37 protein-coding genes and 2 pseudogenes are annotated in these 56,796 nt (G+C 67.7%); 20 read left to right on the top strand and 19 right to left on the bottom strand.

Features of this window, described 5'->3' with window-relative positions:
• Positions 1 to 785: 785 nt before the first annotated feature.
• Positions 786 to 968 (bottom strand): hypothetical protein, encoded by a 183-nt coding sequence (locus ACWC91_RS38590; RefSeq protein WP_281156925.1) that lies wholly within the window; start codon positions 966 to 968, stop codon positions 786 to 788.
• Positions 969 to 1,493: 525 nt separating this feature from the next.
• On the opposite strand from ACWC91_RS38590, the gene ACWC91_RS38595 reads away from it, so the two are divergent.
• Positions 1,494 to 4,127, top strand: coding sequence for a hypothetical protein (locus ACWC91_RS38595; RefSeq protein ID WP_450641467.1), 2,634 nt, complete (start codon positions 1,494 to 1,496; stop codon positions 4,125 to 4,127).
• 131 nt (positions 4,128 to 4,258) lie between these two features.
• Here ACWC91_RS38595 and ACWC91_RS38600 read toward each other — a convergent pair whose 3' ends face one another.
• The 4 genes from ACWC91_RS38600 to ACWC91_RS38615 are packed head-to-tail and all read right to left on the bottom strand — an operon-like array spanning position 4,259 to position 7,561.
• Positions 4,259 to 5,422, bottom strand: a complete 1,164-nt coding sequence (locus tag ACWC91_RS38600; protein ID WP_450641465.1) for a cysteine desulfurase family protein — start codon at positions 5,420 to 5,422, stop codon at positions 4,259 to 4,261.
• Positions 5,419 to 6,363, bottom strand: a complete 945-nt coding sequence (locus tag ACWC91_RS38605; RefSeq protein ID WP_450641463.1) for a hypothetical protein — start codon at positions 6,361 to 6,363, stop codon at positions 5,419 to 5,421. The genes ACWC91_RS38600 and ACWC91_RS38605 overlap by 4 nt, the downstream gene beginning before the upstream one ends.
• Before the next feature lie 16 nt (positions 6,364 to 6,379).
• On the bottom strand, positions 6,380 to 7,000 hold the full coding sequence (locus tag ACWC91_RS38610; RefSeq protein WP_281156931.1) for a hypothetical protein: 621 nt from the start codon (positions 6,998 to 7,000) through the stop codon (positions 6,380 to 6,382).
• Between the two features lie 3 nt (positions 7,001 to 7,003).
• Positions 7,004 to 7,561 carry a dCTP deaminase gene (locus ACWC91_RS38615; protein ID WP_281156932.1) on the bottom strand — a complete coding sequence of 186 codons (558 nt, stop codon included), beginning with the start codon at positions 7,559 to 7,561 and terminating at the stop codon, positions 7,004 to 7,006.
• Between the two features lie 314 nt (positions 7,562 to 7,875).
• Between ACWC91_RS38615 and ACWC91_RS38620 the strand changes: the two genes are divergently transcribed.
• Both ACWC91_RS38620 and ACWC91_RS38625 read left to right on the top strand, forming a co-directional pair.
• Entirely contained in the window at positions 7,876 to 8,838 is a 963-nt protein-coding gene (locus tag ACWC91_RS38620) for a LysR family transcriptional regulator (protein ID WP_281156933.1), read from the top strand.
• A gap of 18 nt (positions 8,839 to 8,856) precedes the next feature.
• A complete protein-coding gene (locus ACWC91_RS38625; RefSeq protein ID WP_281156934.1) occupies positions 8,857 to 10,197 on the top strand; it encodes an endonuclease/exonuclease/phosphatase family protein in 1,341 nt (446 codons plus the stop codon).
• A gap of 73 nt (positions 10,198 to 10,270) precedes the next feature.
• On the opposite strand, the gene ACWC91_RS38630 is transcribed toward ACWC91_RS38625, so the two are convergent.
• Complete coding sequence (locus ACWC91_RS38630) at positions 10,271 to 10,597, bottom strand: nucleoside triphosphate pyrophosphohydrolase (RefSeq protein ID WP_450726252.1); 327 nt, start codon at positions 10,595 to 10,597, stop codon at positions 10,271 to 10,273.
• 592 nt (positions 10,598 to 11,189) lie between these two features.
• Between ACWC91_RS38630 and ACWC91_RS38635 the strand changes: the two genes are divergently transcribed.
• The 7 genes from ACWC91_RS38635 (at position 11,190) to ACWC91_RS38665 (ending at position 29,175) form a co-directional block, all read left to right on the top strand.
• Positions 11,190 to 12,443 carry a helix-turn-helix domain-containing protein gene (locus tag ACWC91_RS38635; RefSeq protein ID WP_281156936.1) on the top strand — a complete coding sequence of 418 codons (1,254 nt, stop codon included), beginning with the start codon at positions 11,190 to 11,192 and terminating at the stop codon, positions 12,441 to 12,443.
• A 22-nt stretch (positions 12,444 to 12,465) separates the two neighbouring features.
• Entirely contained in the window at positions 12,466 to 13,761 is a 1,296-nt protein-coding gene (locus ACWC91_RS38640) for a restriction endonuclease-related protein (RefSeq protein WP_450641460.1), read from the top strand.
• Positions 13,752 to 17,051, top strand: a complete 3,300-nt coding sequence (locus ACWC91_RS38645) for a hypothetical protein (protein WP_281156938.1) — start codon at positions 13,752 to 13,754, stop codon at positions 17,049 to 17,051. The genes ACWC91_RS38640 and ACWC91_RS38645 overlap by 10 nt, the downstream gene beginning before the upstream one ends.
• 50 nt (positions 17,052 to 17,101) lie before the next feature.
• Positions 17,102 to 19,951, top strand: coding sequence for an RNaseH domain-containing protein (locus ACWC91_RS38650; RefSeq protein WP_450641459.1), 2,850 nt, complete (start codon positions 17,102 to 17,104; stop codon positions 19,949 to 19,951).
• A gap of 282 nt (positions 19,952 to 20,233) precedes the next feature.
• Positions 20,234 to 27,364, top strand: a complete 7,131-nt coding sequence (locus ACWC91_RS38655; RefSeq protein WP_450641458.1) for an RHS repeat-associated core domain-containing protein — start codon at positions 20,234 to 20,236, stop codon at positions 27,362 to 27,364.
• Positions 27,365 to 27,401: 37 nt separating this feature from the next.
• Positions 27,402 to 27,836, top strand: coding sequence for a hypothetical protein (locus ACWC91_RS38660; protein ID WP_450641456.1), 435 nt, complete (start codon positions 27,402 to 27,404; stop codon positions 27,834 to 27,836).
• A gap of 271 nt (positions 27,837 to 28,107) precedes the next feature.
• Positions 28,108 to 29,175: a Dyp-type peroxidase gene (locus tag ACWC91_RS38665; protein WP_450641454.1), complete on the top strand. Its 1,068-nt coding sequence runs from the start codon at positions 28,108 to 28,110 to the stop codon at positions 29,173 to 29,175.
• 44 nt (positions 29,176 to 29,219) lie between these two features.
• Here the strand turns inward: ACWC91_RS38665 and ACWC91_RS38670 are convergent, their stop codons facing one another.
• The 9 genes and pseudogenes from ACWC91_RS38670 to ACWC91_RS38710 all read right to left on the bottom strand — a co-directional run.
• Entirely contained in the window at positions 29,220 to 31,469 is a 2,250-nt protein-coding gene (locus ACWC91_RS38670; protein ID WP_281156456.1) for a DEAD/DEAH box helicase, read from the bottom strand.
• A gap of 76 nt (positions 31,470 to 31,545) precedes the next feature.
• Positions 31,546 to 34,554: an AAA family ATPase gene (locus tag ACWC91_RS38675; RefSeq protein ID WP_281156455.1), complete on the bottom strand. Its 3,009-nt coding sequence runs from the start codon at positions 34,552 to 34,554 to the stop codon at positions 31,546 to 31,548.
• A 1-nt stretch (position 34,555) separates the two neighbouring features.
• Positions 34,556 to 35,755 (bottom strand): exonuclease SbcCD subunit D, encoded by a 1,200-nt coding sequence (locus ACWC91_RS38680; protein WP_281156454.1) that lies wholly within the window; start codon positions 35,753 to 35,755, stop codon positions 34,556 to 34,558.
• Between the two features lie 376 nt (positions 35,756 to 36,131).
• Entirely contained in the window at positions 36,132 to 37,907 is a 1,776-nt protein-coding gene (locus tag ACWC91_RS38685) for an ATP-dependent nuclease (protein ID WP_348638511.1), read from the bottom strand.
• Positions 37,908 to 38,221: 314 nt separating this feature from the next.
• A complete protein-coding gene (locus tag ACWC91_RS38690) occupies positions 38,222 to 38,392 on the bottom strand; it encodes a hypothetical protein (RefSeq protein ID WP_281156452.1) in 171 nt (56 codons plus the stop codon).
• Between the two features lie 286 nt (positions 38,393 to 38,678).
• A complete protein-coding gene (locus ACWC91_RS38695) occupies positions 38,679 to 38,885 on the bottom strand; it encodes a KTSC domain-containing protein (protein WP_281156451.1) in 207 nt (68 codons plus the stop codon).
• A gap of 25 nt (positions 38,886 to 38,910) precedes the next feature.
• The gene (locus ACWC91_RS38700) at positions 38,911 to 39,675 is read right to left on the bottom strand and encodes a hypothetical protein (protein WP_281156450.1); all 765 of its coding nucleotides are present in this window, start codon (positions 39,673 to 39,675) and stop codon (positions 38,911 to 38,913) included.
• Positions 39,672 to 40,766 (bottom strand): ComEC/Rec2 family competence protein, encoded by a 1,095-nt coding sequence (locus ACWC91_RS38705; RefSeq protein ID WP_281156449.1) that lies wholly within the window; start codon positions 40,764 to 40,766, stop codon positions 39,672 to 39,674. Before ACWC91_RS38705 ends, ACWC91_RS38700 begins: the two co-directional genes overlap by 4 nt.
• A gap of 993 nt (positions 40,767 to 41,759) precedes the next feature.
• A pseudogene (locus ACWC91_RS38710) lies at positions 41,760 to 42,142 on the bottom strand (ATP cone domain-containing protein); the annotation flags it as partial.
• A 56-nt stretch (positions 42,143 to 42,198) separates the two neighbouring features.
• Between ACWC91_RS38710 and ACWC91_RS38715 the strand changes: the two are divergent.
• Positions 42,199 to 43,791 carry a protein kinase domain-containing protein gene (locus tag ACWC91_RS38715; RefSeq protein ID WP_281156448.1) on the top strand — a complete coding sequence of 531 codons (1,593 nt, stop codon included), beginning with the start codon at positions 42,199 to 42,201 and terminating at the stop codon, positions 43,789 to 43,791.
• Between the two features lie 86 nt (positions 43,792 to 43,877).
• Here the strand turns inward: ACWC91_RS38715 and ACWC91_RS38720 are convergent, their stop codons facing one another.
• The gene (locus ACWC91_RS38720; RefSeq protein WP_281156447.1) at positions 43,878 to 44,114 is read right to left on the bottom strand and encodes a hypothetical protein; all 237 of its coding nucleotides are present in this window, start codon (positions 44,112 to 44,114) and stop codon (positions 43,878 to 43,880) included.
• Between the two features lie 849 nt (positions 44,115 to 44,963).
• A complete protein-coding gene (locus ACWC91_RS38725) occupies positions 44,964 to 45,740 on the bottom strand; it encodes a hypothetical protein (RefSeq protein WP_281156446.1) in 777 nt (258 codons plus the stop codon).
• Positions 45,741 to 45,934: 194 nt separating this feature from the next.
• On the opposite strand from ACWC91_RS38725, the gene ACWC91_RS38730 reads away from it, so the two are divergent.
• From ACWC91_RS38730 to ACWC91_RS38760, 7 genes and pseudogenes are all read left to right on the top strand, one after another.
• Entirely contained in the window at positions 45,935 to 46,831 is an 897-nt protein-coding gene (locus ACWC91_RS38730; protein ID WP_281156445.1) for a hypothetical protein, read from the top strand.
• Positions 46,832 to 47,241: 410 nt separating this feature from the next.
• Positions 47,242 to 47,604, top strand: a complete 363-nt coding sequence (locus ACWC91_RS38735; RefSeq protein ID WP_450641449.1) for a competence protein CoiA family protein — start codon at positions 47,242 to 47,244, stop codon at positions 47,602 to 47,604.
• Between the two features lie 157 nt (positions 47,605 to 47,761).
• A pseudogene (locus ACWC91_RS38740) lies at positions 47,762 to 48,669 on the top strand (DEAD/DEAH box helicase); the annotation flags it as partial.
• A 382-nt stretch (positions 48,670 to 49,051) separates the two neighbouring features.
• Positions 49,052 to 49,597 (top strand): RNA polymerase sigma factor, encoded by a 546-nt coding sequence (locus ACWC91_RS38745; RefSeq protein WP_281156443.1) that lies wholly within the window; start codon positions 49,052 to 49,054, stop codon positions 49,595 to 49,597.
• Positions 49,594 to 51,438, top strand: coding sequence for a GGDEF domain-containing protein (locus ACWC91_RS38750; protein ID WP_281156442.1), 1,845 nt, complete (start codon positions 49,594 to 49,596; stop codon positions 51,436 to 51,438). Before ACWC91_RS38745 ends, ACWC91_RS38750 begins: the two co-directional genes overlap by 4 nt.
• Positions 51,439 to 52,125: 687 nt before the next feature.
• On the top strand, positions 52,126 to 52,257 hold the full coding sequence (locus ACWC91_RS38755) for a hypothetical protein (protein WP_281156441.1): 132 nt from the start codon (positions 52,126 to 52,128) through the stop codon (positions 52,255 to 52,257).
• A gap of 138 nt (positions 52,258 to 52,395) precedes the next feature.
• On the top strand, positions 52,396 to 53,106 hold the full coding sequence (locus tag ACWC91_RS38760; protein WP_281156440.1) for a hypothetical protein: 711 nt from the start codon (positions 52,396 to 52,398) through the stop codon (positions 53,104 to 53,106).
• A gap of 316 nt (positions 53,107 to 53,422) precedes the next feature.
• Here ACWC91_RS38760 and ku read toward each other — a convergent pair whose 3' ends face one another.
• The gene (gene ku, locus ACWC91_RS38765; RefSeq protein WP_450641446.1) at positions 53,423 to 54,208 is read right to left on the bottom strand and encodes a non-homologous end joining protein Ku; all 786 of its coding nucleotides are present in this window, start codon (positions 54,206 to 54,208) and stop codon (positions 53,423 to 53,425) included.
• Positions 54,205 to 54,405, bottom strand: a complete 201-nt coding sequence (locus tag ACWC91_RS38770) for a hypothetical protein (RefSeq protein WP_281156438.1) — start codon at positions 54,403 to 54,405, stop codon at positions 54,205 to 54,207. Before ACWC91_RS38770 ends, ku begins: the two co-directional genes overlap by 4 nt.
• 1,206 nt (positions 54,406 to 55,611) lie before the next feature.
• On the opposite strand from ACWC91_RS38770, the gene ACWC91_RS38775 reads away from it, so the two are divergent.
• Together ACWC91_RS38775 and ACWC91_RS38780 are read left to right on the top strand one after the other, a co-directional pair.
• Positions 55,612 to 55,806, top strand: a complete 195-nt coding sequence (locus ACWC91_RS38775) for a hypothetical protein (protein ID WP_281156437.1) — start codon at positions 55,612 to 55,614, stop codon at positions 55,804 to 55,806.
• Between the two features lie 559 nt (positions 55,807 to 56,365).
• Positions 56,366 to 56,796: S1 family peptidase (locus tag ACWC91_RS38780; protein WP_450641443.1), on the top strand; the 431-nt coding region annotated here is incomplete at its 3' end.

A 56,796-nucleotide genomic window follows, 5' to 3' on the forward strand; every position in this document is an offset into this window, starting at 1 on the left:
GGGGCGGAGAGCCTGAAGGCTCTTCAGTTGGCCTGACGGCCAACTACGGGCCTGACGGCCCGTTAGCACTGTCGTCGTGCCTGGCGGCACGACTGTGTGTCACAGGTGCGGGGTTGGCCCTGGCGGGCCAACTTGGTTGGTTTCTATGGGTGTTGGTTGGCGGGCCTGACGGCCCGCTCGACAAGTGGGGATGCCGTCCTGCCTTGCGGCAGGACCGGGGAAAGGTGAAGCCCCTCCCCTGACGGGGAGGGAAAGGGTGGTGTGATGCCGGCGCCTGTCGGCGCCGGTGATGTCAAAACTGGGTGGTTGCACAGATATTTGAGTTGCCGACGCTCCCCTGCCGGGGAGCTTGAGTGAGTGGTGTCCGGCTGTCGCCGGACTGAGTGAGTGCCAGTTTCCTTTGATGTGGCATGCGTTGGGCTCCCTGCCTCTTTGAGGTTGGGATGACGCCTGGCGGCGTTAGAGGCTTGGGTGGTTGTCGCTCGTGAGTGTTTTGTGGGCTGCTCGCCTGCCTGCTGGCAGCTTGGAGGCGAGGGGCCCGGTTGCCAACTGGCGCGGCGCGCGGCAGTGGTGCTCTGGCCAGTTCTGCCGGTTCCTGGGGCGGTTCGGAGGTGCCACCGAGTCGCTGGCTTGTTTCAGGCAGGAGCGCTGCGACAAGAGGGGCGCGACGCCCAGGTGAAGGTGGATGTCCGGTAAGGCCGTGGCTCACCAGTCCCACTCGGCGGGGAAATCACACTCCGTCAGCCTGGCCGGGTGGGCCCGGCCACGGGCCAGCGGGGCCTTGCTCAGACGCGCGGGCGTGGCGGGCGACCGAGCAACACGGCCAGCACGGTGAGAGCCGCCTGACGGCGGCGGGCCGTGGGAGCGCATACGGCGGTCAGGGCGAGTCCAGCGACGGTAACAGAGCGGGTGGCCAACAGGGTTGTGATGAAAGGGCTGTTGAGCAGGTCGAGCAGGTGATGGGACATGGGCGTGGCCTCCTTGGGTGGGTTCGCCGGTGTAGCGGCCCTTTGGCCTCCTTATTGAGGCCCGTTCGGCAGGTTTCCGGCGATGTCCTAGACGGCGGCGGGGAGGCGTCTACGCTGGCCAGGGCCCGTCAGATGGATTTTCCGGCGCAGGGGTGGGCGGACGGTGCAGAAAGGGATGCGGTGGAACAGGGCACGGCTGTACGGGCTTTCGCGGCCATGCTGAAAGGTCTGTATGAGAGGGCGGGTTCGCCCACGTTGGCGGCAATGGTGCATCAGGGCCAGCGGCAGCAGCCTCCGGTGGACCTAAGTAAGTCCTCTCTGAGTGAATGGCTGGGGGGCCGGTCCGTGCCATTGCAGCAGCAGGCAGTGCAGTTCCTGGTCCTCCACCTCGTCCAGCGGGCCCGTCAGGCGGGCCGGGCGGGTGCGCCCGCCGGGTGGTCGAGGCTGTGGGAGGGGGCCCTTGAGGAACGTCTGCAGCGGCGCGGCGGTCGACCTGCCCGCCCGGCCCCAGACAACAGGCCCGTCTTGCAGGTGCCCGTCCGCGGCCGGTTCGTGGCCGAGCTCCAGCCCGAGGAGGCGTTCGGCGAGTGGGAGGTGCACCGGCCCGTCGACGTGGCGGCGTCGGTGCCGGGTGCGTTGCCACTGTATGTGCGGCGCGCCCATGATGAGGTTCTGCGTTCGGTGGTGGGACAGGCCGCTGGCGGTACGAGCCGGATGGTGGTGCTGGTCGGTGAGTCGTCCTCGGGCAAAACACGGGCGTGCTGGGAGGCGGTAGGCGAGCTGCCGGCCGGGTGGCGGCTGTGGCATCCGCTTGATCCGTCGCCGGCCCAGGCTCTGGCGAGCGCGTTGCAGGAGGGCATTGCGCCGAGCACCGTGATCTGGCTCAACGAACTGCAGAGGTATGTCGGCGAGCAGGCCGGCGCGTGCGCCGAGCGGATCGCGGCTGGTCTGCGGGGGCTGCTACAGGACAGCACAAGCCATCCGGTGCTCATTCTGGGAACCGTCTGGCCGGAGTTCTGGAACACCCTGACCGCTACGCCTCTCCCGGGAAGGCCCGATCCGTATGCGCAGGCGCGGGCGTTGCTCGAGGGCAAGGCTGTGCACGTACCGGCCGCGTTCGAGGCGCAGGAGCTGGAGGATGCGCGGATGGTGGGCGGCCACGATCCTCGGCTGGCCGACGCCCTGGCCCATGCTGCGGGCGGGCGGATCACCCAGTACGTGGCCGGGGCTCCGGCTCTGCTGGAGCGCTACCGGACGGCCCCGGCCGCGGCCCGTGCGGTGATCGCTGTCGCCATGGACGCAAGCAGGCTGGGCGGGGTGGCACTGGTGGGGCGGGAGTTTCTTGAGGCTGCTGCCGAGAGCTATCTCAGCGACGACGACTACGACGCGCTGGGCGAGGACTGGCTTGAGGACGCTCTCGCTTACACGCAGCAGCCGAGCAAGGGGGTGCGGGGCCTGCTCAGCCAGGTGCGGGCTCGCCCGACAACAAGTCGGGGCGGGTGGCGGCTGTCCGACTACATGGATCACATCGGCCGCACCGAGCGGCGGTTTTCCGCTCCCCCGGCCTCGTTCTGGCGCGCGGCGCGCGACCATCTTCCCGAGCCCCACCTCGTGCGGGCGCTGGGGCGGGCGGCGGAGGCACGCTGGCGTGATGCCGAAGCCGCCGTCCTGTATCAGCGGGCGCTGGATCTGGGTGACCTGCAGGCGGGGCAGTATCTGGTCTGGCTGTGGCAGGAGCGTCAGCGGGCCGATGAAGCCCACCGTGTGCAGGAGCAGGCCGCGTTCGCTGGTGACGGTGATGTGCTGGAAGAGCTGCTGGTGGAACTGCTCGAACAGGAGCTCCACCAGCAGGCCGAGGATCTGGTGCGGGGTGCCGCTGACCGTGGCAATGCCACTGCCCAGCTCCATCTGGCCCGTGCCCTGATGCTGGAGGGTGAGACCGAGGAGGCGGCCCGCTGGTATGCCGAGGTTGCCCGGTGCAGTGATCCGGACATCCTGCGCGCCTATGCGGACGACCTCCGCGAGCGGGGCGACCTGGACGGTGCACGGGCGGCGTTGCAGGCGGCGGGTGATTGCCGTGCGCTGGGCAAGCTGGCCACCTTGGCGGCTGTGTCCGGGTCGGCGGCCGGGGTGGGGCAGGCCGCCTGGGAGGTCTTCGCCCCGGGCGAAGGCGCGCCGTTGAAGGATCTCGCCGAGCAGGCCGAGGCTGGCGGGCGCAGCGCGGAGGCTGCGGGTCTGTACTGGGATGCGATCACCATCTTCGAACGCCGCCGTCGGCAGCGGGACGCCGGTGTGGAGCTCATCGACTTCGAGGCGGGTCCACGGTCTCTTCTCGATTACCTTGACCCGGCCGTGCTGCCCATGCCGCCCGGGGAGACGTGGGCGCTGCGCCAGTTGGTGGCTCTGCTGGACGGTACGCAAGGCGCAGCAGCGGGCGACGGCGCGCTTGGGGAGGTCGCGGAGGCTGGAAATCCCTGGGCGTTGGAGCAGTTGTTGCGCCGTCTGCGCGGGCGTGGGCAGGCCCGGGAGGCGGAATTGCTGCTGCGGAGAGAGGTGTCGCGGGCCAACCCCTGGGCGCTGTGGGTGCAGGCCCATCGTGCTGTGCTCGACGAGCGGGTTCCGGATGAAGTCTGCCGCGCGCTGTTGGAGCGTGCTGCGGCCGCCCGGGTGCGCCAGGCCGTCCGGGTGCTGATGGATCGGGCTGAGCAGGCGGGTTTGGTCCATGAGGCCGAGCAGTGGGCGCTGCACGCTGCAGCCCGCGGCTGCATGACGCCTTTGTGGGAGCTAGTCCGGGACCGTGAGCAGAGTGGCCGACTGGAGGCGGCCGAGCGGCTGGCCTGGCAGGCTCCGATTACCCAGCGGTCCTGGATACTGCGCCGCCTGGCGGAATGTCGTGCCGGGGAGCAGGTCATGCCGTTGTTGCGGTGTGCCTATGACGGGGGCCTGGTGTGGGCGCCTGGCGCGCTCGCAGAACACCTCGAGGTGGCGGGTGAGTTCGTGCAGGCCGAACGCTTCGCTCGGATGGCCGCCGACGCGGGCGACCGGCAGGCACTGGAGGAGTTGGCCGCACGGCGCAGGGACGACGATCCCGACCGGCAGTGGCGGGCAATGCTGGCAAACGGGCTGACGGCTGAGGGGACTTCCGCTGCCTCGTGGTAACTCGTTCAGCCTCCAGGCGACCATTCTGTTGCTGTTTTCGTCGGCAAAGTTGGGCGCGGCCTGTGATGCGGAGCGTCCGGGTAGGTCCTAGCTCGGGCTATACGACGATCGAGGTCAGCGGTTCGGGCAGGTCAGGCTGTGCTGGCGGGCGTCGGTGCCAGGGCGTGTGCGGCGTGCGTGATGAGTGCGGCAGCCTGGTCGATGTCGTTGTCGGTGGTGGTGCGTCCGAGGCTGAGTCGGAGGGTTGCGCGGGCCTGCTCGCGGGTGAGGCCGATCGCGGCGAGGACATGGGAGGGCTCGCCGCTTCCGGTGTTGCAGGCCGAGCCGGTGGAGGCGGCGATGCCGGGGACGTGGTCGAGGAGGTCTATGGCCTCGATGCCGGGAAGGGTCAGGCTGAGGTTCCCGGGCAGTCGCCGGTTCGGGTGGCCGTTGACGGTGGCTCCGGGAACTGCGGCCAGGAGGCGCTCTTGGAGCCGGTCACGCAGGGCCCGGATGCGTGGCAGGGGCGGGACGGCATCGGCGGTGATGAGATGGGCGGCGGCGCCGAAGCCGACGATGGCGGGGACGTTGAGGGTGCCGGCGCGCAGTCCGCGTTCTTGTCCGCCGCCGGTCTGCTGGGCGGTGATGCGCTGGCCGCCGCGGATGTAGAGGGCGCCGATGCCCTTGGGGCCGTGGAGTTTGTGAGCGGACAGGGAAGCGAGGTCGACGCCGAGTTCGGTGACGTCCAGCAGGCCGCAGCCGGCGCTCTGGGCGGCGTCGGTGTGCAGGACGATGCCCTGGGGGGTGGTGATCTCGGCGATGGCTGCGAGCCGTTGGATGGTGCCGATCTCGTTGTTGGCGTGCATCACCGAGACCAGCACGGTGTTCGGGGTGAGGACCGCGGCGATGTCGGCGGGGTGGACGCGGCCGTGGTGGTCGACGCCGACGCGGGTGAGCGTGTAGCCGTGGTGGTCGACGAGCCGCTGGCAGGCGGCGAGGACGGCCTTGTGCTCGATGGCGGTGGTGACGATGTGCCCGCCGTACGGACGGGCGGCCAGGGCGGCGCCGACGATCGCGAGGTGGTTGGCCTCGGTGGCACCGGAGGTGAAAATGATCTCCATCTCGTTCTTGGTGCCAGCCAGCTCGGCGATCTGCTGGCGGGCGGCTCGTACGGCCTGCGCGGCGGTACGTCCGTAGGCGTGCGGGCTGGAGGGGTTGCCGTACTCATGGGTGAGGAACGGCAGCATCGCTTCCAGGACGCGCTTGTCCATGGGTGTGGTGGCCTGGTGGTCGAGGTAGATCGGTTCGGTGGTCACGCGGCCCGCTCCTCGTCTTTGGCAGCGGTCAGTGCCGTCGCGGCGTATTTACGTTCGCCGTCGACCAGGTCCCAGTAAATGGTGCGGGGTTCGTCGACGACGGAGAACGCGGTGGCCAAGCAGTGCCAGTTTCGGTTCGGTTGGGCGAGGGCGAGGAGGAAGGCGTCCTCGAAGAGCCGGCGGACGCGCTTGGCCAGGGCCTCGCGGGTCGGCTGCGGGCCGAACAGGTGCAGGAAGCCGCGCTCGCGCAGCCACGCCTCGGCGTGTTCGGCACCGACCGTGCCGTTCATGTGGCCGCTGTCGGTGAGGGTCTGAGTGGCCAACCGCTGAAGGCGGCGTTGGCGGCGGGCGTCCTCGCCGCCGGGGCAGCGGTCGCCGGTGAGCTTCCACTCGTTCCAGCGGGGCGGCTGGTATTGGTCCCAGTCGACGTCGTCGAGGTGGGCGGAGACCTGCGGGGGGATCTGGCCGCGGGTCAGGTCCGCGACGTCGTATCCGGGTCCGAGGGCTTCCAGGGTGAAGGAGCCCGGCCGCCCGGGCTCGGGCCGGTCCATGCGGATGAGGACGGTGAGTCGGTTGGTGAAGCGGTTGGTGGGCTCGGCGAGGATCACGGCCCGTCCGTCGGCGAGCAGCCCGGCTGCTCGGCGCGGGATCTCCCCGATGGGGAAGGTGTTGCCGCCCCGGTAGTACTGCTGCTTCTCCACGCCGCCGTCGGAGCGGATCATCAGCGTCTTCGTGCCGGTTGCGGCGGCGAGCTCCTGTGCGGCGGTGCGGACCACAGTCGCGTTGTGGGCGGGGTCGATGAGGCAGGCATTGAGGACGGGCAGGTCCAGTGAGTGCAGCAGGGCCATGGTCTGCCACTTCGGCCATCGCCGGTCTTTGGCCGCCGCGGTCAGCTCGGTCGCGGCGAGTGCGTGTAACGGGCGGGGCAGGGATGTCGCCATCGTGCCGTTCCCCCTGTCAGGCCGCGTCTGCGCGGTGCAGGTCGGCGGACAGCTCGGCGAACGTGCGCTCATGGTGGGTGGTGAAGGGGTGGTCGCGCCAGTCGAAGAGGTCGCCGATGCCGAGCTGATCTGCGCAGACACGGCGGACGAACTGGCGGGCGAAGCCGACCGAGGGCCAGTAGTAGTGCTCGCCGGGCCTGGGCGAGAGGTAGAGGTAGGAGCTGTCTGCGGCGGTCGGAAGGTCCGCCATGGAGGCAAGCCTCCGGCCGGGGCCGCCGGTCTTGTTGTAGGCGGCGGTGACCGCGTCCGGGTCGGGGACGGGGATCAGGTGCAGGTGGCAGTGGCTGCAGCAGGAGGCTCCGAGTTCGCAGTCGCGCGGGCCGTGCTCGGCCAGGATGGCCGGCCCGTAGCGGGCCTGGATCAGTGTGCGCATCCGTTCCGTCTCCGCGGCGACCTGCTCCAGGCGGGCGGAGGTGAGGTCGGCGGCGGCGTCCAGGTGCTCAAGCGGCATGAACAGGCAGTAGCCGGGGGTGAGAGCGCCGATGGTGGGCAGCAGCACCCAGCCGGCGCCGGTCTCGGTGATGATCCGGGTCGTGCTGTCGCGTTGGGTGAACTCGGTGCAGAACTGGCAGTCCATGGGTCACCTCCGGATCGGGCCGACGGGGAACTCGTCGGCGTATCGGCTCTTCAGGTCGGCCTCACGGCCGTAGAAGGGGTGGGGCGCGGCGTCGTCGCTGTGAGGCCCGTCCAGGGCGAAGACGAGTAGGCGGGCCAGCGGCATACCGTGGTGGAGCCGCAGGACGGCGGGGCCGGTGTTGACGAGTTCCAGCGTCAAGTGGCCGTTCCAGCCGGGCAGGACGAACGGGCTGGTGACGTGGACGGCCAGGCCGAGGCGGGCCAGGTGGCTCAGTCCGCCGATCATTCCCATGAGTCCGGCCCCCAGCCGCAGCGGTTCCTCGACCGCTCCCAGCAGCATCTGGCCGGGGGTCAGCTCGTAGTTCTCCCAGTTCGTGATCGGCTCGCCGTAGAGGCCGTCGATGCTGGCCTGGTCGGCGAGATCGATCACCAGTGTGCTCGTCGCCGCGAGCGGCTGCAGTGGCTTGCCGAGTCTTAACAGCAGTGCATCGCCGCGGAGTTGGCCTGGCCACTCCATGGCGCCCTGATTGATCAGCCGGGTGATCGACTCGGCTGAGAGCATGACTCACCTCCGGGACGCGGGGCAGTACCGAATGGCGCTTTCGGATCGAAGGCGGCTGTGGAAATGTTCTCCTGGATAGTCCGAGATATCCATATGTCCGATTGGACATTTAAAGGTTTTCTCGGGGTGAAATGCGGAGAAGTTCAGTTCTGCTGGCCGTTCGGCCAGTGCAAGCTGGTTGAGGCCGTGTCAGGAAGGGGGATCTCGTGGTGCCGACGTTGCCGTCCGGGCCGTTGAAGATGCCGGGCCCGGAGGGGTTCCGCGGGGATCTGCTGTCATGTTCCCCTGACTTGTTGGATCTCACTTGGGATCAGATGAGGACGCTCATTGTCGTCCGCGAGGCCGGGACCGCGCTGGCCGCGGCGAAGGTGCTCGGGCGTGAGCAGTCCAGCGTCCAGAAGCAGCTCGACATCCTCAACCGGAATTTCCAGGCTCTCACCGGTGAATTGCTGGTAGTCAAGCAGGGACGGGGCAAGGACTTCCTGTTCACCCCGACCGGGCTGGAGGTCGTCGAGCGGGCCCGGGCGACCTTCGCCGACTGGCTGCAGGGCATCGCCGACTCACGCCGCCGGCTCGGCTCGACACTGACGGTGGGGACGACCGAGTTCACCCTCGGTTTTCTGGGCCGGGTCTGGGAGAGGGTGGCTCCGCAGCTGCTGGAGAGGGAGGTCGAGTTGAAAGTCGTGCATGTGCGGACGCGTGACTTCTGGCAACGCCTTGACTCCAACCAGGTCGACCTGCTGTGCGGGGGGCTTGCGGCCGAGGCCGCCGCCGATCGGGTCGCTCCCGACTACGACTTCCTCGAATGGCATCGCGAGGGCCTGGCCCTGTTGACCAACCTGCCGGTGCGCGAGCTCGCCGCCAAGACCGTCGGCGTCGACCGGCTGCGGACTCTGCCGCTGGTCATCCCCTCCCGCGGGGTGATAACCGACTTCGTCGAGCGCTGGTACGGCCCGGACTTCCGCTCGCAGCTACAGATCGCTGCCGAGATCGACGACATCTATTACGGACTTGCCCTGCTGCGGTCCCGCATGACCTACGGGTGCATGCTGTGTGCCCGCTCCATCGGCCAGGCCGCCGTCGACGGGCGCCTGCCCACCAGCGAAGAGTTCCGGCTCATCGACTTCGCCGACGACTTCGCCCCCATGCTCCAGCTGATCTCCGGAGTCTTCGCCCGCAAGGGCGAACGTGAGACCTACGACGTCTCCCACCCGCTGAACATCCTGTGGGACGCCTTCCGCGAGGAGGCCGCCTCCGGCAAGCCCCTGCCCCTGTGACCCTAAGGACCCCCTCCCGTGCTGCTGGCCTCGGTCAACCTCAACAAGCGTCTCGGCACCGCCGGCGCCCGCTCAAACCTCGCCGCATGGCTGCGCGAGCACGGAGTCAAGGCCGTGCTCGCCCAAGAGCCCTTCAAGCCCGCCGACCGGACACCGCCCGCACTCGGCGGCTTCACCTTCGCCGGCGGAGACGGACACCTGGCCGCCTGGATCAGCGAGGACCTCGCCCCTCCGGCCGTGTCCTCGCCCAGGACGTGGGCCCAGCGGATCGAACTGGAGTGGCTGGTCGTCGTACAGGTGCATCTCGACGCCTATGCCAGCTCCTCCCGGGCCGCCCAACTGGGCGAACTGGCCGCGATGGCTGCCGCCGAGGACGACCGCCCGCTACTGATCTGCGGGGACTTCAACCTCGCCCCCCGCCCCGAGGACGGCCTATTCGGCCAGGAGACCAGCACCTTCACCACCGACGTCGAACGCGAGACACTGCGCCGGCTGATGCGGGAGGCCAGCCTGGTCGACACCGCCGCCGGCCCGGAGCCCGTTTTCACCTTCGAGCGCATCTTGTCGGGCAAACCCAGCCGCTTCCGCTGCGATCTCGGCCTGCTCAGCGACCACCTGACGGCGACCACCACTGTCACCGTCGACGCGGCGGTGCGCAGCGGCCCCAAAGCGTTCACCGACCACTCCGCGCTGCTGATCGACCTGCCCGTCACCCTCCAGGCGGCCGAGCCGAATGACGTGCTCTTCGCGTTGAGCGAGCTCACCGGCGACCACCCCGCCACCACCCCCGCGGGGAGGAACTTTCAGCCGCACAAGACCGCGATGAGCCGCCAGGCCCCTTCTCCGGCCTCCCGGGCCGTGACCGAGTACCTGACCGGCCCCCTCGGCGTCAAAAGTGTCCTGGACCACGGCTGCGGCCGCGGTGTGGACGTTGCCCACTACCGCTCGGCGGGCCTGGACGCCGAAGGCTTCGACCCCCACGACGATTTCGGCTGGCCCCGCCCGCGGCGGACCGGGTTCGACCTGGTCACCTCCATGTTCGTCCTCAACGTGCTGTCCGACCCCTGGCAGCGGATCCAGGCCCTCAAGGACGCGTCCACCTTCGCCCGGCCCGGCGGGCATGTCGTGGTCGTCACCCGCTCCCCCGAAGAGATCACCAAGGCTGCTGCGGACGGCAGCTGGATGGCACACCACGACGGCTTCTGGTCCAGCCAGAGCAAGGGAACCTTCCAGCGTGGTATCGACCCGGACGAGATCACCGCCCTTGCCCGACGGGCCGGACTCGTCCCTGCTGCCGACGCTCCCGTGCTGCCGCTGCCCGGGGTCTGCCATGCCGTTCTGACCAAGCCCCAGGCGTGAGAGACGTACCCGTGGACGTGCCCATCCGCGTATGGCGTTGCGCACGACGGCGTGTAGCGAATGGCGGCCGCGGTCAGCGGTTGCCGGTCCAGACGATCCGTTCGGCGAAACCGCCCCGCTCCCGCGCTTTGGCCTCGCGGATTTTCTCCAGCTGATCTGCGTCGACCCCCAAGTCTGCGGCCAGCGCGCGTACGACCTCCAGCAGGTCCGCGAGTTCCTCGGGCGCCGCGGCTGCATCCGCCGCGAGGAACTCGGCGACTTCCTCACCGAGCTTTTCTCTCAGCCTCCCGTGGTATTCCTCTGGGCCCGCGGTGTAGATGACCGGCTCGGCCCCGCCTTCGCGGATAATCTGCGGAATCCGGTCCCGCACCAACTTGCCGGAAATGCTGTAGCGGTCCAACTGCTGCACCCATCGCCGCGGAGCGGTCGCCAGCCGCCGCCCCTCATGCCGCCAGCAGCCTAGGGAAGCCGCCACACAACTCGCCATGCGAACCGCCAATCCCACCCGTTCGGAGCGCCCCTAACAACTGGGCTGCCCTATCCACTGATTTGCCGCCAAAGTAGGAGTGGACCTCGTGTTCTGTGCTGTCCACGCGATTGACCTCGCTGGCGTTAAGAACGAACCAGCGGCGGACGTCGGTGACTCGGGCGGTCCAGACGGCGTCGTGGCGGACGTACTTGGGGCGTCCTTTGAAGCGGTCGAGGAGTTGCTTAACCGTCGTCAGGGTCGGTGGCCAGGGCGTCGCTGGTGCACGTGCGCAGGTCCCGACGGAAGTCGCGGATCTCGACGCTGAGGGTGGGCGAGGTAGGTGCCGGTCAGGGGGTCGCCAGCACCGGTGATCTGCCGGACGGTCGGCGGGTGGGCGAGGTGACGAGCTGGGGCACGGCCGTTTAACACGACCCGTGGGTTTTCATTCCGGCCCACACCGGGCGGCCGGCCGCGGGGGCCAACATGGCTCCATTATAGACTTCGTGAAGTCTATAATGGAGCCATGTCTCGTCGGACCGAGCCCTTTGCCCCGGGTTCGTTTACTTTCCTGCGGAAGCAGGCTGGCCTGACACAGGCGCAGCTGGCTGCCGTGGTGGGCGTGTCGGCCCGGCAGATCACGCACTACGAACAAGGCAGCCACTCGCCCTCCCCTCACCGGCTGCAGCTTCTGGCCCGGGCGCTGAAGACCACGGCGCAGGAATTGGCCGGAGTGCCGGCAGGTGAGGAGACCCTGGCCGATCTGCGGCGTTTCGCTGGGCTGGACCGTATAGAGGTGGTCCCGCTCCTGGCTGAACACCTGCCCGCGGAACTGGGCCGGGTGACGGAGTGGAAACTGCAGGCCCTTGAGGCCGGGCGGCCTGTGACCGCCTGGCTGTCGTCTGAAGCGCTGGAGCAGGTCATCCCGGCCCTGGCAAAGATCTACCGCACCTCTGTGCGTACGGTGCGACGCAGTTGGTTCAGGGCGTTTCCCGAGCAGGGTCACTTACTGCGTCCGCAGCAGGCGACGAAGCCGCATCAGGGCGGACGGCTTGATACCGCCGCGGGCGCATGGGAGGGCCTTACCCGGCGCCAGCGGGCCTATCTGGCCGCATGTTTTCAGGAAGACCAGGACGCCGAGAGTCGGGCCCGGGACAGCCGGTCCGCTGGGCGTGATCCCGGGCGAGCGGCGCAGTGGCGCGTGCTGCCGTTCACGGTGAAGGCGGATCCGGCCTTCACCGGATACACCCGGATCCAGGAGCGGCTGCGGGCGGAAGGCTGGCATGACGCAGGTGCGGGGGCGACGCTGCATGCACTGGCGCGGCGGGATCTGCTGCGGGTGCGTGAGGACGAGGTGGAGGTGTTTCCGCTCGGGTTCGTGCCACGGGTCGTGGTGGAGATGACTCGTGCGGGCCGGGCCTGTGCGCGGGCGGGTCTGGGGGAAAGGCCTGCTGGGCGTGTGTGGGGGGATCTGCTGTCGGAATGGCTGTGGACCGTGCTGGTCAGGGTGGCCGAAGCGGGCGAGTCGGGGCTTGGAGAGGATGCCCTGTGGGGGCGGGCCAAGTTCTATCTCGGAACCGGGTACCGTCCAGGCGGGGCGCTGAGCCGCGGGTTCATCGACTGCCTTCCCGAAGAGGACAACGGGCAGCGAGCGCGGGTGTACCGGTGGGTGGTGACTGCGGCCGGCATGGATCACATCCGCAGCCATGCGGCGGCCTATGGGGAGTTGTACCCGAAGATCGCCGTCGATAGGGCTGTGGAGAGCGTTTCGGACAACTGAATTCGCACCAATGTGCGAATTATTGGGCGGACGGGCCCGATTGTCAGTGCCGCCCTTTATGGTGCGTGCCGTGGATTTAGCGAACTCTCCGGCGGGAGCCGGACTCTCTGATGCGGCCGTGCGTCACATGGTGATGGCGGCAGCAGCAATGGCGACCAAGGCGCTCACCGACACTGAACAGCCTCCCGAGGGCCGGCTGGGTACGCTGCTGGACGCCTACGGGCGCGTCCAGGCGGCCCGGGGCCCGGCATCACCGTTGTCCTTCAGCCGGTTCCACGAACTGTTGCAGGGGAACCTGGCCCGGCTGCTGCCGCAGAGCGTGCCGGCGGAGGAGATGGACGGGGTCCGTCTGATCGGCCCGGACGGCGACTTCGACGAGGACTTCTTCGACCTGGAGATCGAGCAGCGGGTGGTCCTGCGGGCTCTGGCCAAGACCACGCACGGCGGGCGGCCGGCCAGTACCCGGAATCTGGAAGCCGAGATGGACCAGGACCGGGTCTTCACCGCACTGCGCAAGCGCATGGACCAGGACGCCTACGTGCACGGGCGTTCAAGCCTGATCCGCATGCCTGCCGGCTCCGATGCGCAGCTGCGGCGGCTGAATCTGCCCAGCAGCATCGCGGAGTTCTACCGGCCCATCTCCTTCGATGCGGTGTGGGACCGGTGGTGGTTTTCCTGCCCGGTCTGCCACTGGCCGATGAAGGTCACGGTGCACGGCACGCGGGCCGGGACCAGGACGGGGAGTGTGCGCTGCTTCCACCGTCCGCATGCCGCCTGGGGAGCTGCCTACTCTTTCAAACTTCCCGATGCGGGACGCCCTCCGGTGCTGCTTCCCCTCTCCCGTCCGTCTTCGCCGTCGGGTGCGCAGGCGGTGCTGTTCCCCGACCTCGCCGGGCAGGTGCCCGAGCCGGTGCCCGTGGAGGGGCACAAGGCACTGACCCGGGGCGTGTGGCGCTGGACGACGGTGCCGGGCTTCGTCGAGATCGCCCTCTTCGACGCGCTCAGCGAGCGGGGCCTTTCGGTGGTGCTGTGGCCGGAACTGGATGCCTACGACCTGCATGTCGCCGTCGGCCAGGGGCCGGGCCGCTCAGAGTTCCGGATCGACGTCAAAGACTACACCTCGGCCCTGCTGCTGGCGAAGAAGATCCAGGCGGACGGCGGAGACAGGGGCGGCGCCGAGTGGCTGGTGGTGCCCGACTACCGCGACTCGAGCCTCGAGCTGCTGGGCACGGTGGCGGGCGAGTTCGGGCTGAAGACCGCGACGGCGAGCGGCATCGGTGGGCTGATCTGTAAGAAGGCGGGGGTGGCATGGCAGTGATCAGGACCAAGCGGCTGTCCAAGACGGCCGGGGCGGTCGGTGCGGCACTGGCCCTGGCAGCCCACTACTTTTCTCGCGAGAGCGAGGGAGAAGACAAGGCTGTCGCCTCGTTCCGGGACGCCGCGTTCCTGCTCAGCGGCCAGCTGGACAAGTGGGCGCTGTGGCGGGAACTGCCGCACGAGGAAAAGCAGCGCATCGGCGCGGTGGTGGCGCTCGCTCCCCAGGAACTGGCCGGTGTCACCGTCTTCGCCGCCCGCGCGCGGGAGTTGCTGGACTTCGCGCACGGCGAGCCGGCCGCGCTGCCCTTCAGGCCCTCGGACTCCGTGGGACGTGCCGAGGCCGCCGTTCCCCTGGTGGGCGGGGATCTGCTGGAGTACGTCGACCGGATTCTTCAACGGCTGCGTCGCGATCATCCCCGCCGCAGGCCGGATGCCCCGGCCGGGCCGGGCATCTGGCTGCCGCGCACGCAGTACGCGGCCGGTTCCGGGCTCATCCAGGGGCGCGCCGTCATCCCCGTCTTCGCCGACGGCGGCGAAGACGAGGAGGATCTGGCGGATCTGCCCGAGGTGCGCACCCTGCCCTACCAGAAGGAGGTCGCTCTTCCCGCCGGGGAGCTGCTGGAGCTGGCCCGCCTGATCGACGGACGGTACCCGCCCGAGGGCCGGTACGTGCACGCGGTCCTCGAAAACCTGTTTCGGCAGCTGCAGACCATGGATGCGGTGCCCGCGCAGGAACTGATCCGGCTTGCCGCGGGGCCCATGGACATCCTCAATGCGCCCACCGGCACCGGCAAGAGCGTCCTGGTGCGCGTTGCCGCCTCCTGGTATGCGGTCAACGGCCTGACTGTCACCCTCGTGCTGCCCACGGTGGAGGCCACGCTGTCCGCGGCCTGGGACATCAGCCAGGACCTTCAGCAGCTGGGCCGCACGGAGACCTGCACGCCGTTGATGTCGCCCTCGCGGCTGCACGAGCGGGCGATGAAGGTCGCCGCCCGCATCGAGGGAAGCCTGCTTGAGCAGCCGGACAAGACGCTGTGGAAGCTCGGCCAGCTTTCTTACGGCTGTGCGCTCAGCCATCACATCCAGTCCAGTCACCCCTACCCGCCCGGGCAGGAGCCGTGCCGCGGGCTATCGCCGCTGCCTCCGGCGACCGACCGCGCCGCCTGCCCGTGGACGGGCACCTGTGGCAAGTACGCCCAGCACCGGCAGGCGTGCACCGCCTCGGTGGTGGTGACCAACCACCACAACTTCATGACCGGTCATTTCCCTCTCGGTATCCGGCTGGACGGACGGGCCGTGGCGGATGTGTCGGTGGCCGAGTTCGTTCTGCGCCGCTCGCACACCGTCATGATCGATGAGGTCGACCAGTTCCAGTCGACCGCCCTGGACCTGTGCTCCAGCGAGCTCGTCCTGGACTCCCGGCGCCAGCAGACTGTGCCGTTGCGGGAACTGGACGAGGACAAGGCCAAACTCCCTCCTGATGCGGTCAAGACGCTGTGCCCGACCATCAGCCACGCCCGCTACCTGTCGGAATTCCTGCTGGCCAGCGTCTGCCAGGACCTACTGCATCTGCGCCACTACGAGGGCCACGGCCCCTCCCGCGAGCGGCCCGGCGTCAACAGCACCGGCTGGCACCTGGCCGGCAGCCGGGACAGGCGCCTGATCACGCTGCTCTTCCCCGACGAGAGCATCACCAGCGAGCAGGAGATTCCCACCCGCTTGTTCGACGAGCTCAACGCTCTGCGGCCCGCCCCGCCCACCGCCACCGCCGCGGGCGGCGGGGCCGACACCGGTGACGTGGCGGACGGTCCTGATCTGCCGCCGCATCTGACAGCGGTGCGCCGGCTGCTGGGCGACCTGCTGGCACCGCGCGGGGAAGACCTGCTGGCCTCTATCCAGCTCGAACTGAACGAGGCCCTGATCGATGTGGTCAAGGATCCTCACGACCGCAGCGAGGCCATCGAGCTGCTGATCGTGCGGATGTGGCTGGCCGAACTCGACGACACCCTCGCGTTGCTGCGCAACAAGACCGGGCAGCTGCGCTCCCTGGGGATGCGCTCGGCCCGCAAACTCGCCCAGCGCCTGGAGACCGGGGTAGCCGCTCACATCCTGCCCTACGGCATGCTCGGCAAGGCGATCACCGGATACCGGGTCACCGGCCTAGATAACCCCGACAAGAACGCCGAACTGACCGCTCAGAGCATCAGCGGCGACCCCCACACCTACACCTCCCAACTGGGCAGCATCGTCTCCCTCGCGCTCGCCGGCGTGGAGCGGCCGGTCCTGGGCCTGTCGGCCACCGCTTACTTCCCGCAGGCCGTGCGCGAGCACGTCCACGCGGCAGTGAAGTGGTGGATGACCGACGCCGCGCCCGACAGCATCCGCGCCAAACGGCACATGATCACCGACTCGGTCACGCACCGGGCCATCCAGATCTCCGGTATCCCCCAGCAGCACAAACGCGAAGCACTGATCAAACTCGGCGACCGCCTCTACGACACGGTGATCCACAAAGAGCTTGCCCGTATCGCGCGCGCCGATCCCGACCGCGCGCACGCGGCAGTGGTCGTCAACTCCTACGAGCACTGCCGCCACCTCGCGCTCGGCATCCACTCCGCAGGCCAGTACACCGGCGGCCTGTGCGTGGCCGTCCCCGCCGACCAGCACTGGCGGGCCAAACTGCCGCCCCTGCCGCCCGGCATCACCGAACTGACCCCGGACGAGTTCGAGGATTTCCCCCGCAAGGGGAAGATCCTCGTCGTGCCGATGGCTCGGATCGCGCGTGGCCTGAACATCGTCATCGGCACGAAGTCGGCCATCACGCCGGTCTACCTGTGCACGCGGCCGCTGGCCCTGCTGAGTGACCCAGCGGAGATGTACGCCAGTGTCAACGCCGCCGGGATCAGCGCCCTGCCCTCCTTGCCCACCACCGCGCCGGTCGCGGACCTCAGAGAGGCCCGAGCCGCCGCCTGGGCCCGCATGGGCATGATCATGCGGTCAGCGCCCGGATTCATCAGCACCGCCCACGTCCTGCAGGAAGAGATCGTCGCCGGCATGGTCGTCGACATGATCCAGCTCGCCGGGCGCGCCCGCCGCGGCGGCACCGACATGACCCTCCATCTCGTCGACTACGCCTTCCACGAGGACTCCTGGCAGTCCGACCTCGCCGGCATCCTGCGCCGCATGCACGGCCGCTGGTCCCCCGTCGTACGACAGCAGATGAACGCGATCTACCGCGAAGCCCTCGCCGCGTTCCTCGCCTACGCCGGCATCGACCCGGAAGAGATCTGACCCCGTCCTCGCCCGTCCGACTCACCTCAGAAAGGAAGGCCACCCTACCGATGCCCGCGCCCACCACCCGAGCCTGTCTGGATGTGCTCGCCTACCGCTGCACCCCGGGCCTGCTGGACGGGGCCACCGTCCACCTGCGCCGGTTTCCCACCAGCGTCACCTCCCTGTGGACCCTGTTGGACCGCCAGTACAAGGACATGGTCAAACGGGAGGAGGCCCAGGCTCCGCATTCGGTGCTCACCAACGCCCTGCGCTGCTTAACCGGCGGATACGTCTTCTTCGACCCCAAGCAGGGCCTGCTGGCCACCCGCCACCCGCTCGACGAGGACACCCTGCGCGACGCATTCACCCTCCTGCACGGCCTCGTCCTGGGCCGGAACCTCGACGACATCGACCTCAACCAGCCCTCCCCTCTGGCCGAACGCGTCGCCGAAACCGCTCAGCAGGAGCGGCTGCTGGCCGACTACCTCACCACCCCCGACGGACCGCACGCCAGCCTCACGGCCGGCCGGCAGCCCGACGCGGCGAACTGGGTCTACAGCACCGTCGCCTGGGACCTGGCCCACCGCCTCGCCCAGCACACATGGAATGTGGACGGCCAGGACATCGCGCTGAGGCCGGACAGCAGCGGCGGCCTGATCGCCTGGCAGCAGCCCTGGTCCAACAAAGCCGGCACCGCGCACGCGCTGGCCAGGGTGCGGTTGGCCCTGAAAACCCTCCCCAATGTCGCCGACCCCATCCTCGTGGTCTCCTCTCAAGCCACCCGTATCAGCCGCAAGATGGCCTACGCGCGCACCGTGCTGGCCGAACAGGCCGAGACCGCCTTGCCGATCATCGAAGTCGAAATGGCCGGACGTGGCCGTATCCGCCGCGTCCACCGCATGTCCCTGCAGACCCTGGCGCGCCTGGGCATGGACCACTCGGTCCTGCACAACATCCAGCAGCGTGTCGAGGCCGAGCAGCAGGCAGAACAGCAAGCCAGGCAGCAGGCCGGCAGCCCGGATGCGCCCGAGCCCGGAGAGGAGGAAGGCCTTGAGGCTTTCTCCATGGCACAGACGGAGTCCGGCACCACCGGGCTCGGCCCCATCCGCCCCGTCCAGGGCAAGAACTTCTCCTTTCCCGTCGGCCGCGGCGTGGGCATGCACCACCTGCGCGAACTCGACCGCCACATCGGCCAGGTCCTGGCCCCGGCCGCTTTGAGTATCGTCCAGGACTCCCGCGCCCGTGGCTTCAAGCAACTGCCTCAGGCCGAACTGTCCGTACAGCCCGGCGACATCGTCCGCTCGCTGGATGCCATGGGCTACCAGCACCTGCGCCTGGTGTGCCTGTGGTACCGGGACGAGATGCGCCAGCGCATGATCCACGGTCTGGCCGGTGTCTTCGGCCTCGATCCGCTCCAGGTCGATCCGGCCGAGGGCGTCCCTGTGCCCCTGGACGGCGGCCGCATCAGCGCCGTCTTCCACCGCGTCCCCGACTTCCTCGTCCACGGCCCCGCAGCCGGGCAGGAAGCCGCCGTCAGCCACATTCCGTCACTCAAGAAGGAACCGGCCACTCTTGTCGGTGTGTGGGCAGAGACCGAGTTCGACGCCGCGGCGGAGGAAGGGGAAGAGGTGGTCTTTCCGCCGACCGACGGTGCGGGCACGGCGACCGGCCACGGACAGGACGAGGACGCCAAGCACCAGGCACGGCGCACCCTGGCCCGGCTCGGGTTCGTCTCGCAGTTCACCGCCGACCGCAAGGAAGCCAAGCGGAAGAAGCCGAACGCCAAACAGACCGACCACCAGGTGGTCCTCTCCCTGCTGGACCTGTGCCGCAGCCTGGGCATCATCGACCGCCGCATCGACCAGATCATGGTCGACGCCATCGGCCCCCACCCGGCCGATCAGGTCGCCCACTGCGGCATCCACGTGCGTCGCCAGAGCCGCCAGGGGAAGGACCGCACGGCCAAGATCTGCATCACCGCCAGCGTCCTGAAGCCCCCCGCCGCCCCCGGCGGGGCCTGGACCCTGCACGGCTGGAGCTACACCCATCCTCACTGGGAGCCCTACCACCAGGCCCAGACTGCCTTCCACGCGGCCGCCTACCCCACCGGCAAGATGACCGACTTCGACGACGACAACCGCGGCCACAAGAAGGTGGCCCAGCAGGTCGACCAGGCCCTGGCCGACCTCTCCGACTATCTCGACGGCGCTCCCTACACCGTCACCGTCGATGGCGTAGCAACGCGCCGGCTGTGGCTGGGACTGCACAACCGCCGCCAGGGCCAAACACCCGCGCGCAACAGCACCTGGCTGCCCGCCAGCACCCTCGACACCCGCGAACGTCCACTGGCCGTCGTGCGTATCAACAAGGACATGGACGAGGTGCCACGCCCGATCCGGGTCAGCCATCGAACTGCCGACGGCACTGGGGCCCGCACCAACAAGGTCACCAAGCTGCTCTACCAGGTCGAGCCCGACTTCGGCTCCCCCGCCTGGCTGCTGGCCACCGTCCCGCCCCAGTTCGACGGCTCCGGAGCCGGCCGCCTCGGCGAAGCCATCACCCGCTGGAGCGCCAGCCATGGCTCCAGCGACCCCGAGAACCGCCGCAAGAACGAAGTCCGCCAGAACTGGTACAGCATGACTGCCACCGAGATCTACCCCATCATCACCGCCGCTCGCGCCGGAAACAGCGCCGGCCAGAGCGAGGCCACGATCGAGCCGCAGCCCCTCGCGCTGGCCGCAGCACGCCTCTGCCACCAACCCCTGGCCTGGGCCAACCGCACCCGCTACCCCGTCCCTCTGCATGCCGCGCAGCAGATGGACCTCGATCATCCCCAGTACCGGCGCACCGCGCTGAAGAGTGACATGGCCAGCGATGCTGCCTCGGCCGCTGATACCTCCCTCGATGAGCAGCCCTGAGCCGACCGCGCGGGCTGCGTACTCACTCCCGGTGGGGGGAGTACGCAGCCCTTCGGCCAGGGTGAATCCGGCAAGCCCGTCACCATGCCGGATCGCCTTGCCCACCGGCACCAGAATCGAGCCATCAGCCAGGCCCTTGCGGCGCCTTCCACTTTGCGGTCTTGCAGTCTCGCTCAGGTCGGCCTGCCGCAGCTAGGCGCAAAGGCGCCATGGTGCGGAAGACATTCCGGCGATGCCTCCGCGCTGAGACCGGTCTCGGCCAGATAGCCCAATACCCGTCGTGTGCATGACCTTCTGTGTCTACGGTGTGACAGCTCGTGCGTTGTGGGTGGGGTTCACGGGGTCTACGCGCCCCGTGAAGTGCTCTGGGGAGGGCGCATGCGATCGCGGGGCGGAATTCTTCGTACGGTCAGATCGGGCCGACAACGACTGGTTACCGTGGGCGTGCTCGTTCTCGCGCTGTCCGCCGGAACCGTGTCGGCCGACGCCATGCCCCCACAACCTGACCTTTCCCAGGCCCCCGCCTCCTCACAGGCAACACCGCCCCAGCAGAAAGTCGCTCCCTCCGCGGATGCGGGCTCCGCCGCCGCTGAGCCCACAACCGACAACGCTGTCTACGCCTACGATGCTGCAGGCCGCCTGGTCGGCGTGACCGACCCCGACGGCGAAACCGCCCGCTACCGATACGACGAGGCCGGCAACCGGCTCGGGATCGACCGCTACTCCTCCAGCACGCTCTCCGTGCTGTCGCTCGTACCTGTCAGGGCCAAGGCGGATGCGAAGGTCACCCTCTCCGGCACAGGCTTCTCCCCCACTGCTACCGGCAATGCTGTGACCTTCGGCGGCAAGACAGCCACTGTCACGTCGGCCTCCGCAACGCGCCTCGTCGTGACCGTGCCCTCGGATGCGGTCAGCGGGAAAGTGGCTGTGACCGTTGGCGGGAAGACCGTCGAGGCCACGGAGTCGTTCACGGTAGCCCCCTCCGGCCCCACCATCTCGAAGATTGAACCGGTCTCCGGTGCGGTCGATTCCCAAGTCGTCCTCACCGGTACAGGGTTCGCGGCGGCCGCGACCGAGAACGTCGTGCGCTTCAACGGAATCGTCGCCGAGGTCAAGGAGCGCAACAGCACGTCCCTGACAGTCGAGGTTCCACCCAACGCCCGCACCGGACGCGTGGAGTTGGACACCCCGGACGGCTCAGCGACGGCACCGAGCGACTTCACCGTCACCAAGGACGCCGAGTCGCTCTTCGACACGACCATGCGCGCCTCGGTGACCGACCCCGACCCGTCGCAGGTCGCGGTGGTGGTCCCGGATCACAAGGCTCGGATCCTCTTCGACGCGGACCGTGGCGATGTCATCGGGTTCGGACTGCAGGGGGCCACGTTTTCCTCCCGCGCCGACATCAGCCTCGTCTCTCCTCAAGGGAACACCGTCGCATCGAGCAACTTCCTTGACACATCGGCGGATTGGGAAGTGCTCGATCTTCCGGAGACGGGTACCTACCAGTTCGTCATCGACCCACGCTCCATCACCGACACCGGCTCCGTGGCGGTGCTCCTGTCCAAGCCAGCCGGCGAGGCGGTGGCCTTCGACGGGCCGACGGTGACGACAAGCCTTTCCCGCATGGGGCAGGACGGTGCCTGGACGTTCACCGCGGCCAAAGGCGAGTCCTTGAGCGTCGGAGTCGACGCCGCGGCGATGAGCAGCTACGTGCGCTGCTACGTGTACCTGCCGGACGGTAAGCAGGGGAACTACCTGCCCGTTCCGAACGGCGACAGCAACTCGCTGGACATCGACTCGCTCACGCAGACGGGCCAGTACACACTGCGCTGCGATCCCGACTCCGGCGGCACCGGCACCGTGAAGGTCACCATCTCGCACTACGTTCAGGCTGGGACGCTCGACCCGGCCGGCGCGTCGCCGACCCTGGATCTCGCCCGGCCCGGGCAGGACGGCGTCGCCACCTTCACCGGCGCGGCAGGGGACTATCTCAGCCTGGGAGCCACGGCGACCACCGTGCCGACGTACGCGACCATCACGATCAGCGGACCGGACGGCAAGTCGGTCACCAGCTTCACCTCGGCGCCCGGGCGAGATAGCGAATGGGACAGCGGGGCGCTGACGGCCGCGGGCACGTACACGGTGCGGGTGGCGGGCCGGAAACTCGATACCGGCAAGGTGACGCTGACCCTGTCGAAGCCGGCCGACGCAGGCAGGTTGTCGCTCGGCGGCACCGCGGTCAAGGCGACGGTGACCCGACCCGGGCAGAACATCCATGCCTCGTTCAGCGCGCAGGCGGGAGACGATCTGTCGCTGGGGCTGGCGGCGAACACGTTCACCAAGAGCCTGTCAGTGACGGTGCTGGCTCCGTCCGGCACCAAGGTGGTCAACGGACGGCTGGTGTCAGCCGGTGCCTCCGGCACCATCGCGCTGGCGGGCGTTGCCGAATCCGGCACCTACAAGGTGCAGATCAATCCCAGCAGCCTGGGCACCGGCACCGCCGACCTGGCTCTCAAGGCAGCGACCGCGGCCACCACGGCCAAAGCCCTCACCACCGATCTGCCGCACCCCTCGGTGAGATCGGCGTGCCTGGTGGAGCAACTGGTCCAGGGCTTTGTGGTGCCGCGACCCGACTGGCTTCAGGTGCCCGCCGACCGGTGCGAGGCCCTCAAGCGGCAGGCCGCAGCCGAAGAGGCGACGGCGAAGCAGACTGCGGGCACCGTGCCGAAGGGAGCGGACGCCTGGCATCCAGGCGCAACCAACCTCAAGGGCCGTGACTGGCTCACCCACCTCGGAGCTGCCCCCAAGGCCCCGGCCCGCCTGCGCGCCCCGCCCGGCAGTACGGCCCTGACCGGCCACGTGTTGAAACTGGACGGTAAGCCCCTCGCCGGGGTGAGCGTCCGTATCGGGAAGAAGAGCGTCCGCACCAACGCCAAGGGCCGCTTCCTCCTGGCCGACATCAGTGCGGAAGCGAAGACGCTGACCGTGGACGGCACGAGCGCGAACACTGCCAAGCGCACCTACGGACGCTACGACATCCGCATCCACCCTGTGGCAGGCCACAGCACGGATGTGGGCTTCCCCGTCTGGATGAGTCCGCTGGACACCAAGCACAGCGTCACCTTCGACGCCCCGGCCCAGACGGATGTCACGCTGACCACGCCCGACATCCCCGGCCTCGAGGTCCGCCTCCCCAAGGGCTCGGTGGTGCGCGACGAGCACGGCAAGACCGTCACCCAGTTAGGCATCACCGCGATCCCGGTAGACCGGTCGCCCTTCCCGCTGCCGGAGAACAGCGTCGTGCCGATCTTCTTCACGGTGCAGCCGGGCGGCACCTATGTCTTCCCCGACGGTGCGCAGATCATCTACCCGAACTACACCGACGAAGCCCCCGGCACCCGGGTCGACTTCCTCGCCTACGACCCGGCGGGCAAGGGCTGGCACACCTACGGGCACGGCACGGTCACCCGCGACGGCAAGCAGGTCGTGCCCGACAAAAAAACGAAGATCTGGGCCTTCACCGGCGCCATGATCAGTGTCTCCGATGCGATCCCCTTCGACATCTCCGCCGTCGCGGATGTCTTCGACTGGCTGTCTGGCGACCCGGTCGACCTGCAGACCGGCCTGCTCACCGACTCGCGTACCGACCTGGGCGTGGCCGACCCGCTCGGCTCGGCCGAGGTCACCCGCACGTACTGGCAGGGCGACACCCGCTCCCGCGCCTTCGGTATCGGGCGCGACCTGTCATACAACATGTACCTGCACTCCAAACACCTCTATACAGAGGTGGACTTGTACCTGCCGGGCGGCCAGAAGGTCCACTTCGTTCGCACGTCAGCGGGAACGAGCTATGGCGACGCCGTCTTCGAACCCGAAGGCACCCCCACCGCCCTCGACGGCTCGAAGATCCAGCAGGAGTCGGGGGGATGGCACCTGCGTCTGCGCGACGGAAGCGACTACATTTTCCCCTGGTACGGCCCCCTCAAAGAGATCCGCGACCGCCACGGCAACGCGATCCGCCTCACCCGCTCCAACGGCTCCAAGGGCGACATCACCACCATCACGACCCCGGGCGGCCGCTGGATCTACCTCACCTACGACCACGAGCAGCGCGTCACCCGTGCACGGGACAACGCAGGCCGCACGACATCTTACACCTACGACGGTGCAGGACGGCTGGAAACGGTCACCGACCCGGCGGGGAAGGTGAGTTCGTACACCTACGACGGCACCTCGAACCGCATCAGGACGGCTACCGACGCCCGTGGCATCGTCTACATGACCAACGCCTACGACACAGGCGGCCGAGTCAAACAGCAGACGCTGACCGAGGGACAGAAGTACTCCTTCGCCTACACCCAGGGCGGCACCGGCCAGGTCACAGCGACGGAAGTGACCCAGCCGGGCGGCTCGGTACGCCGGGTGGAATTCGACGATGCCGGCTTCGGCGTCGCGGAGACCGAGGCATTGGGGACATCGCTGGCCCGTAAGACGGTCTACGAGCGGGGCACCAAGCACCGCATCACCGCCGTAGTCGACCCGTATGGACGGCGCACCGAGTTGTCGTACGACGCAGGCGGCCATGTGACCTCCGCTCTGAAGCTGGCCGGCACAGCCGATGCCCGCTCGACCGGGACAACGACGTTCAACGGCCCCTACGACCAGCCCACCAGTTTCTCCGACGCCCTGGGCAACGGCACCGTCTTCACCTACGACGTCAACGGCAACCTGCAGACGGCTACCGACCCGGAAGGCCGCACGACGGCTTTCACCTTCGGCGCGGACGGCCAGGCCAAAACCGTCACCGACGCGTCCAACGCCGTGACCGAATACACCTATCGCCACGGCGACCTGGCCTCGGTGAAGGACGCCGAGGGCCGGATAACCCGTCAGTTCACGGACGCGGCCGGTCGCATCACCGCCCTGACGGACGAGGCGGGCGCGTTGACCGCCGTGTCCTACGACAAGCTGAACCAGACACGGGAGATCATCGACCCGCTGGGCAGCACCACAGCCCTCGACTACGACGCCAACGGCAACCTCACCACTCTGACCGACGCCCGCGGGAACACGACTACCTGGGCCTACGACGAGGCGGACCGGCCGAAGTCGGCCACCGACCCGCTCGGCGTGCAAGCCCTGTTCGTTTACAACGCGGCCGGCCATCTGAAGCAGGTGACGAACAGATCGGGCCAAGCGGCTACGGCCGAATACGACCTGCTCGGGCGCCCGAAGACAACCCAGTACGGAGTCGACGCCCTCGGCCAGGCCGAGTCCACCGTCGCGTACGACTACGATGACCACGACCTGCCCAGGCAGATCACCGACAGTCAGGCTGGCACCCAGTCCTTCGGCTATGACGTCTACGACCGTCTGGCTTCCACCACCGGGCCCACTGGCAGGGTCAGTTACGAGTATGACGCCGCAGACCGGCGCACCAAGATGACCGCGGCGGGAGCCAGCACCCTCTACGGCTGGGACAAGTCGAGCATTCTCACCTCGGTCACCTCCGGCAGCCAGGAGGTCACGTTCGGCCTCGACACCGTGGGCCGGGAGAAGACAGTGTCCCTGCCCGGCGGCATCACCCGCACCACCGGCTACGACACCACCGGCGTCATCAAGTCCATCGCGTATGCCCGAGGCACCAAAGCGATCGGGGACCTGACCTACACCCGGGACGAGCGAGCACTGCAGACCGGTCTGACCGGCTCGCTGGCAAAGGTGGCCCTGCCCGCCGCCGAGACCGGGACGCAGTTCGGCAAGGACAACCGCATCACCGCCTACGACGGCCGCACCTTCACCTACAACCCGGACGGCCAGCTCACCGGCGACGGCCTGCGCAGCTACACCTGGAACGCCCGCGGGCAGCTGACCGGCCTGACCAAGGCAGGCACCGCCTCGACGTTCGGCTACGACCCGCTCGGCGGACGCGTCTCGAAAACCATCGGCGGCTCCACCAGCCGCTCTCTGTCCGACGGGTCCAACCCGCTGGTGGAGCAGAACGGTTCGGGAGCGACCACGGCCACCGTGGCCACCTCGGGCCTGGACGAGTTCCTCACCCGTACCGAGAGCGGCACGACGCAGGTCTACCTGACCGACGCCCTCGGCACCGTGGTCGGCCTGGCCAAAACCGACGGCACCGTCGCGACAACCTACGCCTACGACCCGAACGGCACCCCCACCGCCTACGGCAGCACCTCGTCGAACCCGTACACCTTCACCGGCCGCGAGAACGACGGCACCGGCCTGCTCTACTACCGCGATCGCTACTACGACCCGCAGACCGGCCGGTTCATCTCCCAGGACCCCTCCGGAGTCGCCGGCGGCACCAACCTCTACCAGTACGCTCTGTCCTCCCCCACCGCCTACACCGACCCCACCGGCAACAACCCCATGATCGCCGCGTGTGTCGTCGGCGGTCTCATGGACGGCGGCCTGAACTGGCTCACCCAGCGACTGTCGGGCCGTAAGGTCAACTGGGGCCAGGTCGGCCAGTCCGCCGCCATCGGCTGCCTGTCCGGCATGCTCGGCGAAGGCCTCGGCGCCATGCTCCAGGGCAGGCTCGGCTCCAAACTCGGCAGCTGCGCCCTGCCCAACAGCTTCACCGGTGACACCACCGTCCTGATGGCCGACGGCACCCGCAAGCCCATCAAGGATGTCGAGATCGGCGATACGGTCATCGCCACCGACCCCGAAACTGGGGAAACAGGACCCCGCAAAGTCACCGCACTGATCAAGGGAGACGGAGACAAACAACTCGTCGACATCACCCTCGACACCGACGGGCCCACCGGAACCAAGACCGACACGGTCACCGCCACCGACGGCCACCCGTTCTGGGTCCCCCAACTCCACCAATGGGTCAAGGCCGGCAATCTCGCGTCCGGACAATGGGTGCAGACCAGCGCCGGCACCTGGGTCCAGATCACCGCGATCCGACACCGCACCCAGGCGACCTCGGTCTACAACCTCACCGTCGACGACCTGCACACGTACTATGTGCTGGCTGGCACCACACCAGTCTTGGTTCATAACTGTGGAAGCAAAGCAGGCGAAGCAATTGTGCACCTTGATCGCACGGCAGGACATGCATCGATTACGGTGCGGCACGGCGACGATGTTCTTCACACTGAGCAGGCTGGCGTAGCTGGAAAGCGTGCAGTTGCTCAGAAATACGTTGGCAATCTCTCCAGCTTCAGGCTCGACGTTCGTATCCCTCTCCCGAACGCGAGCCGCGCAAGGTCCTACCAAGACGTGACACTGGGGCAGGATTTGGGCGCCTATGATGAAGCGACCAGGAGCTGTATCACCTACTGCGCCGAGGTATTGCGGCAGGGTGGAGTAAGGGGGATACCCATAGAAGAGGGAAGCTTCGAGATTACGAAGTGGCTGCTTCGTCAACACGGATAACAGTCTCAATGACTCTCGGTGAACACGGAGGAGACTAATGACCTTGCCAGATGGTTGGGAGTGGATGAATGAAGTCCCATCCGGATGGTCTCCACCTGCAGAATTGCTAGTTCCAACAGGAATGGTCCGAGTTGACCTGCCGATCAGAATGCTATCGAGTAAAACGCTGGGGAATGACCTCATCGAACTGGTGGGCCGGCTACTCAGCGAGAGTGCTCGCTTCAGCATCTGGTACGGTTCGGAGGCCAAAAGGAAAATTGCTTCACCCAAGCAGCTAGCGATCTTGTCACTGACAACAAACGAACAACTCCATCGTGTTTACGAGGCCTGGACGTCGTATATCACCGCATACGAGGAATCCAGCGGGAAGGTAGGAGCCTTTGATTCCGAGGAGAATACGCTAAGGCAAGTTCTTTTTGATGCGATTAGCAATCTCGCCGCGACTCGGAGAAGTTTCGAGGGTAGCGACTAGGCTGTTGGCGAGCAGGTCCAGTAGGTGCCGCGCTTCGGGACGAACTCCAGGTCATGCTGTCCGGAGGGATGAGCGTCTGGATGCTTGGATGCGACGGGCCAGGATGGAGCCTGGGGGAGTTCTTTCCGGGGGCGGCTTCCTGACAGCCAAGACATGTGGGCCTACAGCGTGTTCTCTAGCACGGTTGTTCCTCCGGTGGACTCTGATTGTGAAGGAACAGTAATTTGCTTGAGGTCGCCAGAACGTTGACCACCGGTTATGCGATGGCGTGGTGAGGGTGAAAACCAGGCGGAAATTCCTGGGCGCGTCGGCTGCCGCCGCGGTCGGTACCAGTGGCATAGCTGTTCTCGGTGCCGCTGTCTGCCACAGCAAGCCCTCGCTTCAACAAGAGGCGCCGACTCATCTGCGCGGTGCGGCCCCACTGCCGTATGCACAGGTCATCTCGCTCGATCTCAACGCCAGCAGAGCACGACATGCCGATGCTCTACGCGCCGCATACCGCACCGTCGCGGAGGCCAGCACCGGCCATATCACCGCCTGGCTCGCGCTGGGCGAGGGGGCTTTTCCTCCAGGTTCCGACAAGCCACAGCACCTCAAGCAAATGCCTCCCTACGCAGGCGACGTACTGGATGTCTCACAGTCACACGGACAACTCCTGCTTCAAATCACTGCAGGCTCCGCCCTGACTGCCAAAGAAGCCGCCGAGAAGATGCTGCGTGAACTGCCACAGTGGCGGGTACGCTGGCGCATGGACGGCCACAGACCCGAAAACCGCACGGAGGACGGCAAAGGGCTGGCCCGCAACCCCTTCCACTTCACCGAGGGCTACGGAAACCCCTCCTCCTCTGCCGAAATCGCCGAACGAGCCACGGTCAGAGCCGTTCAGGACGAGCCCGCCTGGGCGGTCGGAGGCAGCTATCAGGTAATACGGATCATCCGGCTGGCAACCGGCTTCTGGGACCGCGACACTGTCCACGAGCAGGAGCGCATCATGGGCCGCCGCAAGGACGGCCGATGGCTGGATGGCACTCCCCGCGCCGAGCGGCCCGTGTTCGCCGCAGACCCGCAGGGCAAGACCACACCACTCGATGCCCACGTCCGCAGGGCAGCCCCTGACCAGCGCAATCCACCGCCCCTGGTTCGGCGCAGCTACAACTACTATCGCGGCGCCGACGACCAAGGCCTGCTCTTCTCTTGTTTCCAACGCGACCTGGTGCAAGGCTTCGAGGCCGTGCAGCACAGGCTGCAGGGCGAGGCCATGGCCAAGTACACCCTCACCGTTGGGGGCGGATACTTTTTCGTCCCACCGCCCGGAAACGCCTGGCTCCAGTGGCTTTAACGCCTATTGGCTTTGTTCCGCCTCGGTGTACTTCCCTCACCCGCTCACAGGCCAAGCTCGGAGAGCGCCGCCTGCCGTTGCGGGCTGAGACTGGAGCGGCGGCGGTTCAGGTTGCTCAGCCACTGGCCCAGGCGCACGTGCTCGCCTGCGATCTCCTCGATGTGCCGTTGGGGAACGTCGAGATGGCCCTCCCGCTTACGAAAGGCACGTGCGGCTGCCAGTCCGCGCTGGAAGGCGCGCTCACGCGCCGACAGGCGAATGTCCTTCATTTCGGCAGGGGAAGTATTCGGCAGATCGAGTTCCAGTTCCGTGAGAAGGCGCCGCTGTTCGGGGTGAAGGCGCTCGGCGCGCGCGTGCTGGGCCTGGAGCCACTCCTCCGCCTGAGGGGTGGTCTGCGGCTGTTCCAGCCCGCGGCAGGCGGCGTGGTAGGCGCGCTGCCAGGTGATCGGCCAGGACGGATTCCACCATCGGTCCAGGGCTGTAAGGGCTACGGTGCGCTCTGCGGTGAGGTGGTTGACGCGGGTGCGCTGAGTCGCCAGCCAGCGGCCGAGGGGGAAGTCGTCGTGGATGTGGTCGACCGGGACGGCAAGGTGACCCTGCTGGGCGGCGTAGGCAGTGGCGTGGGCCAGGCCTCGATCGAAGGCCTGCTGGCGGGGGTCCCAGATGATGCCGAGGCGTTCCAGGGCGTGGGTGCGGGCTTCGTCGAGGGCTTTGGTGGTGTAAAGGTGGCGTTGCCAGGACAGCCAGCGGCCCAGGGGGTAGCCAGTGGTGTCCTCCCATGTCTGGGGGACGTCGAGGTGATGGTGAGTGTGGTGATAGCGGCGGGCCGCGTTCAGGCCTCGGCGCCATTCGGCGCTCTTGGGGGCCAGGACCCGTAGGGAAAGCGCGAGGGCGACCTCCTCTGCCTGGGTGGGGCGGTCGAAGCGCAGCCAGGCGTCGGGATCCTCGGGGGGCATGGTGGGGCGATGGGTTCGGGGATCGGCGAGGCGTGCTTCGAGGCGGTCGTCGTGGGCGCGCAGGGCCTGGATGGTGCGCCACAGCGGGGTGTAGGCGTCGGCGCCTAGGAGGTCGTCGGGGTCTTCGCCGGGGGTGAGGTAGACGGGGACGACGAGGGTGGCTTTCTTTCCGGCGCCGGGCTTTTGGCGCAGGGCGCGGCCGACGGCCTGGACGGTGTCGACGGGGCTGTTCTTGGGGTCGGCGAAGATGACGGCGTCGATGGCGGGCACGTCGATGCCCTCTCCCAGGACGCGGGCGTTGGACAGGATGGCCGGGGTGTGGGGGTCGGTGTGGGAGGCGAATTCGAGCAGGAGGCGGCGGCGGACCTGGGGGGTGTGGCCGCCGCTGATCCAGTCCGCCCACAGTCCCTCGGGGCGCAAGGAGGCGGGGAGGGTGGCGGCGGTCTCGTGCAGGGTGGTGGCGAAGGCGCGGGCGTCGGCGACGCGGTGGTGGAAGGTGAGGATGCGGCGCAGCTGGTGGTCGTGGATGGCGCGCAGGGCTGCGACCTGGCGGCCGGCCAGGCGCAGTCCGTCGACGCCGGCGCCGGGGCCGGTGGCGAGCCAGTCGCGCAGGTCTTCGTCGGTGACGACGGGGACGAGGATCTGGTAGTCGGCGAGCAGGCCGAGGTCGATGGCGTCGGAGAGGGTCAGCCGGTAGGCGACCGGGCCGAACAGGCTCTCGTCGTCCATGGAGGCCACCGCTTCCGCGTCGTCGTCCTGGGCGTCGTCGGGGTCCCAGATGCGGGGGGTGGCGGTCAGGTAGAGGCGGCGGGCGGCGGGGAGCTGGTCGTCGTGGTGGACGGCGGCCCAGGCCTTGCCGAGACGGCCGGCGGTGCGGTGGGCCTCGTCGACGACCACCAGGTCCCAGGGGGGCAGGTGGTGGTCGCGGTGGGCGGCGATGACGGTGGGCAGGGAGGCGTAGGTGGCGTATGCGGTGACCGGGCCGGGGCGGGGCGAGGTGGTGAGGGCGGTGAGTTCGGCGGGGTTGGTGGTGAGGGGGGTGTCGGCGCCGAGCGGCTCATGGTCGAGGGCCTGGCGTGCCGAGCACACCGCGATGGAGGCACCTTTGCGTCCGGCGGTGCGCCAGGAGCGGATCGTCTGCGACAGCAGGTCCAGCGTCGGCAGGAGTACCAGGACGCGGCCGCGGGGGGCGATGCGGGCGGTGGTGCGGGCAGCGATCAGGGTCTTGCCGGTGCCACAGGCGGCGATCACACTCGCGCGGGAGCGCTGACCGAGCGTGCGGGTGGCCGCAGCGACGGCGTCCTTTTGGTGGGGCCGCAGCTCGATGTCGGAAGCCATGAGAGTGTGCTGCTCCGTGGGGGTCGGTTGAGAGCTGTGCAGGGGGCGGGAGTCCCCGCCCCCTGCAGGGTGCAGGTTATTCGGCTGCTTCGGTCAGGTGGGCGAGGGTGGAGCCGGTGGGGTCTTTGCGTACGTGCAGGCGGTGGTTGATGCGGCGGCGTAGTTCGGGGACGTGGCTGATGACGCCGACGGTGCGGTCGTGGGCGCGCAGGGAGTCCAGGACGTCGAGGACCTTGTGGAGGGTGTCTTCGTCGAGGGTGCCGAAGCCTTCGTCGATGAAGAGGGTGTCCAGGGGGTTGCCGCCTGCTTCGTGGGTGACGACGTCGGCCAGTCCCAGGGCGAGGGAGAGGGAGGCGAAGAAGGATTCGCCGCCGGAGAGGGTGTCGGTCTTGCGGGGGCGGCCGGTCCAGGAGTCGGTGATCTGCAGGCCGAGGCCGGAGCGGGCGCCGCGGGCGGCTTGGTGGTCGGAGTGGGAGAGGGTGTAGCGGCCTTCGGACATGATGTGCAGGCGGGTGTTGGCGGCGGTGACGACTTCTTCGAGGCGGGCGGCCAGGACGTAGGCCTCCAGTTGCATGCGTACCCGGGCGCTGGGTGAGTTGCCGGTGACGAGGTCGGTCAGGTGGCGGGCGGTGCTGTGGGCCTGTTCGAGCGGTTGAAGGTGTTGGATGGCGGTCTCGAGGTCGGTGGTGAGGGCGGTGAGGGCCTGGTTGCGAGTGTGGGCGGCGCTCGCGGCGGTGGCCGCCTCGGCGTGCTGGTCGTCGGCGGCGGCGCGTGCGGCCGTGGCGGCGTCGAGGTCGGCGGGGGGCTGTGCGGCGGCCTGTTGCAGTGCCGGGTTCTCCAGGACTGTGGTGTGGGCGGCGCGGGTCTCGCGCCACTGGGTGATCTCTTCCTCGATGGTGTGCAGTTCTTCGTCGCTGAGCAGGGCTTGCTGGGCGAGGGCCAGGGTGTCGAAGCCCTGGTCTTTGGCGGCGTGGGTGGCCTGGGTGGTGCGGTGGGTGAGGGTCTGGGTGGCTGTGGTGAGGTGGTGGGAGGCTTCGGCGGCTTCTTTGAGGCGGTCGGCGGTGCGGGTGAGTTCGTCGGCGTGTGCGGCAACGGTGGGGTGGGTGCCGCGGGCTGCGGCGAGCTTGTCGGTCAGCTCGGTGAGTTGCTGGGTGAGGGTGTCGTAGCTGGCGTTGCGGGCGGACAGGCCGGCCGTGGCGGTGCTGTGCTGCTGGGTCATGGCCGTGTGCTCGCTGTCCAGCGCGAGGAGTTCTTCTTGGACGGTGCCCTGGTCGGCGGCATGGGCCAGGGCATCGGTCAACTCGGCGGTGAGTGTCTTGTGTTGGGTTTTGAGGTCGACCAGTGGGGTGTCGCCGGCCTCGCCGGTGGCGGTGGCGGCCTGCTCGCGGAGCTTGTACAGCGCGGCCGCGGCGGCGTCCTGCGTGGTCTTGGCCTGCTCGTGGAGGGCTTCTGCGTCCTGTTCATCCTGGCGTGTGGGCTGCCCGTCCTGGGGGGCGGCCGGGGCCGGGTGGGTGCAGGATCCGCAGACCGGGCAGGGGGTGCCGTCGGTGAGGGTGGCGGCGAGTTCGGCGGCCATGCCTTCGGTGCGCCGGCGGCGGATGGTGAGGTAGGCCTGGCCGGTCTGGCCGGTGGCTGCCTGTGCGTCGGCCAGGTGCTGTTCGGCCTGGGTGATCTTGGTGAGGTGTGCGTCGCGGCGTTTGGCGGCTTCGAGGCGGATCTTGAGGATGTCCAGGGCGGCCTGGTGGCGGCGGCCTTCTTCTTCGGCCTGACGGGCGGCTTCTCGCCGGGCTTCGAGGGTGCGGCGCCGGGTGGGTTCCTCTTCCAGCCAGTCCTGGGTTGTGCGTTGCTGGTCGGCGAAGTCCTGTCGTTCGGCGTCGGTGCGCTTCAGGTCGGCGGTCAGCTGGCGGACGGTGTCTTCTTCCGGGATGAGGGCGGTCAGGACAGCGGCCTGAGCGCGGGCACTCTGCTCGGCGGTTTCCAGATGGCCGGCGTCCAGGTCTGCGTGGGCGGGCTGCAGGTGCTCACGGGCAGTGCGCTCGGCGTTCTGGGCCCGGGTGTGGTCGTCTGCGGCGGTGTCCGCGGCGTGTAGCTGGGGCGCAACCTGCTGGGCCCGGCGGGCCTGGTCGCGGCGCTGGACGAGTGCGTCGTGGTGCGGGGCCTGTTCCTGGATAAGGTCGAGTTGCTGCTGGGCGCGGGCGTGAGTGGCTTGCTGCTGGTGGAGTTCGCGGGCTGCGGCCTCGAGTGACTGCTGTCTGCCCAGGTTCTCTTTGGCCGTGTTGGCTGCTTGGAGTGCCTTGTCGTGGTCGGCCTGGCTGGCGCGGATGAGGTCGCGGGCCCAGGCGCGGGCCGGTTCGGTGAGGGTGTGCGGGTCGTCGGGAGTGGGAGCGGTGTACTCGGTTGTCAGGTCGCCTCCGGCGGCCTGGTGGATGCGTTCGACCAGGCGCAGCACGTCGGCGCGGGCGGCGTCGCGGTTCTTTTCGGTGGTGCGGCTGTGGTCGTTGAGCCAGCGTTCGATGAAGGAGAAGCGGCCGGTGCGGAAGAGTTTGCCGAGGAGTTCTCGCCGGCTGTGGGCGTCGGCGTGAAGGAATTTGGTGAATTCGTTCTGCGGCAGGAGGACGACCTGGCAGAACTGGTCCCGGCTCATGCCTAGCAGGTCGGTGATCTCGGTGGCGGCTTCCTGATGGGATTTGCTGGATGCTTCCCAGCGGCCCTGGCCGTCGGCGTCGACGGTCCACTCGCTGAGGCGGGTTTCGGGTTTTTGGTCGGTTTCGCCTTGGCCGGAACGCTTGGGGCGCTTCTGGGCTGGGATGCGGTGGATGCGCAGGCGGCGGCCTGCGAGGGTGGCCTCCAGGGTGACTTCGGTCAGGAGGTCGGCGGGGGCGTGGTGGCTGCGCAGCAGCAGGTCGCGGTCGCCCGGGGGTTTGCCGTAGAGGGCGAAGCAGATGGCGGCGAAGATGGTGCTTTTTCCGGCCCCGGTGTCGCCGTGCAAGAGGAACAGGCCGTCGGCGGACAGGGCGTCGAAGTCGACGGTGTGGGTGCCGGCGAAGGGTCCGAAGGCCTGCAGGCGCAGGGTGTGCAGGCGCATGTCAGACGGTTTCCTTCTGTTGCTCGTTCAGGCGGGACGCTTCGACGGCTTGGTGGAGCAGGGCGTGTTCGTCCGGGGTGGGGTCGGTGCCGCGCATGCTGTTGATGAAGTCGCTGGTGATGTCGAGGTCGCTGCGGCCGCGGATGCGTTCGCTGTAGGTGGGGGTGTTTGTGGCCTGGGCGGGGATGAGGACGGGTCGGTGCTTGAGGCTGGCGGTGTGGGGGAAGCGGCGGCGCAGGCGGGCCATGGCTTCGAAGGGCAGGGCGGTGTCGGTCAGGGTGACTTCGAGCCAGGCGTCCTTCAGATGCTCGTGGGCGGGGTTGGTCAGGAGGTCTTCCATGAAACCGGTGACGCGTTCCAGGCGAAGGGGCGCGGGACAGGGCCGTCGGGTGATGGTGGGGGCGGCGTTCGGGGTGAGGTCGACCAGGGTGATCGACTTGGTGTGGCGGGATTCGGAGAAGGAGTAGGCCAGCGGTGAGCCGCTGTAGTGGATGCGGTCGGTGACGCGCTGGGGGCCGTGGAGGTGGCCCAGGGCCACGTAGTCGATCCCGTCGAAGACGTCGGCGCCTACGTGGGCGACACCGCCCACGGCGATGTCGCGTTCGCTGGTGGACTCCTCCCGTTCGTCGCGTTCGGCGGGCTGCCCGGTGCCGGAGGTGACGAAGGCGTGGGCGAGGACCACGGATCGGGTTCCGGTCGGCTGGTTGTTGGTGAGGTCGGCGTGGATGCGGTCCAGGGCTGCGGTGAGCACTGCGCGGTGGGAGGCGGCTTCCGCTTCAAGGCGGTCGCGGACCATCGACGGCTCGAGGTAGGGGATGCCGTATACGGCGACCGGGCCGTCGGCGTCCTCAATGAGGACGGGCACGTCGCAGGTGTCGGGGTCGGTCCTCAAATGGATCCCAGTGCGGGCGAGGAGGCCGGATCCGACGCCGAGGCGGTGGGCGGAATCATGGTTTCCGCTGATCATGATGATCGGCACGTCGAGGTCGGCAAGCTGGTGCAGAGCGCGGCTGAACAAGCGCACGGCATCCAGGCTGGGAATGGCCCGGTCGTAGATGTCGCCTGCCACGAGGATCGCGTCGACGTCCTCGGTACGGGCGATGTCGACCAAGTGGTCGAGGAAGGCGCCCTGGGCGGGAATCAGGTCTTCTGTGTGGAACCGGCGGCCCAGGTGCCAGTCCGAAGTGTGCAGAAACCGCATGAGCTCAGACAGTAACCACAGAGGGAGCGGTTACGGGCGGTTTTCCTGATAAGCGGGCGTCGCAACGCAAGCCGTGACACGGCGCACTGTGCGGGAGTTTTCGGTGTTTCGTCCAGGCGGGCGGTGAGGTGCGGCCGCCGGGTGATTGTCAGTGGTAGGGGGCAAGATGTGCAGTGGGGGAAGGAGGATGTGATGTCGTTATCGCGTTCTACCAGCAGCGGATCCATGGCGGCGCCGGGCGGGTGCCGCTGGTGCGGGATCGAGGCACGAGGTCATGGCCGGCAGCATGTGGCGGAGGTGGGATGGCATGCGTGGACGGCCCCGACGCTGCAACAGCGCAAAGAGCGCATGCTGCAGCGCCGCGCCGGGCGAACTGTCAGGAAGCCAGGGCCTGGATGTCCCTGAAAGCGTCCCTCAGCTGTGACGGGACGTCCTCGGCCCTGGTGAGGGTGGTCACCAGCGAGTAGAGCATGTCGTCCTTCCCATCGGGGCTCGTCCGCTCGGCACCCTCTTTGATCATGGTCAGAACGCTGCCGCTGAACTTACCGCCGCGGCGCGCGGTGAAGTCTTCGGCAGTCCACTGCCTGCCTTCGGGACGAGGCCAGTGCGTATTGGCGGCCGCGGCCCACTGGGGGTCGGTGAAGAGTTCCTCGAGTTCGTTGAAGCCGTCCGCCTCGCCGACATAGGTGACCTGGGTGGCGAGGTTGAGCCCGGTCCGGATGAGCCGTTCGGTCTTGAAGTGCTTGTTGGTGCGGCTGTCGGCGTCGACCATCAGCATGACCGTGCGGCGGTTCTTGACGAGATAGCCGGCCAGGTGGAGAGCTCCTTCATTGTTGCCGCAGGCCCACAGGGCGATGCCGGCCGCTTGCAGAGAGAGGCCCTGGGAGAGGCGGAACAGGAGCGGCAGGCACTGCTGCTCGGTTGGCCCTTCCACGGCGAGGAAGCAGCGTTCGTGCAGCAGGACGGAGTTGCGCAGTCCCACGGCGGCGGCGATCTGCCCGAGGTGGAAGTCGACGCCGTCGTGGGATTCGTCCGCCAGGCGCTCGACGACGGTGCGGCCCCTGTCACTGAGACGGAGGTGGACGACATCGGCGATGTCGACACCGTCGATGAGGTTCATGGAGTGGGTGGCGACCACCACGCTGACATGAGGCAGGGCGCACTGCTTGCGGATGATGTCCATCACGGTGCGCTGGTGCCGGTAGTCGAGGTGGGTGTCGGGCTCGTCGTAGACGACGATGGTCTGCGTCGGCTCCTGCTCGTCCGCCTCCCCTGTGGCGGCGAGCTCGCTGTGCTCGAGCAGGTTGCTGGTCCACTCCCACACGGCGAGCGCGATCCGGCGGTTGCTTCCCTGACCTGAGCGCGTGAGGTCGACTGGTTCACCGTCGGCTTTGGAGACCTCCAGCGGAGCGCGTTTGAAGCCTCCCTTGAAGGACACCTCCGGCTTGACCTGTACGCCGACGAACTCGCGGCAGTGCCGGCGGATGTGCTGGCACAGAGAGTCGGCTTCCTTCTCCAGACGCTGGGTGATCTCTGCCTCGATCTCCCGTACGCGCCCCTGCAGGGCCTCATCGTCCAGGTAGGTCTCGTAGCAGCTGTTCAAGGCTGTGCGTACCGCGTCGTCCGGGCTCTCGTCCTTGCCGCCGAACTGCAGCAGCCGGGGCAGCCGCTCCTGGAGCTCCTTCGGAAGTGCCTGCCACTGCTCCACTTTCGGCGCTGTGACCGCGTAGGCGGTGACGGCCTGCAGGAGGTCATCCTTCAGGGGGCCGGCAGGGGTCAGGGAGAACTCGGCCACCAACTCTGCCAATTCGCCCTTCAACAGCCTGGCCGCGTCGTGCAGTCGGCTGTCGGCCGGGCGGGAACCGTAGTACTCCCACCGAGCCGTCTGGCCTTCTTCGGCGATACGGCGGATCCGCACGACCTGTGGCAGGTCGGCAACTGCCTGCTCGTTGGCATCAAGCGTGAAGACGCCCTCGGCCCAGGTCTCGGAGCAGCGGCCTGCAGGGGCGTCAGCCGCCTGCTGGTAGGTACGGTCCTCGTCCGTCAGGCGATGGCGCCCCAAGAGGAAGGCCAGTGCTGTCAGTACGGCACTCTTTCCGCCGTCGTTACGGCCGGCCAAGATCGTCGGGCTGCTGACGGGGATGTCCTCCACGCGAGCCAGGGAACGGAAGCCGCACGCGGAGAAACGAGTGAGGTACACGGTCGAGCTGCTCCGAATCTCCCTCTCCGGGGAGGGCGTGACGTGGGAGTGATACCAGTACGGGTGGGACAGTCGAGCACCCGGAACTGACCGTAATCCTAGAGGCACGGCAGGCAACGGTCCGATGGTTCACGCCAATTGCCACCCCTGTGCACCCCCCCGCCCGCCGGCGCCCGGCTACTTGGGGGCACCAGCCGAGCAGAGCGTCCAGAGCAGGCCCTCCGAGTACGGGCAGACCCGCCATGCGGAGAGCAGTCCGGCCGCCGTCAGCTGATCCAACAGGCCAGGTGTTGTCCGGGCGTGAGGCCGCAGACCTGCGCCAGCCAGTCGGACTCGCGCCAACCCTTGCCGGACGTGCCGGTGTGCACCGCGAGGCAGGTGGCAGCCAGTTGCTGCGGCGGTCCGCCGCCCGCCCCGGTCTGGGGCGGGCGGACCACCCGCAGACTGTCTTCACCATCACAGGACGGTACGGGACACGCTGTGCGGCCCGCGGCGAAGACACTCAGGCTGGCGGTGGCCGACCTGCGGAGCCTGGATCTGTGTGGCCCCGCCGGCCGTCGACCGCCGTCTGTCCGGGGACGTCGTCACCGGTCGCGCCGCTATAACCTGCTGCTCGCCAAGACCGTCAAGCCCTGCGCCCGCCGCCTGCTCAAAGCCGACGCCAAAAAAGGTGGAGCAGATCAGTGAGGTCCACGGCATGGGAACCGGGCGCGTCGGGACGGTCTAGCTCACTCGGCTGTAGCCGTAGACTCCCTTCACCATGCGGTCGAGGTATGTGCCTTTGCTGGGGGCGGTCATGAGCCCGGTGTAAATGTGCTCGGGAACGCCGCGGTACTGGTACACGCTGGCGCTGTGGAATTCGACCTCCAGGATTCCGCCCGCGTATCCGACCGATCGGACGTTGGAGGAGCGGACTGCTGTACGTTCCATGAGAGCTTCCTTTCGTATCGCGCCGTCACGGCGTCGTGCTCGTGTGGTCAGACCTGGACTCGTCCCGCAACATCACTGCGGCATGGAGGAGTTCATTGGCGTACCGGTTGGCGGCGTCCTGCACACGCTTCTTCGAGGGCAGGAGGAACCAGCCGACGAGGCAGAACAGACACGCCGCCAGACTGAGGAGGTTTCCTGCCGAGACCTGTGGCCGGTCCGCCACCGGTGCAAGCCACTTCATGTAGCTCGCCAGGGCGATCGCTGACAGCAGGCTGATGCCTCGTGCCGCCCAGCGCAGACCGTAGATGTTGCGTTCGTAGCCGTAGTTGCGGTTCTCGTTGAACAGAAGAGCAAACTTCTCCTTGTTCCGGGTCCGGTCGCGTACACACTTGGTGGCCAGCTTGATCGCGTTGTCGGCCTTGACTCTGTCTCGTCGCTCGGCGCGCAGGGGGAGCAGAGAAACCCCGGACACAGCTTCAACCGCACTGCGCCACAACTGCCGTTGAGCCTCGTCGTCGCTGGGCGCATCGAGTCTCAGCCAGGCGGTCGTCGGCGGGCCGCCCCAGTTGTCCCACAGTTGCTTTTCGGCCGCCTTGCCGAAGTTGCGCACGGCACCGGCGATCAGGACGGGACCCACCCCTGCAAGGGCGAGCGTTCCGGTGACGTAGGAGACCGCCGGTATCTGACGCAGCCCCAGGACAGCGAAAAGGACGATGAGGGGAAGCATCGCGAGCAGGCCGGGTACCAGCCGGGCGCGACGCTCGTAGTCATCGAGGAAGAGCACGCTCACGCACCTCCGTCATCCTCCACCACGTGGTGGAAGGGGAGGGGCTCCGCGGAACCGTAGCCGGAGCGCTCCGGGGCGTCGTGGCGGTGCAGGAGAGCTACGCCCTGGGTGGCGTGGACCGGGTAGCCGCGCCGCAGGAACGCGTTCGTCACCTTCTTCGCGGGGTGACGGTTATCCGGGTTCTTCTTCGGTGCCGAGACGCACGCGACGCCACGGGTGATGCCGTTCACCATCGGACCCAGCAGCCGGTCGAGCACCGTCGGACCAACGTTGTTGCGGCTGCCGTGGTGCGGCACCTGCACGAAGCAGAGGTCGCCCGAGGCGAATCCGCCTTCCTCGAGCTCATCGAGTACGAGGGTGAGCGCAGGAATCCCCGCGTCGCCGGTCAGCAGCAGCTTCATGCCGTCGACCTCCAGCAGGGACACCACGCTGGCATTGTTGGTGGGAGTGGTCGTGCCGTCATCGCGCAGCGTCTCGTCCAGCCACGTCTCCGGGACGAGCTTCTTCGCCGCCTCCAGCACCTTCCGCACCACGGCCTCGTAGGCCAGCTGGGCTGCGGATTTGGCTGTCTGCCCGACGAGTTCCGTCAGGAGCTGTTCGTAGTACGTCGCGGAGGGACCGAGCACGGAGAAGATGCCGTCTTTGCTGCCGATGCCGGCGAACGGCTCGACGACCTCGACTCCTCGCTCGCGGGCGACGGCCTCCAACTCCATCGCCGCCTCGAGCATCCGGCGCGCTGGATCGTTCAGCTGGCCCCGCCAATAGGTGGAGGTACGGGCGCGCTCCATCGTTGCCGAGTGGTCCCAGGGCAGATGCATGAGGAGCTGACCCACGCGCATCTTCTCCAGCACCGCCTTCAGGCCGCAGATGTGGTCCCGGTCAGTGTGTGTCGACACCACGATGTCGATGCGGTCCGTGTCGTAGTGCTCCTTGATGTGCTCGACCAATGCGTCACCGCAGTCGGTGTATCCGCCGTCGACGACCATGACGGTCTGCTCTTCGCGCTCGCCTCGGAGGTTGCCGAAGCGGAGCGCAATGGCGTCGCCGCCCTTGGACTCCTCCCCCACCGGAAGAAGGTCGATCTCGTGTCCCACTGCCGTTCCTTGACTCACAGGCGCCTTGGCGCATCACACAAAGAGACGTCCGTCGCACTCATGTGCCTCCGACCAACTTGCAACACAGAGTAGCCATCCGCTGCGAGCAGATCATCACGCTCCGTCAAATGCTGGGCAGACAAAAGGAGTAGACCACCGACTCTGCATGACCGATTGTGATCACTTCTGTCTGCCGTGACCCTCTGTACCGCGCCCCCCGACAGTCACAGGAAGGCCACCCTTCCCTCGGGAAACGTCCAGCCCAGATGGGGTGCCCGGACGTTCGGCGACGACCTTGTCGCATCGAGTCACATGTCCCGTGATCTCGGAGCACCAGGTCGGCTGCCCGCTGCATTCACCTGCCGGGTACTGCATCCGCCGTACCGAAGTTCAGCCATGAAGCTCCTGGTCAGACAGGGAACTTGAGGCGCAGCAGGTACCCGCCTGCACCCGCTCACGCTGTGCCGGGACAAGCGGTGCAGGCATGGGTGCACTCCTCCCCGCGGGGACCCACGCATTGACCATGCGGACCGGGCAGCCGCTGGAGGGTCCGGTGCGGATCGTCCGTGTACGGGCGGCCATACCCCCCGAGCACCCCGGTCGCTGTCAACTGATCCAGAAGGAGCGGGAGTTCTCCAGGCTGAAGGCCGCAGACCCGCGCCATCCGGTCGGGCTCGCCCAGGCCGCAGCCAGATGCATCCGTGTGAGCTGCGAGGTAGACATTCGCGAGTCGCTGCAGCCCACCGGCTTCCCCCCACCCTGGACGGACGGCCGACACGCAGGGCCCAGTCCGCTGCACGGCGCCTGTCGGGTAGTGGCCGGCATGAGAATGACATGGCCCTGCGTCACTCATGCCAGCAACGAGTGAGCACCACCCGTCAGCGCCAACGACCAGGTCACCGCACCTGCGCCACTGACGCCCAGACGACGACGTTCAACCGGCACTCCCCCGCAGGTGCGCGCCGTCGGCGCGGTACAGCACCGTCGGCAGGCCGCGCGCCACGAGTGGGAGATCCGCTTGGAGGCGACGAGGTCGAGCTCCTGCAACGGGCCGAGTATGGCCAGCCCCACGTCATGGGTGGTCAGCTCGGCGCTCCGGTGGCCCGCACCGCCTCCTCGACCTGCTGGCCCAGCTGGGCGAGCGCGTCCTCGTTGACAGGCCGCCCCTGGCACGCCTTGCGCACACCGTTGATGACCTTGGTACGGCTGAAAGGCTCGGTGACTCCCGACCGCTTGACCACCATGAGCGAGCACGTCTCCACGGTCGTGAAACGACGGGAGCAGTCAGGGCACTGGCGGCGCCTGCAGATCGACGTGCCATCGTCGGTCGCGCCTGGTGCAGCAGCACGCGAGATGGAGGGGCAGGATCGCTCGATAGCATGCAGCACCCGCTCGGCCGATACGCGCCGCTGATCATGTTTAAGGAGCCTTTATGTCCGGCCGTATCCAGCCGGTGCACCCTGGCGATCCCCGCCGCATAGGCCCCTACCGCGTCATCGGGCGGCTCGGGACGGGCGGCATGGGCACGGTGTATGCCGCGCTCGATTCCTCAGGGCTACAGATAGCAGTTAAGGTCGTCCACCCCTCGCAGGCGGCAGACGAGGAGTTCCGGGCCCGTTTCCGCCGGGAGGTGCGACTCTCCCAGCGGGTGACAGGCCCGTGTCTGGTGCCCGTGCTCAATGCCGACACCGACGGCCTCGTTCCGTGGCTGGCCACTGGGTTTGTGCCCGGCCCCACCCTCGAGCAGTATCTCGCCGCGAGCGGCGCCCTGGGCGGGGCCCGGCTGTACGCGCTGGCCGCCGGAACCTCAGCCGCGCTCGCTGCGGTGCACGAGGCGGGCATCATCCACCGGGATGTGAAACCCCAGAACGTCATCCTCGCCCCCGCCGGCCCCCGGTTGTTGGACTTCGGCATCGCCCACCTCCTGGACGGCACCTCGGTGACCCGCACCGGGGTGATGACCGGCACCCCCGGCTGGATCAGTCCGGAGCACTACCGCACAGGTGAAGTGGGACCCGCGGGGGACGTGTTCGCCTGGGGCGCCTTGATCTCCTACGCCGCGACAGGCCGCCTCCCCTTCGGCACCGGCGCCCCCGATGCCGTTGCCTTCCGTGTTCTCTCCGCCGAGCCGGACCTGCAGGGCACGCCCGACTCCCTGCTCCCGCTGATTGTGCAGGCACTCGCCAAAGAACCCGACGCCCGGCCCACCTCCGCCCAACTCCGCGATACCTGCACGGCGCTGCTCACCGCACAGGCCACGGCCGCCACCTCGCGCGGTCAGGAGCAGCCGACACTGGTGTCCGAACTGGTAAGCGCCCACTGGGGCCCGCCGCCCGAGGACGATGCCTCCTGGCCCGCCGCAGCCCGGGGCCGCCGCGTCAAACTCCTGGTCGCGGTCGTTGCCGTCGCGGCTGTTGTGGGCAGCATCGGCGGAGCAATCGCCGCATCATCAGCCTCCACACCCGAGCAGGGCCAGGAAACGGCGCTGTCCAGCAGCCGGACGAAGGCCGTCAGCGCCCCGCCTGCGGCGGAACCGGCCCGCAGCGGGGAGTCCCGCGACACCGCGTCACCAACGCCCTCCACAACGTCGTCGGTCGTTTCTGCGGAAGGCCGCACGACGTCGCCGACGTCCCCCTCGCCGTTGCAGCCCCCGCCGTTCACTTACCTGCCGGACCAAGTGGACTGCGCGCCCTGGAAAGAAGCAGAAGTCGACGGGGCTTGGCAGTACGTCGCCCCCGGTGACATCCGGGCCGGAGACGCAGTGGAACTCACCCTGCGCAATAAGTACGGCAACTTCGACCCCGTACAGGCCGAGATGCCCGTCCTGGCCCGCATCTACGTGCCCGACAGCACCTCACTCCTGGCACGCACAACCGTGCACTCCGACACTCCGGCCACCGTGGTCTGGCCCGGAGACTTCCCAGGAGCCGCCACTCACTACCCACCCGGCACATACACCGTGGTCTGGTCCGTCGGCGACGGCTCACAACGCTTCATCGCCTGCACCGGGTTCACCGCACAATGACCACCTGCTCCCCCAGTGGCCGCGTCCTGGTGGCCGCCAGCATCACCGCCTACCCACCGCGACCACGCTGATCACAACCACCTCGTTCACCCGTCGGGGCGGGTGAACCCGAGGCAGGTGGCGCGCGGCCTTGGTTCGTGGGCCATGTCGCCTCGTTTTCCCCGAGACGTATCCGGCCCAGGTCGGTCCTCCCCGGTCGCCGTGGTGGTGGCCCGCTCGGCGACTTCGGCGTCGGTCAGGGTCAGCACCTGCGTCTGGTGGGCGGTGCCGCCCCGGACGACGCGACCCAGGTGCACACGGGACTTCGGGGCGGCGCCTGCCATCGGGGCGAGCCTGCGCCAGGTACCAGAGGGAACCCGTCCCAGGACGACGGTGGCAAACTACTCGCGGGCCTCCGGTCCAAGAACGACAGCGGTGGGGTGGCCGTCGAAGAGCACGTGCATACGCACCCAGCGGCCGTCGAACAGGACTGCGGCAGCGCGTCGACGGCCGGGGACATCGTCGGGTCGCCGGGCTCACGGATCGTGTCCAAGTGGCGGGCCAGCTTCCGCGGTGTGGCCTTGGCGCTCTCGAACACGACCGCCAGGCGTGGCAGGTCATCGACGTTGCCACCGTAGTCAGCGCCACCGAGGCGGGAGGGTAAGTGTGGCCCCGCCCGCAGTCGTCTTGAGGGTGAGGGTGGTCTCGCCGCGACCGATGGCACGATCGATCCTCTTAATCTCCGCCCAGGTGAAGCCGAGGCGGCGGTATTTGTTCCACTGCTTGGGCCGCATGTGCTTGATGTCTTCTTTTGAGGCCGTAGTCATACCTGGATGCCATGCCCGTGCCGGGCCGCTAGTCATCTTCGGCATGCTGGGCCTCCTTCACCCACAACGGGGGTGCGTTATCTGCGTACTGCTCGCGGTCCCGCGGCCTCAACGGCCTATTCGACGGTGGGATGATTGCCTTGGCCGGACGCTCGGGCGGAGCCTGGACCACCTTGTGCTTGGACGGCTGAGGCCGTCGGACAGCGGAGGCCGGCTGTTGTAGGTAGTCGGGGATCTCACCAGCAACGATACGAGCCGCGCGGGCTCGGGCGGCTGCTTTGGCCGCCGCCTTCCGTGCCCGCTTGGCCTCGCGAGATTCCTTCGGCATCCGAGCAGCGTATGCCGGTTGAGCTGCTGGGGAAATGGTCATCGGGGCCAGAGATGCCGCACCAGTTCTTCCTTGAGTCGATTGGTGAGTTGCTCTCCGTGCTGCAGGTCCTCCACTGGTAGGCGGACGACCTGGATGCCGCAACGCTGCCATTGAAGGTCTCGGTTCCTGTCATCGGCATATCGACGGCGGTCCCGGTGGTGGGGTCCGTCCACTTCGAAGACGACTGCGCGCCCGTTCCCCAGCACGATGATGTCCGGTGTCCAGGTGTGGCCAGCCTGCAGCCGCACTCCGGGTAGAGGTGCTATGGCGATGGTGCGATCGGGCGGAGTCGCGGCCTGGATCTGTTTGAGCGCCCGATACACCTGGTGCTCCTGCCGGCTGCCGAGCGCGAGACCATCCTCTACTGGATGGTTGGGAGCATGCCGCTCCCGGCGGGCCTGGTTGGTGGGCCGTTGCTGCGCTCGCTCCCTCAAGTCGCTGCGCCAGTCCTTGGTGATCGCCGGCAGGACCTGCTTGATGTACACGCGGTCGGTCGCCGTGTAGCCGTTGCGCAGGGCGACGTCGATCAGGACTGGCGTGATGCGTTCCCGGATGTCGTCGGTGAACGCGGACACTAGGTGATCATCCACGTACAGCACTGCGGCAATGATGCCGACCCAGGAGCTTTCTGACGTGCGGTAGGAGTCCCCCGTGTGTTCGAATTCGAGGTAGGTGACGTCCACGAGGAGGTGTGCGGCTTCGCGGTCTCCTTGGCGGTCGAGCAGGATGGCCGTCTGGGCCAGTACCAGCTCGGCCTCTTCGTCGGCATCCATGACCATCTTTGTAGTCTGTCAGCCGGATCAGGCGACCGCAGCGGAGTTGATCGAATCAGGTCAGTACCACGTGCAGCGGGGGCAGTTGCCCTCTGTGCCGACGAGGTAATCAGGGCCATCATGATGCGATGTCGTCTGCATCTGCGGTCACTCCAGCTGCTCTTCGTGAAGCCATAGCCGGTGCGTTGCACGTCGTGAAGTCCTATGACCTCGCCGCCGTGTGTGAGTACCTGGGACTGGAACCTCAGAAGCCTGATGAGGACCCGTTCAGGAGTAAGCGCATCTATGTGCGAGCGCGGTTGCAGGGCAAGTCTCTGCCCGAGCTCGTGGACATCGCGCGGCGCGTGATCAGGGAGTACGGCGACGACGATCTGAAGGCTCTGCTGGGCACACTGGGTGCTCGCGGCGTCGACGGGGAGTTGAAGAACCTGATCTTCGCCGCCGATGGTCCCAAACCGCAGATCGTGCTGCCCGACTCGATCAGCAACACCATCCGCATCGTGAAGAACGAGCAGTACTGCCTGGTATACGACCTGCCTCTGGAGGAGCGCGGGCTGAGCTGGGCAGACTTGGTGGCTTGGTGGGTTCGTCGGCACCCCGAGCAGGCGGGTGATCCAGCTCGGGCGCGCATCTCGCTGCGGGAGCGGCTGCGTCGCTCGCTGGGCGATAACGGTGCCGAGCTGCTGGTGTTCGATACCTACGTCAAGCTCGGCTTCGATCTCCCGGCGCTCATCCCCCAGGTCTACCTCCACTACGACCCGTACAGCGGTCTCAGTCGTCTTCCCCGCCAGCGGATGGACTTCCTGCTACTGATGAATCACCGCGCCCGGGCGGTCATCGAGGTCGACGGCATCCAGCACTACGGCCGGCATGTCGACATGCCAGCGATGCAGCAGCCTGGCCCCGTCTGGCTCGCCGATCCCGTGGCTTACGCCGCGATGGTGGCGGAGGACCGCCAACTCACGCTGCAGGGCTACGAGGTCTACCGCATCGGCCGTCACGAGTTGCGCGACCATCAAGCCGGACAAGCAATACTCACCGACTTCTTCACACGCCTTCTCAACCGCCACGGCCATCTCCAGCCGCGATAGCAAAGGAGATCCGCCGGCCATGTGCGTCAACCAGGTCACCCGTAACGACGCGCCTCCTTCTTTGTGGCCGGTCCCGTCCGCCGTTCCGCCGGCGCCCGGCCTTCGGGGCAGACACTCGTGAGCTCACCGCTGAACACCCGGAATGGGGGGCGACTTGACGCAACGCTTCCGGGCCTGGGATGCGGATGGGAATGGACCGCCATTCACCGAGTACGCCCACCTGCAGATCTGAGGTATCCAGAGTGCCACCACAGCATGCACGTCAAGGTGTCCCCGCTAGGCATGCAGTTCTTCGCCCACGCCGCCGGTGCACCGCGGTGCACGCTGGCAGAAGAATCCATGGCCCATCACCTGCTCAAGCTGGAGCTCGCCCAGGCGGCCCGCGCGGCGAGTAGGCCGCAAACCTCGAGGTGAGCGGCGCTGGCGCCAGCGGTAGCCGGCGGGCCGACGTCCTTGCCTCCACCGCAACCGGGCGCCGGGTCGCATTGGAAGCGCAACTGGCGAACATCACCGCGGCGGACATCCGCGCCCGCACCGAACGAATGCGCACCGCTGGCGTCAGGTCCTGCTGGTTCAGCGACCGCAACCGGATACCGTGGCTGGGCATCGTCCCCTTGGTCCGTGTGACCCGCCAGGAAGGCGGCCTCATCGCTGTACTCTCGACATCGGGCCTCGGGTCGCCCAGTCGCCCCGTCTCCCGCACCAGGTGCATGTCGTCGCGACCAATCGAACGAAGCTCCGCAGCTCAGGTCTCACAGCTCCGACCTGCGTAAACTCTGCAACTGCTGTAGGAGTCGGCGTGAGAATGACATGGCGTTTCGTCACTCATGTCAGCACCGGTCCGTCAGGGCCTGTCAGTACCGACTAGCAGGTCACTAGGACTACACGGCTGACACCCAGATGACGACTCTCTACTGACACTCCCCCGCAGCCGGTGATCTCGGTCGGCCCTGGGCGGCGATCCACGACAACACCCGCATCCCGGCGGATTTCCGGCTGTACCTCACGGCGACGCCGCGCATCCTGGCCTCGCCCCGGCCGCAGAGGGGCACGGGCGGCCAGGAGCTGGAGATCGCGAGCATGGCCGACGACCCAGACGGGACATACGGCGCATGGCTGGCCGAACTCGAGCTGAGCGAGGCGATCGAACGGGGCATCCTCGCCGGATTCGAGATCGACGTGCTGGAGATCCGCGACCCCTCCCCCCTCCCCGGGGAATCGTAGGAGGCGCAGCGGGGCCGGCGCCTCGCCCTGTTGCAGACCGCGCTCCTGGAACACGCCGCGGCGCACAACCTGCGTACGGCCATGACGTTCCACCAGAAGGTGGAGGAGGCCGCCGCGTTCGCCGAGAAGCTGCCCCAGACGGCCGCAGAGCTGTACGTCACCGAGGCGTCCGACGAAGCCCTGGCGGCCGCGGACCGGCTGCCGAAGTCATCGATCGACGCGGAGTTCTACGAGCTGGAGGCCGGCCGCCACGTCCCGCCGGACCGGGTGTGGTCGGCGTGGCTGTGCGGCGACCACCTCGTCAGCGAACGGCGCGAAGTGCTGCGCCAGTTCGCAGGCGGCATCGACGCAGCCGGGCGCCGGGTGCACCGTGCCTTCCTCGCGAGCTGTCGTGTGCTCGGGGAAGGCGTCGACATCACCGGCGAGCGCGGAGTCGAGGTCGTGTGCTTGCCGACACCCGCGGCTCCCAAGTCGAGATCGTGCAGAACATCGGCCGGGCCCTGCGGCTCAACCGCGACGGCACCACGAAGATCGCCCGGATCATCGTGCCCGTCTCCCTCCAGCCCGGCGAGGACCCGACCGACATGGTCGCCTCCGCCAGCTTCCGCCCCCTGGACCGTCGACCCCGCGACTCTCGAAAAGAGCCGGCAGCTCCAGGAGCGGGGCGGCGCACTGTAGGTCAGAGACAGAAACCGACGACACCGACCTGCCCACCGAACTCACCGCACAGCCTCAGAAACGAGATCACCGAGTGGTCGTCGATACACCACCTCGGTGGACGTGACCAAGGCGCCCCGGCTTCATCTCCTTCTTGGAAGAGTGGACTACCCGTTTGGTGCGCGTGCGGGGACCTATTGGTTGAAGGCATCCGATGAGAGGGGAGCGCGTGCTGATGGTTGCTTCCGTGTGGCATCCGTCTGCTGACTGGCAGGTCTGCTCGCTCCGCGTACGCCGGGCAAGACGTGCGGTAGCAGTTGGCGGGGTACGTCGAGGGTCTTGGGCCTCAGTGTGGTGACGGATCCAAGGCTCGCCGTCTATCGGGAGCAGCATCCGCGGTTGGTCGGTTACGTCAGCCGGCGTGTCCGGGACGAGACAGCTGTCGCTGACATCTGCCAGCAGGTGTGGGTCGCGTACTTCCGCCGTTCCTGGCAAGGCTACGAGGATCCAGTGGCACCACTGTTCGTTATCGCCAGACGGCGGGTGGCGGACTGGTTCGAGGAGGCCGGCAAGGCTGCAGAGCTGCTCGGCGACGCATTCTTACACGAGATGCTGGACCGGGGTGGAGCCAGAGAGGGAGAAGAGAGTGACCGCGCGGCGGCGCGGCTGGATGTTCAGCAAGCCCTCGCTCGCCTGTCTGAGCGACAACGGCAGGCAGTGACCTTGCGTTACATCGACGGTTTGGATCGCGGCAGCGCCGCCGAGTTGATGGGAATCGGCGTCGAGGGCCTGAAGAAGCTCATCAGTTCAGCGAAGCGGGAGCTTCGGGCCATGCCCGAGCTTCAGGGCTATCTCTTCCCTCTCGGCCAAGGGGTACGCGGATGACGCACGAGCAGAGCGAGCCGGGCATGGAGATGCTCGAGACATTGATCGCCGAGTTGGGCGAACCTCGCCCGTCCTTCACGGACGACGAGTTGACCTCCGGGTTCCACAAGGTGATGGAGCAGCTCGGCGAGCACGGCTCTGAGCAGAGCTCTGAATCCGACTTCTCGGCAGAGAAGGCGGAGATCGGTAGCGCCGCGTATGCTCTGGGCCTGGAGTTTTCCCAGCGCGCGGACTGCGAGCGCGCCGCGTACTGGTTCCGTCTCGCCTCCCGGCATGGGGTACCGGATGCCGCCTACGAACTGCATGCCATCGAGCAACGGCGTGCCTCCGCTCACACCACTGACTCGCCGGACACTGCAGCCGGCGCCTGGGAGGCGTCAGCAGCACGGCTGGCGCGGTTGCGGCAAGCTTGCGAGCGCTTACATGAGGCCAAGAGCCTGGCCCACACCCTCAAGGCTGTCACCGACGGCCTGGTGAACGATCTCGACTACGGGGTGTCCTGCCTGAATCTGGTTCGCCCCGACGGTGATCTGGCCGTCATCGCGGTGACGGGCAACGACACCGCTGAGACGTTCATGGTGGGACGCGTCGGACCCCGCGCCGCATGGGACGTCCGTCTGTCGATGGGTGAACGCTGGGGAGATGTTGTCTACGTCTCTCACGAGATCGGATGGACCACCGACGGAGACGGTGTTCCTTCCTGGCACACGGAAGGAACAGGCTGGGCCCCGGGCCGCTGGCATGCTGCGGATCGTCTCTTCGCCGAGATGCGCACCGCTGACGGTGACTTGCTAGGAGTCCTGTCGGTCGACGATCCACGAGACGGCATGCTGCCGGGGCCTTGGGAGCTGGAGGCACTCCAGCTTTACGCTGCCCAAGCCGCATTGGCCATCACCAACGCCCGGCTGCGTACCGAGGCCAAGCGTGTGTTGGCTCGTTCGGGGCGCGAGCAGACGCGTCTGCAGGTGAACGAGGACCGGCTCTTCCGGACTGTGACCCTGTCACCGAGGCCCATGGCCTTGGCTGCTGTGCCTCCAGGCCACGGGAGCAAGCTGCTTAAGGTCAACGACGCCCTCTGCCGGCTCCTCGATCGGAGCCCCGACGCCTTGCGCGAATTCTCCATGGAAGACCTCGTCCACCCAGATGACCTTGCCGACTGGTTCCGCATCTCGTGGGCGAACGCCAGCAGCACAGTGCGCCTCACTCGCCGCGACGGCACCTACGTCACCACCACCATCAGCATCAGCACTGCGTCCGTCACCGACCACTCCCAAAGTGCGGATGGTCCCCGCTACTTGATCACTGTGGAGCAGTGCAGTAACGACCGGTCCAGCCGTGCTGCAGACGTCACCTGTGATCCGCTTACCGGCGCACTCACCGGCGAGGTGCTGCGCAGCGAGTTGCACCGGTTGTGCAACACATCGAGCCCACGTGAACGTGTAACGAGCCTGGCCGTGCTCTCCGTGGGGCTTGACGACTTCACGCAGGTCAATACTGAGTTCGGACAAGATGTGGGCGACGAAGTGTTGATCGAGGTCGTGCAGCGATTGACCAAACTCTCCCATCCCGGGGATCTTCTAGCCCGCACAGGTGGCGATGAATTCTCGCTCCTGGTGGTGGGACGGTCCTTCCAGCAACTCGACGAACTTATTACTCGTATTCACACCGCCCTCAGTCACCCGATTCGCGCTGGCTCGGCCACACTTCGGCTGACCGCTTGCATCGGGCGCGGCTGGGCCAGGCACGGGATGACTCCGGAGCAAGTTCTCAACTCTGCTGATCAGGACATGTTCTTCATCAAGACCCTGAGGAAAACAGCACAGTTGTCACGCACATCGTGACAGCTGGGGAATGCTAGACAGCCTCCCATCTCCTCCCTTCCGGTTTACGGAGGCGAGTAACCACTCGCCTCCGTGACCAGCCCTGCCCGCACACATGACATAGCGGGCTCAAGAAGACGATCCAAGAAAGGTGAAAAATATGGAACTGGCAGAAATTCTGACCCAGTGTAGCCGTAGACGACGTCGTTTTCTTCACCATGCCGTACGGAGAGCGCAATTTAACCAACGGTGTCATGGCAGGTTTCGATGTGCTTTACGAAAAATACTTCGCCGAGGCCGTTCGGTCGCTGGATCTGACTCCTGAACGGGCTGACAGGATCCCGGGAACGACCGAAAGTCCGTTGTCGCCGCATGGAATGGCGTCGACCGGGCTGGTGTAGTGGTCATCGATCTATCCTTCCCCTCTACGTCGGTCGCGATGGAGTTGGGTTGGGCGATGTGTCTGCGCAATCGGATGATCCTGATCCACCATGAAGGCGCCGAAGTACCGACCAACATCGTCGGGCAGGTACGGGCGATCAAATATCGCTGCGATATGACAGGGCTTCCGGACTTGCAGGACGCGTTGCGGAGCGCGATCGAGAAGGCCCGTCAGCAGAGCACGCCGGAGATGGACCCCTCGGTGCTAGCCCCGTCGACAATGCTTACAGCGCCGACGGATTCGCTGCACTCTTCAGGACGTTCTACATGGCCCTGGACGAAAGACAGATCAGCTACCTGCAAGGCGCAATCCAACTCGTGACACAGGCCAAAGCTGCCGAACAGATCCAGCAACCCCTTGAAGAGCTCGACATCACCGCGACCTTCAAGGAGATCTGACGAGTCAGCCCACAAGCCCGCGAACACAAGGCGAGGGCGTTCGAGATCCGTTTGGGCCCTCTTGCCAGGGAACCAGTTACGCGCGTAGAACGTTGAATGGCTGCCCTGTCTGACGAACGCCGCCAGCTAGGAGGCACCTTGTCCGGACCGCACTCCCTCACCGCCTGGGCACGACGTCCCGGGGCGTTCCTGTCGGCCGCCACCTTCCTCGTGTCCGTCATCATGTTCGTGCGCAACCTGATCGCAGCGGCCGGCGTGAACGACTACGGCCGACCGGTCGCCCTGCTCGCTTTCGGCATCCTCATGGCACAAGCAGACTCCATCAAGCAGCAGTTGCTGTCCACGCAGGAGGAACTCGCTCTTCTCCGGGACAGCTCACCGAGTGTCATCACCTACAGAAGCCAGAAGTCGTTCTACTCCGAGCTCCGCAAGGCGGTGGAGAAGGCCGAGGACTGCGTGCGGGCCACCTACTTCCGGACCGTTCCTCCGACGAAGCTCGAACCCGAAGCCCGGGAGTACTTCAAGGCGTGCACGGACTGGGCCGCAGAGGACTCAGACCGCCGACTCATGCGGATCATGTGCAAACCCAGGACCTCGGAGATGAAGGAGTGGGCCCGCCAGCAGAACAATCTCGCCGCCCGCCTCGGAGGCCTCCGCTACGTCCTCAGGACGTTCGACAGCGCCGGCGTGGACCCGCTGAGTATCGCCATCATCGACGAAAAGACCGTCTTCTGCGCCTTCACGGACGAGGGAACCGTCAGAGGATTCAGCGTGGTCTCGCCGGATCTGGCGAAGTACTTCGCCGAGTACCACAGGAAGCAGTTCGAGGCCGGTGAGGACATCTGCTGACGGAACACCGATCGCTTGGTGCGAGGGCTGCCATGCCCCGATGACAGGCAACGCAGCCGCCCGTCCAGTCCACACGTTGGCGCAGCAGGCGCAGGTGGTGATGTGCGCCTGGTAGGCACGGTCCGCGCCCGGTCCGCCCAGGCTGGCTCGGGTGCAGGACCGGCCCGCCGCAGCGGCGCAGCCCGCGTGCCGGCTTGGTGCGGACAGGCCACGCGCCAACGTGGATCTGCCGCGAGTCTGCGACGCGGTCGCCCTTCTGTCACGCCAACAGGACCCGTTTGCGGAGGAGTTGGAAGCCAGCCTGGCCAAACAACGGTTATGGCCGATGCCGTGCCGATGGACGCTTGTACACCCGCTCGGCAGCCCGGACGCTCTCCTGCAGTGCTGCCATCAGGTCCAGCACCGGGGTAGGCTCCGTCGGCTCGACGAGCTCACCGTCGGTGATCTTTGCGTCCACGAGCTGCTCCAGGGCGTGGGCGTAGTCGTCGTGCACCTCGCGCACGTTGATGCCGGTGAGATCCCGGATCAGCACCTCGGCCAGTTCCAGCTCCCGGTCGGTGACTGGCGTGGAGGGTGCGAGGTCTCCGGGGTCGCGCAGCTCGTCCTGCCATAGGAGAGTCTGGAGGATGAGTATGCCGTGGCGGGGGCGGAGCAGCGCCAGGCGCTCCCGGCTGCGCAGGGCGAGTTTGAAGACGGCGACGTTGCCGGTGCGGGCGAGTGCCTCGACGAGCAGGGCGTACGGGCGGTCGGCGGCTGGTCCGGGTCCCGCGTAGTACGGCCGTCCAAAACTGATCGGGTCGATGTCCTCGAAGGGAACGAAGCCCAGCACGTCGATGGTCCGCTTTGTGGGCAAGGGCAGGTGCGCGAGGTCTTCCTCCGTGAGGGGCACCACGCTCCCGTCTGCCAGGGCAAATCCCCTGCCGACTTGTTCGTAGGGGATCTCCCGGTTCTCGGCCTTGCAGAAGCGGCGGTGCTCGACGCGGCTGCCGTCGGCGACATGGATCTCGTGGAGACGCACGGGATGCTCCACCGTGGCCGCGTACAGCCTGATCGGCAGAGCAACCAGCCCGAACTGGATCATCCCGGACCACACGGCCTTCATCCATCCAGGTCGCTGGTCAGATGGAAGGTCTCGGAGCCGATCAGCGGAACGGTGGTGCGTTCCAGACCGACCAGACCGCCGACACAGACGTTGACGATCACCAGCAGCGTGAACTGCAGCCAGTTCTCGCGCAGGCCCAGCCGCACCGGCGGGCCGCCACTGTGCGTCCGGTCGCTGGCCGGGCTGTGGGTCTTCATCTCGTGCCTCCGACCCGCCTGACGCCCTGAGCGGGGGCCGCGAAAAAAATCTTGATGCGGACCGCCGCAGGCGACCAGGACCACTGGGTGCCGCCGCGGGTGGTGAAGGTGGCCGTGAGGCGTCTGGGAGGGGACTCATTCACCCTGCCGACGCGCCGAGCGAGCGGGGTTGGGTGCTGGGGTTTTAGCGTCGTAGTGCCTTGCGCTGTGACAGGACCGCAGGGCGATGGACGGCCCCTGCACGCAGCGCCCTGGGCAGGGGCCGCCGTCCTGCCTGGACAGTAAGGCGAGCAAGGTCTCGGTCACCGTCAGTGCATTGCTTGGGGCTGGCTATGCGCAGCGGTGGTTGGCCTTGCATTCCAGGGCCAGCGAGCTCAAACACCCCGTCGCTGTAGGGGCGGTCCGCGGCCGGGATGCGCACCGTCTGCTGGCGCATGAGTCTGGCGATCCTCTCCTTCATCATCGCCTTCGGTGTCACCAAGGCGTTCACCAACCTCGCCGCCGGCGCCCTGACCACCCGCTTCCGTCGCAAGCAGATCCTCGTGGCCGGCCGGATCCTCGGCATCCCCGTCCCATTCATCCTCGCCTGGGCGCCGTCCTGGAGCCTGATCGTCGCCGCGAACGTTCTGCATCTACCCGATCCTGTGGGGCCTGGGGCAGACCTACACCGGCCACCTCGCCGACCGCATCGGCCGCAAACCACTCATCGTGTGGGGGATGCTCCTGCAGGCCGCATAGGCACGGCCATGGTTCTATCCGGCGCTGATCGCCTCGGTCTCCGACCACGTCCACCCCGCGTGGCGGGCCAACGCCCTGGGCACCTAACGCTTCTGGCGCGACATCGGCTACGCCGTCGGCGACCTCATCGCCGGCGTCCTGGCCGACACCCTCAACCTGAACGCCGCTGTCAGCGCCGCGGCAGCCCTGACCGCAGCCTCCGGTCTGCTCGCCGCGCGGTGGGTCTCCGACCGCCACGGCCCCTGGACCGAACCACCGCCCCGCCGCCGCGGGTGCCCGGGCCGCCTGCCGCCCCGCGGTCGCGCCCACCGCGACGGCGGCGGGCCGTCGGCGAGGTCGCGCTCGCCATGAATTCCTCGTCGGCCCGACCGCCGGGGCATCGCCCAACAACGACTCCCCACCCCGCTCCACCGACCAACGCAACAGTCATGCACACGCGATGCCTGACCGGCGCTCTTCAAAGCCGACGTGGTCCGCGAACTGCGGGCTGAAGGCCGCCCCGTCGACCCGCTTGACCTCACGCAGGCGTACCTGACCGAGCACATCAAGCAGTTCGGCGAGTACTCCCCCACGAGCTCGGCATCACCCCCTGACGACTACGACGCCCGCCTGGACGTCGACTTCAGCGTGCTCGGCGGCAATGACAAGGCGGCAGCAGCGTGACGGACAAACCGGCCGGGACCATACCGGACAGCCCCCGCAGAACCTCGCTTCCCGAACCCCGTCCCGCCCCCGTGCGTGACGCCGGTACGGTGTGAAGGGCGGGCCCGGCCATGCCGCTCAGCGCGATCCACCCCGAGCACAGCGTCCTGGACCTCACCCTGGAGGGTCTCGGGTGCGAGGGCCGCATCACCTGGAAGCAGATCCACCGGGCTCGCCCGCGCGTGCCACTGACCTGCCCCGAGTGCGAGTGGGGACTGTGCCCCAAAGTCTCGCCGCACGGCGCCCGCCCAGTGCCAGGGCGTCACCGTGCTCGGCACCGGGCGGGCGGCAGCCACCACCAGCCGCGTGTCTGCGTCCACGATGATCTGCACGTTCGCCGAGAACCGGTAGTTGCGAAGTCCTTCGCCGGGCAGCCTCCCTCACTCCGGGCCTCGGGTTTTCCCCAGTACGGAGGGGAAGAGGGCCATACCATCGGCTGACCCGTTACCCGGATGGTCTGGCAGGCATCGAAACAACGAGGCTGAATGCGCACGGATCCACCGCACAAAAGGAACCACCTGTGTTCAGCTTCAAGCCACTGCGCCGCCATACCGCCCGCACCGCTGCCGTCGGCGTTCTCGCAGCTGCGGCCTGCGCCACTGTCATGGCCGGCAGCGCCGGAGCCATCGTCAACGGATCGAACTCCACCGAGCACTACCCGTTCATGGCGACCGTCCCCGAGTCGGCCCCCACGCTCGGTCTGAACGACGGGAACTGCGGGGCGTCGCTGATCGATAAGCAGTGGGTACTGACGGCGGCCCACTGCGTGAAGGGTGACGGCCTGGAGCTGGACGGCATCGTGCGCGTCGGCAGCGAGCACCGCAAGTCCGGCGGCACTGTCCGGAAGATCGACCGGATCTTCGTCCACCCCGGCTATGTGAACGGCGAGGGCAAGGCCGCCAACAACAACGACCTCGCGCTGATACGCCTGGACCGCCCGGTCGCCCAGCA

Source organism: Streptomyces sp. NPDC001204, assembly GCF_053598035.1.

Excerpts from the sequence above, each read along its gene's own strand:
- ACWC91_RS38615 (WP_281156932.1), bottom strand. The coding sequence starts at position 7,561 with ATGCTCTCAGCCGAGTCGATCACCCGGCTGATCAATCAGGGCGCCATG.
- ACWC91_RS38755 (WP_281156441.1), top strand. The coding sequence starts at position 52,126 with ATGGCCCTGGACGAAAGACAGATCAGCTACCTGCAAGGCGCAATCCAA.
- ACWC91_RS38590 (WP_281156925.1), bottom strand. The coding sequence starts at position 968 with ATGTCCCATCACCTGCTCGACCTGCTCAACAGCCCTTTCATCACAACC.
- ACWC91_RS38675 (WP_281156455.1), bottom strand. The coding sequence starts at position 34,554 with ATGCGCCTGCACACCCTGCGCCTGCAGGCCTTCGGACCCTTCGCCGGC.
- ACWC91_RS38670 (WP_281156456.1), bottom strand. The coding sequence starts at position 31,469 with ATGGCTTCCGACATCGAGCTGCGGCCCCACCAAAAGGACGCCGTCGCT.
- ku (WP_450641446.1), bottom strand. The coding sequence starts at position 54,208 with ATGAAGGCCGTGTGGTCCGGGATGATCCAGTTCGGGCTGGTTGCTCTG.
- ACWC91_RS38620 (WP_281156933.1), top strand. The coding sequence starts at position 7,876 with ATGAGGACGCTCATTGTCGTCCGCGAGGCCGGGACCGCGCTGGCCGCG.
- ACWC91_RS38610 (WP_281156931.1), bottom strand. The coding sequence starts at position 7,000 with ATGGACTGCCAGTTCTGCACCGAGTTCACCCAACGCGACAGCACGACC.
- ACWC91_RS38750 (WP_281156442.1), top strand. The coding sequence starts at position 49,594 with ATGACGCACGAGCAGAGCGAGCCGGGCATGGAGATGCTCGAGACATTG.
- ACWC91_RS38725 (WP_281156446.1), bottom strand. The coding sequence starts at position 45,740 with ATGGATGCCGACGAAGAGGCCGAGCTGGTACTGGCCCAGACGGCCATC.
- ACWC91_RS38680 (WP_281156454.1), bottom strand. The coding sequence starts at position 35,755 with ATGCGGTTTCTGCACACTTCGGACTGGCACCTGGGCCGCCGGTTCCAC.
- ACWC91_RS38660 (WP_450641456.1), top strand. The coding sequence starts at position 27,402 with ATGACCTTGCCAGATGGTTGGGAGTGGATGAATGAAGTCCCATCCGGA.
- ACWC91_RS38635 (WP_281156936.1), top strand. The coding sequence starts at position 11,190 with ATGTCTCGTCGGACCGAGCCCTTTGCCCCGGGTTCGTTTACTTTCCTG.
- ACWC91_RS38770 (WP_281156438.1), bottom strand. The coding sequence starts at position 54,405 with ATGAAGACCCACAGCCCGGCCAGCGACCGGACGCACAGTGGCGGCCCG.
- ACWC91_RS38605 (WP_450641463.1), bottom strand. The coding sequence starts at position 6,363 with ATGGCGACATCCCTGCCCCGCCCGTTACACGCACTCGCCGCGACCGAG.
- ACWC91_RS38720 (WP_281156447.1), bottom strand. The coding sequence starts at position 44,114 with ATGGCAGGCGCCGCCCCGAAGTCCCGTGTGCACCTGGGTCGCGTCGTC.
- ACWC91_RS38645 (WP_281156938.1), top strand. The coding sequence starts at position 13,752 with ATGGCAGTGATCAGGACCAAGCGGCTGTCCAAGACGGCCGGGGCGGTC.
- ACWC91_RS38650 (WP_450641459.1), top strand. The coding sequence starts at position 17,102 with ATGCCCGCGCCCACCACCCGAGCCTGTCTGGATGTGCTCGCCTACCGC.
- ACWC91_RS38715 (WP_281156448.1), top strand. The coding sequence starts at position 42,199 with ATGTCCGGCCGTATCCAGCCGGTGCACCCTGGCGATCCCCGCCGCATA.
- ACWC91_RS38695 (WP_281156451.1), bottom strand. The coding sequence starts at position 38,885 with ATGGAACGTACAGCAGTCCGCTCCTCCAACGTCCGATCGGTCGGATAC.